Source organism: Actinoplanes sp. L3-i22, assembly GCF_019704555.1.
In the GTDB taxonomy this organism is placed as follows: Bacteria; Actinomycetota; Actinomycetes; order Mycobacteriales; family Micromonosporaceae; genus Actinoplanes.
Map to the genome: position 1 here is coordinate 11,935,921 of NZ_AP024745.1, position 57,671 is coordinate 11,993,591.

The following is a 57,671-nucleotide window of genomic DNA, read 5'->3' on the forward strand; positions in this document are numbered from 1 at the left end:
GCCCGGCCTGCCACCACGGGCTCGCTATCGCGTCGCTCAGTGTCGCTCGGTCCGGCGCCACCCTGCCGGCGCCACCCTGCCGGCGCCACCCTGCCGGCGCCACCCTGCCGGCGCCACCCTGCCGGCGCCACCCTTCAGGGCACTGCCCGGCTTTGAACTGGGCTGACCTCGTGGTTCGCGTTTTTGTCGTACCCCTCGGGCAGGATTCAAGCCAGTCGGGAAGCCCGAGGTTTTCGGGGCGGATCGCATCGACACGGGGATGATGCGCGCTGCCCTGAGCCCCTCGGGCAACCCGTCGCAGGCGCGGCGAACTGCTTCAGGATGGCTTCCTTGCCGCAGTGGGGCCGGGCTGACTCGGCGCGTTGGCACCTGGCTGGCTGAGGAGGTTCTGACCTACCGGGATCGGGTTGAGTCGGGCCGCCCGGGCCGTCGTCCCTCCGGTGCGGCAACACCGGCGGGGCGACGGGTCCGGGCAGCGCACGACGCCGTCGAGGGGGTGGCGTGGTGTGTGGCTTTGGCCGGGCCGGGCCGGGCCGGGTTGATTCTGGTTGTCGGAATTGGGCTGCTGGCTTTGGCTGGGCCGACGGCGGGCCGATGGCGGGGCGGCGGGCGGCCGACGGCGGCGCGGCGGCGGGCGGCGCGGCGGCGGCGGGCGGCGCGGCGGCGGGCGGTGGCGCGGTGGATTGGTTGGGGTGGCTGTGGTGGGGCTGAGGGTGCGGTGGGTCAAGGGCTCGGAGTCGGGGAGACTTGGGGCGGCTTGGGGCGGCTGTCCCGGGGAGGTAGGGAGTCTTGGTGGCGTTCGTCGCGGTGATCCTGGTGGTCATCGGCCTGGTGCACTTCTATCTGTGGAAGCGGCTGGTTCGGGAGACCGTGCGTCCGGGCTGGGCTCGGCGACTGGGTGCGGTGGTGGTCGGTCTGCTCGGGCTGCTCGTGCCGGCGACCCTGATCGGGGTGCGTGCCGGGTATGTCGAGTGGCTCGCCTGGCCCGGGTACCTGTGGATCGCGCTGATGTTCTACCTGCTGATCAGCCTGGCCGTGCTGGAGATCCCGCGGCTGGCGCTGCGATTGCTGTGGGTGGGCAAACGACGTACCGAAGAAATCGCGGAAGCGCTCTCGGACCGCGACGGGGCAGCGGACGGTGAGTTGCAACCGGCCGGGTCTGTTGCGGTCGTCGCTGAAAGCGACGTACCGGTGCCGGTCGGCGGGAAAAGCGCTACCAGCCCGGCCGAGGCGACCAGCGCCAACGTCAGCAGCACGGCAGGCCAGAGCAGCATGGGCGACCAGGCCGGCCAGCGCAGCGAGGGCGGCGAGGCTGCGGCGACGGGCGCGGGCGGCACGGCCGGCCAGAGCAGTGGCGGCGAGGCTGCGACGACTCGCGTGGGCGGCACGGCCGGCCAGAACGGCGTTGGCGGCGAGGCGGCGGCGAGTGGTGTGAACGGCCCGGCCGCTGCGGGCGGCGAGGCGGCGGGTGGGGTTGATCGGCGGCTGGTGCTGGCTCGTGGGGTGGCGATCTTTGCCGGGCTGACGGCGGCGGGGGTGACCGGTTACGGGGTTCGGACCGCGACCAGCGCGCCCCGGATCGATCGGGTGCAGATTCCGATCGCGAAGCTGCCGAGGGCGATGGACGGCACCCGGCTGGCCGTCGTCTCCGACATTCACCTCGGGCCGCTGACCGGAATCGGGCACGCCCAGCGCATCACCCGCGTGATCAATTCGGTGAACGCGGACGTGGTGTGCGTCGTCGGTGACCTTGTGGACGGCACTGTCGCGGAATTGGGACACCTCGCCGAGCCGCTGCGGGGGATCGAGTCGCGGAGGGGCGCCTTTTTCGTGACCGGCAACCACGAGTACTACTCCGGCTTCGAGCCGTGGATCGAGGAGGTCACCGAGCTCGGCATGCGCCCGCTGCGCAACGCGCGGGTCGAGATCGACGGGCTGGACCTGGCCGGGGTCAACGACCTGGGCGGGGAGGCCTACGGCGACGCGGCCGACTTCGGCAAGGCGCTCGGCGACCGGGACACCAACCGGCCGGTGGTGCTGATGGCGCACCAGCCGCTGGCCGCGAAGGACGCCGCGCCGTACGGCGTCGATCTGCAGGTCTCCGGGCACACCCACGGCGGCCAGATGGCGCCGTTCAACCTGCTCGTGAAATTGCAGCAACCGGTAGTCTCCGGCTTCGGGCGGGTGGACGGCGTGCCGGTTTACGTGACCAACGGCGCGGGTTTCTGGGGCCCTCCGGTCCGCGTGGGCGCGCCGCCGCAGGTCACGGTGGTCGAACTCCGCGTGGCGTAACTCATCAAGATCGGTAAGTGTGTTTGAGCGTGGCGATTCGTGGCGGAACCGACGGCCGTGACAGGATGCGAGACGTGGAGGTCAGCCCGGAAACGTACGTTGCCGACCTACACATTCACTCGCGCTATTCGCGCGCCTGCAGTCGTGATCTGACCCTGCCGAACCTGGCCTGGTGGGCCCGGCGCAAGGGCATCGCGCTGCTGGGCACCGGTGACTTCACCCACCCGGCGTGGTTCGAGCACCTCAGGGAGAGCCTGGACCCGGCCGAGCCGGGTCTGTTCCGGCTGAACGACGAGGATCCGGTCACCAAGCGGCTGCCCGGCTCGCTCAAGGGCACCACGCCGGCCCGGTTCATGCTGAGCGTCGAGATCTCGACGATCTACAAGCGGGACGACCGCACCCGCAAGGTGCACCACCTGCTCTACGCGCCCGACTTCGAGTCCGCCGCGCGGATCAACACCGCGCTGGGCCGGATCGGCAACCTGACCGCGGACGGCCGCCCGATCCTCGGCCTGGACTCCCGCGACCTGCTGGAGATCACGCTCGAGGCCGGCGGCTACCTGATCCCGGCGCACATCTGGACGCCGTGGTTCTCCGCGCTCGGCTCGAAGTCCGGCTTCGACGCGATCGCCGACTGCTACGCCGACCTGGCCGAGCACGTCACCGCGGTGGAGACCGGCCTGTCCAGCGACCCGGCGATGAACTGGCGGGTCTCCAGCCTGGACCGGTACCGCCTGGTCTCGAACTCGGACGCGCACTCGCCGGCCGCGCTGGCCCGCGAGGCCACCCTGTTCACCGGCACCCCGGACTACTTCGCGGTGAAGGACGGCGTCGGCCTGGCCGGCACCCTCGAGTTCTTCCCGGAAGAGGGCAAGTACCACGCCGACGGCCACCGGCTCTGCGGCGTGAACTGGGAGCCGGAGCGCACCCGCCAGGCCGGCGGCCGCTGCCCGGAGTGCGGAAAGCCGCTGACCGTCGGGGTGCTCAGCCGGGTCGAGGACCTGGCCGACCGCCCGGAGGGCTTCACCAAGGACACCCGGGTCGAGCACCTGATCCAGCTGCACGAGATCCTCGGCGAGATCCACGGCGTCGGCCCCAAGTCGAAGACGGTCGACTCGCAGCTCACCCACCTGGTCACGACGCTCGGCGCGGAGCTGGACATCCTGCGGAAGGTGCCGGTCGACGAGATCGGCAAGGCCGGCGGCGAGGAGCTGCGCGAGGCGATCACCCGGCTGCGGCGCGGCGACGTCCGGCGCGTGCCGGGCTACGACGGCGAGTACGGCGTGATCACCCTCTTCGAGCCCGGCGAGCTGCGCAACCGCAACAGCGCGCCGCAGGTCGAGACGCTGTTCGACATGTTCCCGGTGGAGAAGCCGAAGGCCCGGCCGGAGACGGCCGCGCCGAAGAAGCCGAAGACCACCAAGGAGAAGCCGGCCCCGCCGCCGATCGCCCCGCCGCCGAGCCCGCACGAGCCGTTCGAGCCGATGCTGGCCGGCATGGAGGAGGTCGGCACCGGCCTGCTGGACCGTCTCGACGCGATGCAGCGGGTGGCCGCGTCCGCGCCGGGTGGTCCGCTGCTGATCGTGGCCGGCCCGGGCACCGGCAAGACCCGGACGCTGACCCACCGGATCGCGTATCTCTGCGCCGAGCTGGGCGTCTTCCCGGAGCGTTGCCTGGCGATCACGTTCACCCGGCGGGCCGCGGCCGAGCTGAAGGAACGCCTGGAGAACCTGCTCGGCGACGTCGCCGAGGACATCACCGTGGGCACGTTCCACGCGCTGGGCCTGACCATCCTGAAGGAGAACGCCAAGGCGGCCGGGCTCGGCGCCGGCTGGCGGATCGCCGAGGAGCCGGAGCAGAAGGCGGCCCGGGAGCAGGCCGGTGACGACGACACGGCGTACCGGAAAATCCTGCGTCAGCAGGATCTTGTCGACCTGGACGACCTGATCAGCGTGCCGGTCGCACTGCTGCGCGAGGACACCGCGCTGGTCGAGAGGTACCGCAAGCGCTGGCAGTGGATCTTCGTCGATGAGTACCAGGACGTCGACGACCTGCAGTACGAGCTGCTGCGGCTGCTCTCCCCGGCGGACGGCAACCTGTGCGCGATCGGCGACCCGGACCAGGCGATCTACTCGTTCCGGGGCGCGGACGTGCGCTACTTCCTCCGCTTCAACCAGGACTTCGTGGACGCCCGGCTGGTCCGGCTGACCCGCAACTACCGGTCGTCGGCGCCGATCCTGGCCGCCGCGGTACAGGCCATCGCACCGTCGACACTGGTCAGCGGCCGCCGGCTGGACCCGGCCCGGCTGGACCCGGAGGCGGCGCTGGTCGGCCGCTACCCGGCGCGCAGCGTGGCGGACGAGGCCGACTTCGTGCTCCGCACCATCGACGAGCTGGTCGGCGGGCTCTCCCACCGGTCGCACGACTCGGGCCGGGTGGACTCGCGCGGGGCGACCTCCGGCACGCTGTCGTTCTCGGACATCGCGGTCCTCTACCGCACTGACGCGCAGTCCCGCCCGATCCTCGAGGCGCTGTCCCGGGCCGGGGTGCCGGTGCAGAAGCGCTCACACAACCGGCTGCGGGACCGGGCCGGCGTCGAGGTGATCGCCCGCGAGCTGCGGCACGCGACCGGGCAGGTGGGCACGCTGGCGGCGCGGGTCAAGCTTTCCGCACAAACCCTGGCCCAGAGGTACGCGACCCCGACGCTGGACGGCGGGCACATCGCCCCGGAGGACATCTGGACGGCGGCCGACCTGCTCACCCCGCTGGCCGAGCGGGTCGGCGACGACCTGCCCCAGTTCCTGCAGCAGTTGGAGACGGGCGCCGAGGTGGACGCGCTGGACCCGCGTGCCGAGGCGGTAAACCTGCTCACCCTGCACGCCGCCAAGGGCCTGGAGTTCCCGGTGGTCTTCCTGGTCGGCTGCGAGGACGGGCTGCTGCCGCTGCGCTGGCCCGGCTCCGCCCCGACCGACGACGAGATCGCCGAGGAGCGCCGGTTGTTCTTCGTCGGCCTGACCCGGGCGCAGGACCGGCTCTACGTGAGCTATTCGGCGAAGCGGTCGCGGCACGGCAGCGAGCGGGAGCAGCAGCCGACCCCGTTCCTGGACGTGATCGACTCGGGCCTGTTCGAGCGACTGGGCGAGTCGGCCCGGGCCAAGCCGAAGGATCGCCAGCTCAGGCTGCTGTGATCAGCCCGGCCACGGCGCCCAGAAGGAGCGCCGGGCCGAACGGGAAGACTCGGCGGCGCCGGGTGGCCAGCAGCACGACGGCCACTCCGGCGCCGATCACGTGGGCCGCGACCAGGCCGGCGAGCACCGCCGGCCACCCGCCCGCGAGCCCGAGCAGCATCGCCAGGACCGCGCCCAGCTTGACGTCGCCGAGGCCCAGCCCGTCCCCGGGCAGCAGCGCGACGAGCAGGTAGCCCGCCCCGACCAGCACCCCGGCCACCAGGCCGGACCCGATCCGCCCCGGCGCGAGCAGGGCCAGCGGCACCCCCGCGCCCAGGGCCAGGCTCGCGACCAGTGGATCGGGCAGCCGCAGCGACCGCAGATCGATCAACGCCAGCAGGACGGCCGGGACTCCGCCGAGGACACCCGCCATGATCATCAGTAGTGACGACATGAGCGGGAAAGGTAACGGTCCCGGCGGTCAGGCGCAGGTCGGGTTGTGGACAACGGGACAGAACCGTCCACAGAGCGCGGCGCACGCTACCGTGACATGCGGCATGCAAGCCGAGGAGGATCCCCCGATGTCGCACAACGGCCCGTATTCCGGCCCGCCCTGGTCGGGCGGTCGGCCCGAGGAGCCGTACGCGGAACCCTCCGACCCGTGGGGAGACCACCGGAGCGATCCGGCCTGGGACGTCCCGCAGATCCCCCACCAGCAGTATGCGGGCTACCAGCCGCCGGCCCCGGTGCCGTCACCACCGCCGAAACCGCAGCGTGGGTTCGCCGTCGCCGCCTTGATCGCGGTGCTCAGCGTGCTGGTCGGCGGCGGGCTGGCGACCACGGTCTGGTTCCTGGTCGGTCGCGACGACCAGCCGGCGACCCCGTCCGCCGCGACGTCCACCGCGGCGAACGTGGCCCGGCCGCAGACCAGCGCGGACGCGCGGTTCGCCACGAACGGGCAGTGCGTCCGGAACGAGGGCACCAACACCGAGCCGCAGCTGAGCATCGTGGCGTGCGCGGCCAACACGTACGAGGTGCTGAAACGCTTCGACGGGAAGACCACCGGCGAGAAGGACGCGGTGGTCAAGTGCGCCAAGGTCCCCGGTTACACCAAGTGGTACTACTACGACACGGAGTATGACGACGTCGACTTCGTGCTGTGCCTGCGGGAGTACCAGGAGAAGTAACTCTGAGGGCCTCTAGCGAACTCTAGCCAGAATCCTAGACAGCTTTAGAGCGACATATCGAGCGGACTCTAGCGTTCGTCCTAGATGGCCCGATACGGTGCTACGTCATGGATCCGGTGCGGAACCCGTACGCTCCCGGCGCCGGTCAGCGCCCACCCGAGCTGGCCGGGCGCAGCCGTGAGCTGGGCGCCTTCGACGTCGTGCTGGAACGGGTGGCCCGCGGCCGCCCGGAACGCAGCCTGGTGCTCACCGGCCTGCGCGGCGTCGGCAAGACCGTGTTGCTCAACACGCTGCGCTCGGCGGCGATCGGCCGCCTCTGGGGCACCGGCAAGATCGAGGCCCGGCCGGACCAGTCGCTGCGCCGCCCGGTCTCCGGCGCGCTGCACATGGCGATCCGCGAGCTGGCCCCGCATCATCGTGACCCGGAGCGGGTCGACGACGTGCTCGCCGTGCTCAAGGCGTTCGCGCTGCGGGCCAACGACTCCGGCTCGAAGCTGCGGGACCGCTGGGCGCCCGGGATCGACGTGCCGCCCGCGCGGGGCCGGGCCGACTCCGGCGACATCGAGATCGACCTGGTCGAGCTGTTCACCGACGCGGCCTCGCTGGCCACCGACGTGGGCACCGGGATCGCCCTGTTCATCGACGAGATGCAGGACCTGAGCGCGACCGACGTCTCCGCGCTCTGCGCCGCCTGCCACGAGCTCTCCCAGCTGGGCGCGCCGCTGATCGTGGTCGGCGCCGGGCTGCCGCACCTGCCCGCGGTGCTGTCCGCCGCCAAGTCGTACTCCGAGCGCCTCTTCCGGTACCAGCGGATCGACCGGCTGGACCGGGACGCGGCCGACCTGGCGCTCGGGGTGCCGGCCGAGCGGGAGGACGTGGACTACGACCAGGAGGCGCTCGACCTGCTCTACGAGAAGTCGGGTGGGTATCCGTACTTCGTGCAGGCGTACGGGAAGGCGACCTGGGACCACGCGCCGCAGTCCCCGATCACCGCGGACGACGTCCGGGTGGCCGCGCCGGAAGCGGAGAGCGAGCTCGCGGTCGGCTTCTTCGGCTCCCGGTTCGAGCGGGCCACCCCGGCCGAGCGGGAGTACATGCGGGCGATGGCGGCGCTCTCCAACGATCCCGGCAACGACATGGACGCCGCGGTGCCGACCTCGGAGATCGCCATCTCGCTCGGTCGCAAGCCGGCCAGCCTGTCGCCGGCCCGGGACGCGCTGATCAAAAAGGGACTCATCTACTCCGGGGGGCGGGGCACGGTCGCGTTTACCGTGCCGCACTTCGGCCGTTACCTCCGTACGCAGCCGGTGTGATCTTCGCCGGACGGGTATAAGGAATTCATGAAGCCCGTCCGCACCGCCGCCCGAGCCATGCTCGCCTCGATCTTCGTGATCAGCGGAGTTCGCGTGCTGATCAAACCCGGCGAGGGCCGGGTCCAGGCCGCCCGCCGGATCACCGACCGGTTCACACCGCTGCTGGAGAAGGCCGACACCCGCCTGCCCACCGACCCGGAGACGCTGGTCCGGATCAAGGCCGGCACCGACGTGCTGGCCGGACTGGCGCTGGCCACCGGGCGGTTCACCCGGCCGGCCGCCGCGGTGCTGGCCGCCGGGCTGGTGCCGACCACGCTCGCCGGGCATCCGTTCTGGGCGGTGCCCAAGGACCGGCGGGCCGACCAGCAGACCCACTTCCTGAAGAACCTGGGGCTGCTCGGCGGGCTGCTGCTGGCGGCGGTCGACACCGAGGGCGAGCCGGGTCTGCGGTACCGGACCTCGCACGCGGTCGATCGCGGTCAGCGGTCGCTGAGCCACGCGGTGGACCGGTCGCAGCGCTCGATCAACCACGCGGTCACCCGTTCGCGCCGGGAGATGCGGCGTGCCGTCCGGACCGCGAAGCGCGAGGCACGGATCGCCGCGCTGTCCGCCGGCGCCGCGCGGAAACTGCCGGGATAAACCCCTCCGGTGTGAGGTAGCGCACCTCTTGTGCGCATCCGGAATGTACTAATTGTCCGGATAACAACCTGCGCGCGGCCCCGGCGTTAAAGCGGACGAGGGGCCTCTTCCGGTCGGCTACAACCTGCCCCCGTGCTGGTGGCAGGCCGTGCCGTGCCCGGAGGACAAGACGGGGGTCGACCATGCCGGTGATCCGGAGCCGCGCGCTTCGCGCTGCGCAAACCAGGTCCGTGCTGGTCGCGCTCGGCGGTCTGGTCACCCTCGCGCTGATCTCCATCGCGCTTTCCCGGTACGGCCTGAGCACGCTCGCCATCACCCACGCGGCCGTGCGGGAATGGCTGGGCGGGGCGGAGCTCTACGCCTACCGCGAGCCGTTCACCCAGGCCGGCGCCGCCCTGCCGCCCGCCCTCGCGATCCTCCTCGCACCCCTCGCCATCCTGCCCCTGAAAGCGGCCGGCTGGCTGCTCGCCCTCGCCGGCCTGGCCGCACTCCTGCTCTCCTCGGTCGTGCTGACCGCGCCGATCGCCCGGCGATACGGCCGGCGCCGCACCCCGCTCGCGCTCGCCGTCACCGCGCTCGCCCTGTTCACCGAGCCGGTCCGGGCCGCCATCGGCGAAGGCCGCCCCGAACTGCTGCTGTTCGGCCTGATCCTCGCCGACCTGGTCGCGCTGCGCCGCTCGCTGCGCTGGCCGTTCTGGCCGGCCGCCGATCACGCCGGGCCCCTGCGGGACCGGCTCCGGCAGGGCTGGGTCGCCGGGTCCTGGGCCGGCGTCGGCACCGGACTGGCCGCCGCGTTCGGCGTCACGCCACTGTTCTTCCTGGCCGGACTGTTCGTGTTGCGGCAGCGGCGGGCCGCCCTCACCGCACTGACCACCTGCGTGACGGTGACGCTGGCCGGGCTGCTGTTCGCTCCGCGGGACACGATCACCTGGTTCAGCGAGACGCTCTGGGAGATCAATCGGATCGAATCCCTGAACGCCGCCGGGAACCAGGCCATCGCCGGGGTGCTGGCCCGGCTCTACGGGTTTCCGGCGCCGCCGGTCCTGGTCTGGCTCGCCATCGGGACCCTGGTGCTGGCGGTCGGCCTGGTCCGGGCCCGATCCGCGATCCTGGCCGGGGACGAGGTGGCCGCGTTCACGCTGATCGGGCTCGCGGCCGCGGCGTTCGGGCCGATGACCACGCCGGCCGAGCTGATCTGGCTGATTCCGGCGCTGCTCGTGCTCGCCGACGGCGCGCTGCGCCGCCGGGCTTGCGCCCGGACATCCCGCCACTCGAGGTTCGCCGAGATGGTCCGGGCCGTCTCGGCAATTTGCGGGTACGCGCTACTGCTCGCCGCGCCGACGACGTTGCTCCCGTGGAACGGCTACGCCCTGGCCCTGATCCTGCTGATCACAGCCCTGCCCTGGCGCCCATCATCGTCACCCGCCGAGCCGACCCACCCGCACCGGCGCATCGCCGCCATCCCCGTCCCCCGCGCCTACCGCCGCTAACCACCCGGCCCCCACGCCTACCGCCGCCAGCCCACTCGTCCCCCACGCCTATCGCCGCTAGCCACCCGTCCCCGCGCCTATCGCCGCTAGCCACGATGAGTGTCGCCGACCCGCCAGGTGCCCTCCGGCCCCCAGGGGCGCCAGCCCGCCAGGGGTCGCTGGCCCGCCATCAGCCGTCGGCGATCGGGGCTGCTGTCAGGCGGGCGCGATTAAGGGCAATTCACCCATTCTTCTTCGCCGTCCGTGAAGACCTGGCGTTTCCAGATGGGGAGGCGGGCCTTGGCCTCGTCGACCAGGCGGGCGCAGGCTTCGAAGGCGGCGGCCCGGTGGGCGGTGCTGACCGCGGCGACCAGAGCTACGTCGCCGATCGCCAGGGTGCCGATGCGGTGGGAGACGGCGACCGCGTAGACGGCGGGGTCGGCGGCGATCTCCTCGGCTACCTCGCGGAGGACCTTGGCGGCTGACGGGTGGCCCTCGTATTCGAGCAGGGTGACGCCTCGGCCGTGGTCGTGGTCCCGGACTACGCCCTGGAAGGAAACCACGGCGCCGGCTCGGGGGTCGGCTACCGCGGCCTCGTGGGCGGCCAGGTCCAACGGCGCGTCCCGGACCTCGACCAGAGCAACCCCATCCCGAGCAGCCGCCGACGCGGAAACATTCGACGAAGTCGCGGCGGACGGCGCGGCTGCAGCAGACGGCGCGGTTGCAGCGGGCAGCGTGGCCGCGGCAGACGGCGCGGTTGCAGCGGGCAGCGTGGCCGCGGCAGGTGGCGCGGTTGCAGCGGGCAACGCGGCCGTGGCAGGTGGCGTGGCTGCGGCAGGTGGCGTGGCTGCGGCTGGGGATGCCAGGGGTGGAGTGGGTGCGGGCTTTGTCGGGGTGGGCTGGTCGGGGGTCACGGTCGCTCTCCAGGGAGGAGCGGGAGGGGCAGGAACGGGACCGGGTCGCCGGCGCTGATCTTGGTGCCGGGGCGGACGACCGCGAAGCCGTGGGAGTTGGCCAGGCCGCGGAGCATTGCCGAGCCGACGTGGCCGACCGGGGTGGCGATCCGGCCGGTCGGGTCGAGGGCGGCCAGGGCGAGGTGGGTGTCGCGGCCGCGGCCGGGGATCGGGGTGGCCGCCTCGACCAGCGGCAGGTCGGTCCGGAACGGACGGCCGGCGAGGCCGGCGAGCAGCGGCGCGACCAGGCTGATCAGGGCGATCACCGCGGACTGCGGGTTGCCGGGCAGGCCGGCCAGGAAGCGGGGGCGGCCGTCCGGCCCGGGGACCCGCGCGAGCAGCATCGGGAAGCCGGGGCGGACGCCGACCGTGTTGACCACGTATTCCGCGCCGAGCTCGGCCAGCGACGGGTGCAGGTGGTCGACCGGGCCGTGCATGGTGCCGCCGGTGGTGCAGACCACGTCGGCGGTCGCCAGGGCGGCGCGGATCGCGTCGAGGTGTGCGTCCAGCGTGTCCTTGACCGGGCCGTCGACCGAGGTGACCGTGGCGCCGCAGCGGCGCAGCCAGGACGGGACCTGCGGGCCGAGCGAGTCACGGACCCGGCCGGCGCCGGGCGGGCCGGCGGTGAGCAGCTCGTCGCCGAAGACCAGGACCGCGGCGCGGGGCGACCGGCGGACGGTGAGGAATTCATATCCGCAGGTGGCCGCGACGCCGATGACGGCCGGGTCGACCGGCGTGCCGGCGGGCAGCAGCTCCTCGCCGAGGGTCGCCTCCTCGCCCGGCAGGCGCCACTCCGGGACGGGCCGAGGAGCACCGCTGACCAGCCCGTCTGGACCGGTGGTGGACTCCTCGACCCGGATCAGCGCGGCCGCGCCCGCCGGGACCATCGCGCCGGTGGCGATCTCGACGCAGGTGCCGTCGGTGGCGAGCGGCGGCGGCGTGCTGCCGGCCAGCACCCGGCCGACCGGGCGCCACGGGCCGTCGCCGCGGACCGCCCAGCCGTCGATACTCGAGGTGGGGAACGCGGGCAGGGCGGTGAGGGCGCGCAACGGCTCGGCCAGGGTGCGGCCGTCGCCCTCGGACAGCGGGATCCGCTCGGCGCCGGCCGGGGCGGCGAGACCGGCCTGGTAGGCCAGCTCGCGAGCCTGCTCCCAGCCGACCGGGATGTTCTCGTCAGCGCTCACCGGTCGAGCCTAATGGTCCCCGCCGCGGATCTGGTCGACCGTGTGGGAGAGCAGTGCTCCTAGGACAGCAAGTCCGTCTTTCGCGCCGCCGGTGGAGCCGGGCAGGTTGACGATCAGGGTGCGGCCGGCGACCCCGGCGAGACCGCGGGACAGGGCGGCGGCCGGGACCTTGTCGCGGCTGTGCGCGCGGATCGCCTCGGCGATGCCAGGGATCTCGAAGTCGAGCAGGCCGCGGGTCGCCTCCGGGGTGCGGTCGGTCGGGGTGACCCCGGTGCCGCCGCTGGTCAGGACGACGTCGACGCCGTCGGCGACGGCCGCCCGGAGCGCCTCGGCGACCGGGTCGCCGTCCGGGACGACGATCGGGTCGCCCACCTCGCAGCCGAGCTCACGGAGGCCGGCGACGAGGCGGGGGCCGCTGGTGTCCGCGTAGACGCCGGCCGCGGCGCGGTTCGACGCGACGATGACGCGCGCCCGGATGGTCGTCACGGGCGGTCCTCCGGCCGTACCCAATCGCCGGTTTTTCCGCCTTCTTTGCGTAGCACGCGGACGTTTTCCAGGCTGGCCGCGGGATCCACCGCCTTGATCATGTCGATCATCGCGAGGCCGGCCGTGGCCACCGCGGTGAGCGCCTCCATCTCGACGCCGGTGCGGTCCGCGGTCTTGGTGATCGCGGTGATTTCCACCACATCGTGGCCGAGGGCCAGATCGACCTTGACCCCGTGCAGCCCGATCGGGTGACACAGCGGGATCAGGTCGGGAGTCCGCTTGGCGCCCATGATCCCGGCGAGGCGGGCGACCGCGAGCGCGTCGCCCTTCGGTAGGCCGTCCGCGCGGAGGAGCTCGATCACCTCGGGCGTGGTGCGGACCGCGCCGGCGGCGACGGCACGACGGTCGCTCACCGCTTTCGCGGACACGTCGACCATCCGGGCGGCGCCGGTCTCGTCGACGTGCGTCAGATGAGTTTCCTGGGGCATACCGGGAGCTTATAGAGCGATAGGGGAACGCGCGTTCGCGTCGGGGCCGGATCGGCTTCACACTTTGTCCATGCCGGCTCCGTAGTGTTCCGGCACTGGCCAGAGGCCCTGTGATGACAATGAAAATTGTATTCGCCAACATATTAGACATTGCATTCCGTCGCCATTCGGAAACTGTCCGTGACTGCTCTCCGGGCTCTTTCCGCATTATGCTCATACCGACACGATTAGCTGGAAAACGGAATGACGTCCGCCTAACGTACTGCCCTGTCGCGACAGACACGGCCAAGCGTCGTTAGTGGACGAGAACCAGCTTCGACGGACAGGTGCCAGCCGGACCTGACCCACAGGCGCAAAAAGGTGAGGAGCAGTGCCATGCGCGGCAACAACGACTGGAGCTGAAAAAGATAGGGATGCGCGAAACAGCGCATATGAATAGCCTTGAACCCTGAGCTACCGCTCAGTTGCGTTCGGCAACGAGGACTTCCATGTCTGAGACCGGCACCAACGACGACGCGACCGATCAGCGGCTTCGGCTGCTCATCGGTCTCGTCGTCATGGTGGCCGCCGGTGTCGTCGCGCTCTGGACGGTTTACGTCTTCCACGTCCCCGAACCCCGGCCGCCGACCCTGGTGCTCGTCCTGCTCTGCGGAGCGGTGATCGTCACCAACCGGCTGCGGGTCTTCGTCCGGATCAAGTCCAGCTTCTTCGGCACCGCCTGGGGTGAGGTGCCGGTGCTGGTCGGCCTGGCCCTGCTGCCACCCGTCTGGGTGGTGCTCTGCGCGGCGGTCGGCCAGGGCATTCTTCGGACAGCGATCCGAGCCGGCGTCCGGAAAACCGCGTTCGCGGTGTCCAAGGAGACCCTCACGGTCAGCGCCGCGGCGGCCGCCTTCCTCGCCCTCGGCATCCGCCCCCACCTCACCGCGCCGGATCTGCCGGTGCTCGCTCTGGTCGCCGGCCTGCTGGCCTACGCGCTGGTCGACGACCTGGTGTTCACGCCGGTCCTGGCCACGAATTCACACATCAGCATCGGACGGGCGGCCCGGCAGAACCTGACCGGCAAGATCATCAGCCACCTCGGCCAGCTGATCGCCTGCCTGATCGTGCTCTGGGTGCTGGCCACCGATGCGAACGTGCTGCTCCTGCTGGTCGTCCCGCTCGTTGTGGCTTGCATGCACCTCTGGCAGTCGCGCACCACCCGGACGCGGCAGGAGCGCGAATCCTGGCAACGCCTGGCCAAGGCCACCGACGAGCTGAACGCCGTCGACCTCACCCAGGTGCTGCACTCCGCGACGACCCGCGCGGCACAGATCTTCTCGGCGGCCGAGGCCGCGATCGACCTGCCCTACCGGAGCGTCCGCGCCACCGGGGCCGTGGTGCTCAGCGACACCCCGCCCGGCGGTGGCCCGGCCCGGGCCGACGAGACCACGGTGGACCTGGTCGCGCACGACGGCGGCATGCGCGTCGGCGTGCTGCGGCTGCGCTTCGGCGGGACCGTCCGGCTGACCGAGGTCGAGCAGTACAAGCTGCGTACCTTCGCGTCGGCGGTCTGCACGGCGATCCGCAACGCGCAGGCGTACGCCGAGCTCGCCCGGATCGCCGCGGAGAACGCGCACGCCGCCACCCACGATCCGCTCACCGGCCTGCCCAACCGGCGGCAGCTGTACGACCGGGCCGGCCGCCTCTTCACCGACACCGGTCACGACGGCCTGGTCGCCCTGCTGCTGATCGACCTGAACCACTTCAAAGAGGTGAACGACACGCTCGGGCACGCGGCCGGCGACGTCGTGCTGCGCGAGGTGGCCGACCGGCTCAACGGCTCGGCCCAGCCCGGTGACCTGGTCGCCCGGCTCGGCGGCGACGAGTTCGCGGTGCTGCTCACCGGCCTGCCGACGCCCGCGCTGGCCGGTCATCGCGCCGCCACGATGCTCGGCGCGCTGGAGCCGAGCATCGAGGTCGAGGGCATGCGGATCACCGTCGAGGCGGCCGGCGGGATCGCGCTCGCGGCCGGCGCGGGCAGTGTCGAGGAGTTGATGCGGCGCGCCGACATCGCTATGTACCAGGCGAAACGCGCCGGCGAGCCGACCACGATCTACGCCCACGCGCGGGACACCGCGGACGTCGAGCGGCTGATGCTGACCGGAGAGTTGCGGCGCGCGGTCAGCCAGCACGAGTTCACTGTGGACTTCCAGCCGATCGTCGACCTGGGCAGCGGCGAGGTCATCTCGGCCGAGGCCCTGGCCCGGTGGAAGCACCCGGACCAGGGCGATCTCACCCCGGTGCAGTTCCTCGAGGCGGTCGAGCGCTCCGGGCAGCTGCCCGCCTTCGTGGACGCGGTGCTCGAACAGTCGCTGCTGGCCATGCAGACCTGGCGGGAGGCCGGCTTCGACCTGCCGGTGGCGGTCAACGTGTCGCCGCGCAGCCTGCTCGACCCGAACTTCCCGGCCGCGGTGCTGGCCCGGCTGGAACACCACGACGTGTCACCCGGTCAGCTGATTCTCGAGCTCGCCGAGACCCTCACGCTCAGCCAGATCGACGTGGTCGAGCGGGCCCTCGCGGAACTTCGCAACGCCGGGGTGCGGCTGGCCGTCGACGACTTCGGCACCGGGGTGTCGTCGCTCTCCGTCCTGTCCCGGATCCCGGTGCACGAGCTCAAGATCGATCGGGAGTTCGTGGCCGCGGTGGAGACGTCCGCGGAGGCCGCGGCGGTCATCCGGACCACCGTCGACCTGGCGCGCAACCTGCATCTGACGGTGGTGGCCGAGGGCGTCGAGAGCGAGCCGCAACGGCGCGCGCTGTGGGAGCTGGGATGCCTCGCCGGTCAGGGCCACCTGTTCGCGCGGCCGCTCTCCGCCGCCCGGCTCCTCGGGACGTTGCAGCGTGGCTCGGGCGGGCGGCCCGGGGTGCTCGCGTCGGCGCTGCACGACGCGGGGGCCGTGGTGCGGATGCCGGCCCGGCGGGTGGCCAGGGCGGGGAGATCTTCTCTGCCACACTTGCCGGCGTGACGGAACCTGCCGGCGGACTGCTCGGGCGTGTCGACCGGGCGGCCGGTGGGCTCGCGGCCGACCTCGGGCTGTATCTGGTCTCCGGCGCGTTCGCGCTGGTCACCGGGTTGACTTCGACGCTCCTGCCGCATCGCGGGTGGGGCCTGATCGCGGCCTGGGGATATCTCGTCGCGGCGCTGGTCGTCGTCGGGCAGCTCCTGGCGCAGCGTGCCGCACCGGCCGTTGCCGGTGATCGGATTCGGGCTTGGCTGGCCTGGCTGACCTGGGGCGCGGTGGCGCTGGTTCCACTGCTGGTGGAGGCGGTGCAGCGGGCCGGCGGACGTACCGACCGGGCCCAGGAAGAGGTGCTCGTCGTCGAGGCGATGGGAAAGTCGCTGCTCGAACACGGGACGCCCTACCTGAGCCGGGACGCGATCGCCGCGCTCCCGCTGCCCCTCACCGGCTACCGGCCGTACCAGCCGGGGATGGCGGTCTTCGGGCTTCCACGCGCGCTCGCCGGTGATCATTGGTGGACAGACGCGCGGATCTGGTTCGCGATCACCGCGGTGCTCGCGGTGGGCGGGGCGGTCGCCCTCCTGCGTTCTTTCACCCCATTTCCGGTACGGGCGATTCAGGCCGCCACCGTGCTGCCGGTGACCGCGTTGACGCTGGCCACCGGCGGGGACGACATTCCGGTCCTGGCGCTGTGCCTGCTCGCGCTGGCCCTCGCCGCGGTCGGCCGGTTCGGCTGGTCCGGCGTCGCGGTCGGGGCGGCCGCGGCCGCCAAGTTGTTCGCCTTCCCGGTGGTCGCGGTGCTCGCCGTCCTGGCCCTGGTCACCGGGCGCGGCCGGCGGTTCCTGCCGTTCGCCGTCGGGCTGCCGGTGCTGGCCCTGGTCCCGCCGCTGCTGGTGAACGCGGACTCGCTGATCGAGAACGTGCTCCGGTTCCCGCTCGGGCACGGGCTGGTCACCAGTCCCGCGCAGTCGCCGTTCCCCGGATACCTGATCGCCCAGCATCTGCCCGGCGGGCACGTCCTGGCGTCGGCGCTGCTGGGCGGGGCGGCGCTCGTGATCGGCTGGCTGCTGCTGCGCCGGCCGCCCCGGGACGCCGGACGGGCCGCGCTCTTCTGTGGATGGGGGCTGCTCGCGGCGATCCTGCTGATGCCGACCACCCGGTTCGGGTACCTGCTGTACCCGGTGGCCTTCCTGGTCTGGGCAGCCACGCTGTCCCGCCAGGCACAGGAGACGCACAGGTTCTTCCGTCCCGTCGGATGACATGGCCTTGTACCGTCAGTTAGATGCAGATGACCTGTCCCAAGTGCCACGGCGAAATGCGGGTCTACGAGCGCAGCGGCGTCACGATCGACCAGTGCACCGAATGCCGCGGCATCTTCCTGGACCGCGGCGAGCTGGAGAAGCTCTTCGCCGCCGAGGCCACATACAACAACCGTCCCTCATCGGCGCCGGCCCCGGGTGCTCACACGCCGCCGCCCCCGCCGCCGCCCGCGCCGCACGGTGGGCACGGATACCCGCCGCCCCCGCCCCCGCCGCCGCCCGCCTACGGGGTGCCGGTGCACCACGCGCCGCCGGCCGCGCACTACCCGCCGCCGCCGGTGCACTACGGGCACCACGGGCACTACCGGCAGCCGCACTACGGGCACCACGGGCACTACCGTCGCCGGGGCTTCCTCCACGACCTGTTCGACTGACGGGCCGGCTCCGGGCCTGCTCTTTGGTTCGCGGCTCACTCATTTGCTGATGATCAGCGGTGCTCGCTCCGGCCGGCGTTCCGGCCGCCGGAGCGGGCTCCCGCCTGCCTTTCGGTAGGCCGCTCGCCACGTCGGCTGCTCGCTGTCTGACTTTCCGACAGTCGCTCGCCACGTCGGCCCCTCGCTGCCTGACTTCCCGGCAGCCGCACTCCACGCCGGCCCCCTCGCTGCCTGACTTGCCAGCAGCCGCAGCCGGCCGTGTCTCTGATGAGCCACCGCCCGGACCTTGTCGGCGGCCGGTCGGCGGGCCCGCAACCAGCCGATTCGGCGATGGACGTGGGGCTCACGGCCATCGGCGGTCTACTCGGTGATATTCGGCCGCCCGCGAGTTGGGACGGCCGCGGGACGTTACTGAAGAGCACTGGCCGGACGCCGTTGACCGAGAGCGACCATGTGATCCCCAGTCCGTGTGCTGCCGAGTCCCCGTCATTCGGCTCTGCTAGCAGCCACAACTGATTACCTGTGAACCGCGGCCGGGTATCCCTACGTGGCATTGATCACGCTCTGTGACCACAATTCGGAGTCAGGCCGTCACTTTCCAGCGAACTATTTCGATAAGGCTCTCTTTACGTTCGCGTTACGAAGTCGATGGAATACGCAACGTCGCGGATCTTGGGTATTGTCACCACGTCCTTGTCGCGGCGAACGGAGGAAGAACCGTGACTGAAACTGCTGATCGCGCGGCGAATCAGGCGCTGCGCAACGATCTTGAAGACGTCTATGGCCGCTATGAAGAACTACGCTCCGGAGTGGACGAACTACAACGTAGTCTCGCCACGATGCAGGTGAGCGCAAAGTCAGCGGACGGTGCCGTCCAGGCCACCGTGAACGCTGACGGCGATCTCGTCGGATTGCGCCTCGACCCGCAGGCCTGCCGCGAGTGGAACGTCGACACCCTGGCCCGCGTGATCGTGGAAACCGTGCAACACGCCTCTGCCGGCAAGCACCGCCAGGTGGAGCAACTGGTCACGAACCACCGCTCGCCGGAAGAGGCCGACCCACTCGCCGCCTGACGCCCGGCCGGTTCGCGTTCGCAAGCTCCCCAGACCCCGGCTTGCGGCCAACCACCTGACGCCTTGAGCCAGCCCGCGCGCCGTCCTGCGCCGCGCGCCGTCTTACACCCGCGCGCCGCTTGAAGCCCGCGCGCCATCTAACCCCGCGCGCCACCTGAGCCGTCCTACGCAATCCGGGGCCGGCTCACGCGCCGTTCCGAGACCACACGGCGCCGCCGCCACGCTGTCGCGGCCAAGAGCCGCCGCGCACCACTCGGCCGCGCACCGCACCACACAGCCGCGTACCACCCCGGCCGCAAAACTCGCAGCCGGGGAGCGCTGTGTGCCGCCGGGTGCCGACGGGACGGAACGTGCGGTCGGTAGGGCTCCGGGCGTGACTGCGCTGCCCGGGGCGGTTCTCACGACGTACCCAAGAAGGGGGAAAGGCCGGGGTCAGCGGCCTTGCCGTAGGCGGATGGTTTTTAGATCGCCATGTCGACGAAGCGGGACAGGTGCAGCTGGGCGGCGACCGTGATCGTGTCGGTGGGGCCGTTTCGGTGCTTGGCGACGATGAAGTCGGCCTCGCCCGCGCGCGGGGACTCCTTGTCGTAGTAGTCATCGCGGTGCAACAGGATCACGACGTCCGCGTCCTGCTCGATGGAGCCGGATTCACGCAGGTCGGAGAGCTGGGGGCGCTTGTCGGTGCGCTGCTCGGGGCCACGGTTCAGCTGGCTGACGCCGATCACCGGGCACTCGATCTCCTTGGCCAGGAGCTTGAGGCCACGGGACAGCTCGGAGACCTCCTGCTGGCGGCTCTCCGTCTTCTTCGGCGAGGACATCAGCTGGAGATAGTCGATGACCAGCATCTTCAGGTTGTGCCGCTGTTTGAGGCGGCGGGCCTTGGCGCGGATCTCCATCAGGTTCATGTTCGGCGTGTCGTCGACGAAGATCGGGGCCTCGCTGATCTCGCCCATCCGGCGGGCGAGCTTGGTCCAGTCGTCGTCGGAGAGCTGGCCGGACCGGAGGGTGTGCAGCGGGACCCGCGCCTCGGCGGAGAGCAGCCGCATCACCATCTCGATCTTGCTCATTTCCAGCGAGAAGATGGCGCTGGCGCAGCCGTGCCGGATCGCCGCGTTGCGGGCGAAGTCCATGCTCGCGGTCGACTTACCGAGACCGGGGCGACCGGCCACGATGATCAGCTGGCCCGGGTGCAGGCCGTTGAGCAGCCGATCCAGGTCGGCGAAGCCGGTCGGGACGCCGGACATCACGCCGCCGGACGCGCCGACCGCCTCGATCTCGTCGAGAGTCGGCTGCAGCATGTCGCCGAGGGCCGCGAAGTCCTCGCTGACCCGCTTCTCGGTGACGTCGTAGATGGCCTGCTGGGCGCGGTCGACGATGTCGTCGACGTCACCGCCGGCGTTGCCGCTGGTGTTGTAGCCGAGCTGCACGATCTTGGTACCGGCCTCGACCAGACGACGCAGGATGGCCCGGTCCGCGACGATCCGGGCGTAGTAGGAAGCGTTCGCCGCGGTCGGGACGCTTTCGATCATGGTGTGCAGGTAGGGCACACCGCCGATCCGCTGCAGCTCGCCGCTGTCGGCCAGCGCGGCGGCCACGGTCAGGGCGTCGGCCGGCTCGCCCCGCCCGTACAGATCCAGGATGACGTCGTAGACGGTGGAGTGCACCGGCCGGTAGAAGTCGTTGGTCTTCAGGATCTCGACCACGTCGGCGATCGCGTCCTTGGACAGCAGCATGCCGCCCAGCACGCCCTGCTCGGCGGCGACGTCCTGTGGGGGCGCCTTGTCGTACTGCCCCCCGTTCGGTGACTCGGAGCGGGAGAAACCGCCGCCCTGAGGTCCCCCGGACGGCTGAGATGGGGGTCGCGGATCCGGTCGTGCGTCGTCGGTGATCGACACCGGGACATCCCCCCTAAATGATCATGCCGCCATCACGATCCAACTTCCCTCTGACGATCCGTTCGGCCGATCCCGTCGGGAGTTCAGCAGAACCAGTCGATCAGAGGGATGGCCCACTCTACGAACCCGGCGTCCACCAGCCCAACTGCTCCGGTGGACGAGCCTTGGGACAAGCTGTGGACAGATGGCCTTTGTCTGTGGGCGAGCCTGTGCACAGCATGTGGACAACTCTTGGGGAAAGAGCCCCAGCAGCACTTTTCCGGCGTCTTCCTGTGGAGGGCAGAAAAGCTGATAGATCTGGGAAAATACCGGGTCGGGTGAGCAAGCCGTCGCTGTGAGGCGTTGCGGTTCCGTCTCCGGCACGTCACCCTTTTCAGGTGGACCAACGGGAGTGGGACTACGGCGCCCGCATGTCGCGCGAGAGGCGCGCTGCGGAGGCTTGGCCCATCCCGGAACCGGAGATCGACGAATCCGGTACGCGATGGTCGGCGCTGACCGATACCGGCAGCATGACGCCGAGCCCGGAAGCGCTGACGTGGCAGCGCCGCGCTGACGCGTGGGCGCAGCAGAGTGAGGTCGAGCCCTACACGGGCGGCGGCGGTGGCCAGGCGATCGAGCCGGCGAACCGCTGGTCCGACGTGGCCTCGACCGGCCGTCCGGCGTTCCCGGCCGACGGCGTCGGCTGGCGCACCCAGACCTCGGAGTGGCGGGCCACCGGCGCGCGCTGGCGGCAGACCACCGAGTGGCGGTCGTCCACCGGCTCGCACGTGTGGCGTTCGACCACCGAGGCCTGGGAGGGCGGCGAGGGCGAGGGGCAGTCCCCGGCGCAGGCCCAGTCGCCGGACCGTCCGACCATCTCCGGCACCGCCTGGCCGACCCCGGCGCTGGAGTCCGGCCGGGAGAGCTCCCGGGAGATCTCGTCCAGCTGGTCGGAGACGCCGTCCTGGCAGCGCGACGCGGATCCGCCGGGCCGGGCCGCGACCACCCCGGTCGAGCAGACCTGGAGCAGCAGCTCCGCCACGCCCTCCTGGCAGCAGCCGTCCGCGCCGACCCCGTCCTGGCAGCAGTCCGCCCAGACGCCGTCCTGGCAGCAGCCGCAGCAGCCGCCGGCCCCGACCCCGTCGTGGCAGCAGCCCGCCGCGCCCACGCCGTCCTGGCAGCAGCAACCGCAGCAGCAGCGGCCCGCGGACCCCTGGTCGACCTCCACCCAGACCGGCGGCGCCCGGTCCGCCGAGAGCGCCGCGCCGTCGTCCTCCTGGGACACCGGCCGCCGCTCGCCCGGGGAGAACACCACCGACGTGGCCGGCTGGGACCGTTCCGACGGTCCGGGCTGGCAGGCCGGTCCGCGGGACGACGGCCGGCACTTCGTCCGGGAGGACGACCGGGCCGCCTGGCGCCGCGCGGACGACGAGTGGTCCACCCGGCGTGGCCGGCGACGAGCGCCCGAGCCCGAGGTGCAGCCCTCCGGCGGCAGCGGCTGGTCCAGCCCCGCCGAGGGGGACGAGTGGTCCGGTCACCACGACACCGGCAACATCTACGCGGCCGGCTCGCCGATGGCCGACCCGGGTCCGCCCGCGCCGTCCTGGGGCAGTCGTTCCGTCCGGCGCGACTACGAGCCCGACGAGGCGCCACGCCGCGGCCCGGCTCCGGATCAGAGCGCGGCCTACGGTGAGCGGGGCGGGCAAACCCCGATTCAGTACGGCGTACGCCCCGTCTCGTCCCGCCGCGCCGCCCCGGACGACCGCCGTGCCGCCCCTGAGGAGCCGCCTCCCGGCCCGGGCGGCCCGATCGGCACCGGGACAGCGTCCGGCGGCCTGCCGGAGCGTCAGCGTGGCGACGGCCGGCGTGGCCGCAAGCCGCAGCGGTACAACGCGAACCCGACGAACTGGCGCGAGGACACCTCCTCCTGGGACGCCGACGAGGACTCCAGCAACTGGACCCGCGACCCGGACACCGGCCAGTGGAGCCGGGGCGACGAGGACCCGCGCGTGCTGGCCTGGCGTGCCGAGGCGGCCCGTCGCGAACAGATGAAGCAGGGCGAGACCGCGCTCCCCGCCGAGCCCGGCGGCCCGGCCGGCTGGGACGGCGGCGGCCGGCGGGGCCGGCGCGACGACGAGGCCACCGGCCCGGTCGGCGGCATGCCCGGTGGCCCGCTTCCGCCCGCCGGCATGCCGGACGGGCCCGGCGCCCGGCCGCGCAGCGCCATGCCGGACAGCCCGGCCGCCCGCCAGCGCAGCGCCATGCCGGCGCCGCGCAGCGCGATGCCCGCTTCGCCGCCAGCCGGCGGTGGCTGGTCGAACGCCGGGGCGATGCCCGGGCCGGCCACGCCGCGCAGCGCGATGCCCGGCGGCGCGCCGTGGAACGGTGCCGACCAGCCGGACCCGGCCGCGTCCGGGCGGTTCCGCGCCGAGCAGCAGTACGGCTCGGGGCCGTACCCGGCGCAGCGGGGCGCATCCGAGTCGTACGGCGCCGCTGATCCGTATGCGGCCGCCGGTTCCTACGGCGCCGGTTCCGCCGGTGGCGGTTCCTTCGGCGGCGCTGACCCGTACGGAAATGACAATGGCGGCCGGCGACGTGCGCCGGAGCCGGAACCCGAAGCGTGGCCGGGCCGGCAGGCCCGCCGTGACGACGACTACGCCGCGGAGAGCTGGCGGCAGGGACCGATGCCGCCCCGGCCCCGGGAGCTTCCCGCCGGGCAGTCCGACTGGTCGGAGCCGGGGTACGGCGCTCAGCGCGAGCTGCCGGCCGGGCGCCGGGCGGAGGAGCGCGACCCGCGGCAGGGCGGCTACGGCGCGCCCGAGCCGGACGGCTGGGCGGTTCGTGAGCAGCGGCAGCAGCCCGGTTACGGCGCCCCGGAACCGGATCGTGGCCCCCGCCAGGGTGGTTACGGTGCGCCCCGGCAGAACGGATACGACGACACCTACGGAGCTCCGCAGCCGGACCGTGGTGGGTATGCGGGCCAGGGCTGGTCCGACACCCGCCGGGTCAACGGTGCGCGGGAGTTACCGCCCGGCAATCCGTCCCGTGAGCCGTCCTACGGCATGCGGGAGCTGCCCGCGGCGCCGCGCAAACCCGCCTACGGTGGTCAGCGTGAGCTGCCCGGCGGGCCGTCCCCACAACCCTCGCAGGCCGCATGGTCTGATCAGGATCCGCCGGGTTTCGAAGCTGAAACCGATCGATACGGCAATCCGCGTCGTCGGGATGACCGTGACGATCCCCCTTTTGGGGGCGGCGGGGGCCGCGAACCAGGTGACCGGCGGGCCCCCGGTGCGTACGACGGCGTTTCCGCTGACGGTGGAAACGGGCAGGTCAGCGGAGGAAATGGAGCCGCGAACGGCTTCGGCGGCTATCGACGCGAGGCCGACCCGGCGACGGGTCCCGGGCCGGGCGGCGACTGGCGGGCCGAGCTCAACGGTGGCGGAAGTGCTGCCGCTCCGGTCTCCGGCGCGTCCGGGTATCGGGCTGCCGCGACTCCGGGTGGGGACTGGCGCGCTGATCTGAACGGCGGTGGCGGTGCTGCCGCCGGTGCCGCGGCTCCGGTCGCCGGGTATCGGGCCACCGCGGCGGCCGGTCCTGACTGGCGGGCCGAGATGGGCGGGGCTCCGGCCGCCGGGGCTGCGCCCACCACGATCACCACCGCGGTGCCGCCGGCCGGGGACTGGCGGGCCGAGATGAACGGCACCGTCACCGGCTCCGCGCCCGTGTCCGGTGCGGCCGGTGCCGGTTACCGGCCCGCCGCGGATCCCGGTGCGGACTGGCGGGCGGATCTCAACGGCACCGCTGCCGCGCCCGCCTCCGGGGCCGCCGGATATCGCGCGGCCGCTGGGCCTGACTGGCGTACCGACATGAGCACGGCGCCGACGTCCGGCGCGGCTCCCGCTGCCGTGGCGCCCGTCTCCGGGGCCGCCGGTTACCGGGCTGCCCCGGGTTCGGCGCCCGAGGTCGGGGCCGACTGGCGGCGTGAGCTCGCCGCGCCCGGCGACGGGGATCCGCAGCGGTTCAGCACCTCGGACTTTCCGCCGTTCCAGCCGAGCGGCTCGGCCGCGGTCGCGAACGGGTCGAACCTGGCGTTGAGCGCCACCTCGGTGATCTCCACGGCCGGCGCGGGCGCGGCTCCGGCATCGATCGGCTCGCCCGGATCCGTTGAGGAAGACACGTCGTGGCCGCCTCGCCGCGGGGTGAGCAGCGCCCTCTTCGAGAACACCGGGTCCTACGAGCGGCGGCCGGTCAGCAGCGGCCTGCTCTCCGGCCAGCAGAACGACCTCCTCGACCCGGGCGATGAGGACGAGGCCGAGAAGTCGAACAGTCCGCTGGCGGCGGTCGGTTACACCATTGGCTGGTACGGGGTGCCGGTCGTGCTCTTCGTGATCGGCATCCTGCTGGTCAATACCGGACAGCGGGCGCACGCTCTGCAGACGCTGGCCAACGCCGCGCCGGAGTTCGGGATCTCGCTGGGACTGAGCATCGTGGTGGCGTTCGGGTTGCGCTTCGCCACGACCGCCTGGAAGTCGGCCAGCGTCGGGCTGGCCGCCGCGGTGGTGGGTGGCGGGTTGGCTACGGTGCTGGCCTCGGCCATCACCGGCAACAGCCTCAGCTGACTCGGCGGCGGCGCCCTGCTGCCCTGCTTCACTCTTGGCGTCACTCCACGAGCCTTGTCGCGCCCTGGCGGCCGATCCGCGAGCCTTGTCGCGCCCTGGCGGCCGATCCGCGAGCCTTGTCGCGCCTTGCCGGTCGATCCGCGGCCTGTCAGCCCCGCCGTGCGCTGCCGGCCTTTGCCCTTGCCACGCCCCAGCCGCGCCCTGGCCGGTCCTTCCCGCAGTCCTGTTGATCATGGGTGGAGCAGAGTTTGATGATGGTGATGAGGAGCAGTGGATGAGTTCGGAGCCGCCGGTCTGGCTGCTCGACGTCGACGGCGTGGTGAACGCCTTTCGCGCCGGGTGGTACGCCGCGCCCAGTGTCGTGCAGGTCTACTCTGCGGCGGACGCCTATGACTACCGGATTCGCTACGAGCCCCGGCTGGTCGAGGCAATCCGGCGGATCCATGTCAGTGGGCAGGCGACGGTGACCTGGTGCACCACCTGGTGCAGTGACGCCGCAGCCTTGGAACACGCATTTGACCTGCCGGAACTTCCTCGGGCCTTCAACGAGCCGGTGACCGGGACGGCGGCTTCTCAAGCCAAGCTCGCCGCCGCCCACCGAGTGATCGCTTCCGGTCGGCGCCTGATCTGGACCGACGACGTGGAGGTCGACCTGCACGCCGCCGTATGCGCGCCGTGGGCGGCCGACGGCCGTGCCCTGCTGATCAGCCCGAACGCCACGCGCGGCCTCCGAACCGAGCACCTGCACCGCATCGAGCGATTCCTCCAGCAACCCTGACCGCCATGCCGGGCCCGGGCCGGCACGGCGGCACGGCGGCACGGCGGCACGGCGGCACGGCGGCACGGCGGCACGGCGGCACGGCGGCACGGCGGCACGGCGGCACGGCGGCACGGCATGATGCAGGGCGGCAGCCCCGCGCGGAACAGGCCGGGCAAGCGCGGCAATCCGGGCGCTGAGCAGCGCAACTCCGGCCGCAACGCGAGCTGGAGCGGCACGAGACGAGGTAGCGCAGGCGCGGCGCGAGCTGGAACGACAACAAGACAGCGCGGGCAGCACGGGCAGCGCCGGGCGTGTGAATGGCGGCGCAGGCATGGCGTGGCGCGAGGGCGGCGCAGGCGCGGCGCGAAAGCGGCACGGCGCGAGGGCAGCACGGCGCGAGGGCAGCACGGCGCGAGGGCAGCGACCTGGGGCTCGGAAAACACGAACGGCATGCCGGGACGAGCCCGGCATGCCGTAACGCGGTGGTGCGAGGACTTACTTCGAGGGGACCACGTTCACCGGGAACGTAGCCGTGACCTCGGGGTGCAGCTTGACCTGAACGTTGTACGAGCCCGTGGTCTTGATGTGACCCGGCAGCTCGAGACGACGACGGTCCAGCGACGGACCGCCGGCGGCCTTGACCGCGTCGACGATCTCGGCCGGGGTGATCGAGCCGAACAGGCGGCCACCGTTGCCGGTGCGCGCGTTCAGCGTGACCTTGAGGCCGGAGAGCTGCTCCTTGACCTCGGTCGCCTGGCCCAGGTCACGGATCTCGCGGGCCTCACGGGCCCGCTTGATCACGACGACCTGCTTCTCGGCGCCCTTGGTCCACTGGATGGCGAAGCCCTGCGGAAGCAGGTAGTTACGGCCGTAGCCGTTCTTCACCTCGACGATGTCGCCGGGCGTACCGAGGCCGGAGACCTCTTGCGTGAGGATGATCTTCATTTGGGTGACCCTCCTCAGCGCGCCGTCGCCGTGTACGGCAAGAGCGCCATCTCACGGGCGTTCTTGACCGCGCGGGCGATCTGCCGCTGCTGCTGCGAGGTCACACCCGTGACCCGGCGGGCGCGGATCTTGCCCCGGTCAGAGATGAACTTCCGCAGGAGCGCGGTGTCCTTGTAGTCGATGTAGGTGATCCCGTCCTTGTCGAGCGGGTTCACCTTCTTCTTCGGCTTGCGAAGCGCCGCAGCCTTAGCCATGTGCTCTAACTCCTGAACTCAAGATAAGCCCGAGGGCTTAGAAGGGAGGCTCGTCGTCGAACGAGGAGTTGTTGCCGCCGCCGCCGGAACGGTTGCCGCTGGAGGAAGCGGGCGCAGCCGTGGCCCAGGGGTCGTCGAAGTCGTTGCCACGACCGCCACCACCACCGGTGTTACCGCCACCGCTGTTGCCACCACCGCTGAACTGCTGCCGGTTGCCGCCACCACCACCGGAGGCGCCGAAGCCACCCCCGCCGCCGGACCGGCTCGCCTTCTGCACCTTCGCCGTGGCGTAGCGCAGAGACGGACCGATCTCGTCGACCTCGAGCTCGATGACGGTGCGCTTCTCTCCCTCTTTGGTGTCGTACGTCCGCTGCCGCAGCCGGCCCTGCACGATCACCCGAGCGCCGCGCTGCAGCGACTCGGACACGTGCTCGGCGGCGTCACGCCAGACGCTGCACGCCAGGAAGAGTGGCTCGCCGTCCTTCCATTCGCCCGACTGCCGATCAAGGGTCCGCGGGGTGGAGGCGATGCGGAATGAACAGACCGCCGCCCCCGATTGGGTGAAGCGCAGCTCAGGGTCGTTGGTCAGATTGCCAACCACCGTGATTACGGTTTCTCCAGCCATGAAACTTCTCCTCGCCGCTCAAGTCGTTGACGCAAAGGGTCTCAGGACCCTCTGACAAAAACGCCTCAGCGGGTCTCGGGACGGATGACCTTGGTCCGCAGGATGGACTCGTTGAGCTTGAGCTGACGGTCCAGCTCGACCACGGCCTCGGGCGTCGCCTGCAGGTCGATGACCGCGTAGATGCCTTCAGCCTTCTTGTTGATCTCGAACGAGAGCCGGCGACGGCCCCAGACGTCGAGCTTCTCCACCGAGCCACCCGCGGTCCTGATCACGTTCAGGTACTGGTCGAGCGACGGGGCGACGGTGCGCTCCTCGAGCGAAGGATCGAGGATCACCATGAGTTCGTAATGACGCAAGACATTCACCTCCTGTGGGCTGTACGGCCACGGAATTTCCGTGGCAGGAGGTCTTGTGTCGCACGCAGAAGAAAGCCGTGGGAGTCAACCGCCCCACGGCAAACAGTCCGCGAACCGAGCCAGCATACCCAGCTGAGGCGCTGAGGCCCAAAACGAAGACCCCGTCCGGGTGGACGGGGTCTTCGTCATGCAGAGCCGCGGGGCGTCCGGTCCGGTTCGTTGGGTGGGACCTGGGGAGGAACGACCACACCGATGAGGTGGACGCGGTCGCCCCGCGGAGCCTTACGAAGAGAATCTTACGCCAGATTTGACCGGGATGCACGTTGCGACACGATTGCCCGAATAGTCGCAGTCAGTACGCCGAGGGCGCAAACCATCGCGGTGAGCCCGAGCAGCCCGATCGGCCGGCTGGTGCGCAGCGGTCCGACCGACGCGACCGGCTCGGCGGCGGGTACCGCCAGCGGCTCGTCCAACTCCTGGGCGGGCGTGTCGAACAGGGCGGGTGGGGCCGGCTCGGCGGCGACCAGGCCGGCCGCCGGATCCTGCGCGGGCACCAGCGCCTTGCGCTCGCCGGGCGGCATTCCGGCGAACGTGGGGTCACTGCCGGCCGCCGTACGGGAAATCCGGTCTTTGATCTTGGATTTTGATCCGCCCCGCGGGGCCGCCGCGGCGCTGCTGGAAGCCATCGCCCCCGGCTCCCGATGCCGGGCGTGACCCGCGGTCTGTCCCGGTCGCGAACGCGGTGACCTGGTGTCCGGCAGCGCGGAGCCGGGCGCCGACGCGTGCGCCGGGGCGCCCGCGGCGATCGACGGCAGGCTGTCGGCGCTCGACCCGCCCGGCGCCGGGTCGGCGAACGTCGACGGCGTCGACGGCACCGCGGTGACCAGCATCGGCAGCGGGTCGTCGGCGCCCGAGCAGTTCGGCGTGAGCCGGACCGGCGTGGTGCCCCGGCGGAACAGCACCTCGGCGGCGCCGTCCTCCGGAATCACCCCCCGGGGCTGGCCGGCCAGCTCCAGACGCGCGGCGTGCCCGGTCCGGTTGATCACGTGCAGGGTGCTCTCGGCGGGCACGGTCAGCTTCTCCACGCTGGGCTTGGATCCGCAGGACAGACCGAGCACGCCACCGTCGAAGGTGACCCGCCGGCCGCTCGGCTCGACCTGGTCGGCGCTCGCCGTGCCGTTGACGAGCAGCGGCCCGCCGAAGATCAGGCCGCCCGCCACCAGCGCCGCCATCCGGTATCGGAACTGCCGCGACATGCGTATCTCCCCCGGGGTTCGCCGCCGGCCTGCACGGACAATCGGTCAAACGTGATCGATGGGGCTAACGACGCGGATCGGAGGCCGGTGACGCTCGCCAGAAAGTGTCGGACCGGCGTCGTAGGCTCGTCCCATGCGCATCGGAGCCCATGTCGATCCCACCGACCCGCTGGCCGAGGCCGCCGCCCGCGGCGCCGAGGCGGTGCAGTTCTTCCTCGCCGACCCGCAGAAGTTCGACGACCCGCTGCCCCGCGAGGACGCCGAGCTGCTGCGAGCGTCCGAGGTGGACGTCTACATCCACGCGCCCTACCGGCTGAACCTCGCCTCGCTGAACAACCGGATCCGCATCCCCAGCCGCAAGCTGCTCATGACGCACGCCAGGGCGGCCGCCGCGATCGGCGCGAAAGGCCTGATCGTGCACGGTGGGCACGTCGACGGCGGCGACCTCGAGGCCGGCTTCGCGAACTGGAAGAAGGCGTTCGAATACGCCGAGAAGGACGGCGGCTTCCCGCTCCCGATCCTGATCGAGAACACCGCCGGCGGCACCAACGCCTGCGCCCGGCGCTTCGACGACCTGGCCCGGCTGTGGGACGCGGTCGGCGGCTTCGGGGCCGGCTTCTGCCTGGACACGTGCCACGCCTTCGCGGGCGGGGAGGATCTGGTCGGCATCGTCGACCGGCTCAAGGCGATTACCGGGCGAATCGATCTGATCCACGCAAACGACTCCAAGGGCGGCTTCGACTCGGGCCAGGACCGGCACGACAACCTGGGGAATGGAAAGATCGACCCCGAGTTGGTGGTCGCTGCCATCCGCGCCTCCGGAGCCCCGGCCATTGTGGAGACTCCGGGCGGGCTGGACGGGCAGCGCGCCGACATCGCCCTGCTGCGTGAGCGGTCGGGCGTCTGACGTACCTGGTCCGGGGAGAGTCATGACCGAGCAGCCGCAACCGCTCTCGACCAAGTCCGCCGGCGACGACGCGAAAGCGCCGGAGCCGGCCGGGCCCGCGAGGAAGCGGCTCTTCGGGATCTTCCGGTCCGGGCGGGACAATCAGCCGGGCAGGAAAGATGCCCCGGAGGGCAAGGTTGTCCCGGGCGCCGCCGACCCTTCGGGCAGCAAGGATGTCCGCGGGCTGCCGGTCACTGCCGGGGCGACCAAAGTTGGCACGGCCGAGACTGACAAGACAGCCGCCGGTAAGACGGAGGTCTTGACGGCGGACAAGCCTGCGACGGTGCTCAGCGTTTCGGAGACGACCAAGGACCAGCCAGCGACGGTCGCCGAGGTCTCCGCCAAGGACGACAAAAAAGGCAAACCCGGCGACGGTACGACGTTGGATCCACAAGGGACCACCGGCGAGGAGCCCGCCAAACGGAAGCGGAAAGCGCTGTCGGACACCCGGCCGGCCGGGGCGCCGCCGGACCCGTGGACAGCGTTCGCGAACACCGCCGCCGAGAAGCCACCGGGTCGGATCAAGCGGACCTTCCGGGCGTTCGGCCGCGGGCTCATCCATGAGTATTCGCTGGCCATCTACCTGACCGCGATCTTCGCCGCCGGGCTGACCTGGCCCACCCTGCGGAATCCGCTGCACACCCTGCCGCAGGATCTCGGCGATCCGTCCCGGCAGGCCTGGCAGGTCTCCTGGCTCGGGCACGTGCTGCGCACCAACCCGATCAAGCTCTGGCAGGGCAACGCCTACTTCCCCACCACAACCCCGCTTGCGTACGGGGACAGCCTGCTCGGTTACGCCCCCGGGGGGCTGCTCGGCACCGGCCCGGAAGCAGCGGTGCTGCGGTACAACATCCTGTTCGTGCTGGCCCACGCGTTGCTGCTGTTCGGCGCCTACGCCCTGGTCCGTCAGCTCGGCGCCCGGCCCACCGGCGCGGCGGTCGCGGCGGCCGCGTTCGCCTACGCGCCCTGGCGGCTCGCGCAGGAGGGTCACCTCGACATCGTGTCCGCCGGGGCGATTCCGCTCGCGCTGGCGCTGCTGGCCCGCGGGCACGGCTGGTCGATTCGGTATGGATTCCGGCCCGCGCACCGCAACGCCGGGTGGGTCGCGCTCGGCTGGCTGGTGGCGACGTGGCAGCTCAGTCTGGGGTTCTCGCTCGGCCTGCCGTTCGCGTACCTGCTCGGGGCGATCCTGGTCGTTGTGCTGATCGCCGTGCCGATCCGGCGGTTCCGGCAGTACCGGCGCGCGAAGCGGCTCAAGGCCGCCCAGAGCGGCGACGAGCCGAAGAAGCTGCCCGCCGACGCAAAGCCGGACAAGAAGGCCCCCAGCGACGCGGAGAAGCCCAAAACGGCCGCCCCCGACGCCGCACAGGGCAAGCAGGTCGCCGGCGAGGCCGAGAAGGGCAAGCAGGTCGCCGGCGGCGCCGAGAAGGGCGCACAGAGCGCCGGCGACGCCGAAAAGGGCGTGGAGGGCGTCGAGAAGGCTGCCGTCGGCGCGGACAAGCCGGAGAAATCAGACAAGGCCGACAAGGCCGAGTCGGCAAAAGACGTCCAGGGCGCGAAGCCGTCTGGCGAGACCACGACGATCAAGCACGAGCCGGGCAAGACGGAGCAGGTCAAGGACACGACCGACCGGATCGAGAAGGTCGCCGTCGAGCCTGCCAAGGACCTGCCGCCCACAAGCGACGCAGCCAAGGACGACACTGCGAAGGACAAATCCCCCGCCACGGACAAACCGTCCACGGACAAACCGTCCACGGACAAACCGGCCACGGACAAACCGGCCACGGACAAACCGGCCGCAGTAGACAAACCAGGCGAGAAGGACGAAGCGGGTAAGGACACGCCCGGCAAGGACGAAGCGGGCAAGGACGCTGCCGCCAAGGATGCGCCTGGCAACGACGCGACCGGCAAGGATGCGGCGGCCGGCAAGGATGCGGCGGCCGGCAAGGATGCGCCGGTGGGGGCGGGCTCGGGTAAGGGCTGGCGGAAGTGGGGCAAGGGGCCGGTCAAGGCGCCGGCCGGGAAGCCGGTCCGGAAGCGGCGGGCCCGGGCGACCAACGCTGTGCTCGGCTGGCGGCTGCTGCTGGCCGACTACCTGGGTCTGCTGATCTTCCTGGGCGTCGGCGCGGTGATCGCCATTCCGTACCTGCGGGTCCCGGACTCATCGACCCGCTCCGAGCAGCTCGACTTCTTCTCGCCGCCGCTGCGCAGCTTCCTGATCGGCCCGGCCGAGTCCCGGATCTGGGGCGCCGCGCACGCCACCCCGCGCGGGTACCTGCCGTGGGCCGCCGAGATGTCCCTGCTCCCCGGCTTCATGCTCTACGCGCTCGCCCTGGCCGGGCTGCTCTTCTCGATCTGGCGCTGGCGGCAGCGGCTGTTCCTGATCCTCGGCCTGGCCGTCGCGGTCATCCTCACCCTGGGCACCACGTTCTTCGACGGCCGCTGGAGCTATGTCCCGCTGTTCGGGCATCTGCCGGCCTCGTTCGAGCAGGTCGTCCCGGGCCGGCTGATGCTCTGGGTGACCCTGGTCCTGGCGATCCTGGCGGCCGGCGCGGTCGACGAGTTCGTCCGGCGCGCCGAGCACCTCGCGGCGCAGCGGACCCCGCCGTGGCCGGGCCCGTGGCTGCGCCTGGCCACGCTCGTACCGTTGCTGCTGGTGGTTCTGGAGGGCTGGAGCGCGACCGCGCACCCGGTGTCCCCGGCCCAGCCGGCCGCGCTGCGGACCGTCGGCGGCCCGATGCTGGTCCTGCCGACGGACGTGCTCGTGGACCAGACCGTGCAGCTCTGGACGACCTCGCGCTACCAGCAGGTGACGAACGGCGGCGGCAACGTCGCGGTGGTGAAGCAGGCCGAGATGCGCGGCAAGGTCGCGTCGTTCCCGGACCTGACGAGCATCGCCTACCTGCGCACGATCGGCGTGCACACGGTCGTCCTGATCCGGGCCGACGTCGCCGGCACCACCTGGGAGCAGGCCGGTGACCTGCCGGTCGACACGCTGGGCATCCGCCGCGAAGACCTCCCTGACGCCGTGGTCTTCCACCTGGACTAGACGGCCGCGGCCGGTCGGCAGGGCCCGCCCGGTCGGGCCGGCCTGAAGAGCCGTGGCCGGCCGGCTGCCGGGCGCGGAAGGGCGCGGGTCGCCTGGCAGGCGCAGACGTGGGCGCGGCACAAGCCCGGGCGCGGGAGCGGCCGTGGGCGTGGCACAAGCCCGCACGCGGGAGCGGGCATGGGCTTGGCACAAGCCCGCACGTGGGAGCGGGCATGGGCTTGGCACAAGCCCGCACGTGGGAGCGGGCATGGGCTTGGCACAAGCTCGCACGCGGGAGCGGGCGTGGCACGAGCCCGGACGTGGCACGAGGCCCGGGCGCGGGAGCGGACGCGGCACGGATGGGACGTGGCAGGGCGCGGGGCGGCTGACGGGCGGGTGCGGCGGGGCGGGGGTTGACGCCGTACCGGGAAAGCGGGAAAGACCGACCGAGGCGGACCGTGAGCTGAAAGCGAAATGGGGCACACCGAAAGGTGTGCCCCACCGTCTTTCCGCGGAAAGACCTAGACCTTGACGACATCCGGCGCGGGCGGAAGCGGAACCTCGGCCATCGACGGCTTGACATACCCGAGGGACCACCGCAGCCGCTGCACCCACCCGGCGTCCGGCCCCTCCAGCAACCCGGCGTCCGGGTCCGTGCCGTAGGTCTGCCGGACCGGATCGAGCTCCGGCCGCCAGATCTCTCGGATCACCAGCCCGCACAGCACCGCCACGGTGATCAACCGCAGGCTGGAGGCCAGCACGAAGGTGCCCTCGGGGATCACCGACTTGCCGCCGGCGCCGATCAGCTCGGCGTAGAACGCGGTGAAGTACCCGATCTCCGCCACCGACCAGGCGATGATCGCGCCCCACTTCGGCCGGGCCAGCACGATCAGCGGGAGCAGCCAGAGCACGTACTGCTGCGACCAGACCTTGCTGAAGATCAGGAAGAACGCCACCACCAGGAACGCCATCTGAGCGACCCGTGGCGGCTTCGGCGCGAGCAGGCCCAGCGCCACCAGGAACACACACGCCAGACCGAAGAGCGCGTACGTCAGGGCGTTCAACGTCGGGATGTGGTCGGCGAGCCACTGGAACGGCCCCTGGTCGCCGGCACCGCCGCTCTTCCACTTGCCGTCCAGGTACCGCCCGACGTACCAGAGCGTGCCCCAGTCCACCGGCCGCGTCGAGTTCAGCCGGAAGAACCGTAGCCAGGCCTCGTGGTACCAGAACCAGACCGGGAAGTTGACGATCGCCCAGGTGATCACCGTGCCCAGCGCGGCGCTCACGAACGGTCTGATCCGCCCGGACCGCAACGCCAGCACCAGCAGCGGCCCGAGGATGAACAGTGGCCAGAGTTTCGCCGCGGCGCCCAGCCCCAGGAAGACCCCGGCCCAGGCCGGCTGGCGGCGCACCCACAGGTACAGCCCGATCGCGGCCAGCCCGATCGCCAGGAAGTCCCAGTTGACCGTCGCGGTGACCAGCAGAATCGGGGACAGCGCGAAGATCGCCGCGTCCCAGGGTCGCTTTCGGCGCAGGGCCAGGATGATCGCGGCGGTGGCGACCGCGAGCAGCGACAGGATCAGCGCGTTGGTGTTGTAGAACCAGGTGCCCTGGTTGATGCTCGGGTCCTTCTGGGTCCCGTACCAGTGCACCGGCAGCCCGAGCGCGCCCATGAAGTAGCCGGTGACGACCGGGTACTCCACCTGGTGGTCGACGTACGGCACCTGGCCGTCGTTGAGCCCCTCGGCGTAGTAGAGCGCCAGCACGTCGGTGTAGCAGAAGCGGGTGTACTGGACGTTCTTCTGCCAGTCCCCACTCATGCAGGGCGACTTCTGCACCCAGGAGAGCGCCAGCACCAGGCAGGTCAGCGCCAGCACGAACCGCGAGGCGGTCCAGAACCGGTTGGGCCGGGCATCCGGGCGGGTCGCGTGCGAGCCGAGTGGCCCGCCGATGAACTGCGACAGGCCCCGCACGAAACCGTCCGAGGTGGCACTCGGAGCGTCGGGCCGGTCGGTGGACGGTTGCGTGCTCATGCCTTGGCATCATGCCGCATGAACCTCAGAGATCGGACGCCGCCCGGACACGGCACTCCGCTGGAAACCGGCCGAAAAAAGACGGCGCCCACCTCGATGAGGTGAGCGCCGTCCGGACGTGCCAGGGATCAACCGCCGGTGGTGTTGTTCTGGTCGGTGGTGGTTCCGTCGGTGGTGGTACCGCCGTTGTTGTTGTTCCCACCGCCGTTGTTGTTGCCGCCACCGTTGTTGGTACCGGTGTTGTTGTTGTCGGTGTTGGTGTTCTGACCGGGGCAGAGGATCGCGATCGAGCCGTCACAGATGGCGCTGTTGTCCGGCTGCTGCACGACCGGCGGCGCGATGCCGTTGCCGAGCGAGGCGTCGCCGCCCGCCTGCCGGTCCGGGAAGCTCTTCTTGTCCCAGTCCTTGGCCTTGGCGACCGCGTCGAGGAACTGCTTCCAGATCTCGGCCGGCGTGTTCGAGCCGAACATCTTCTTGCCGCTGCTCTCGGTCAGCGCGACCCGGTTGCCCTTGCCGCCGACCCACACTGTCGCCGCGAGCTGCGGGATGCCGCCGACGAACCAGGCGTCACCGTTCTTGCTGCTGTCCTTCTGGCTGAGCTCCCACGAACCGGACTTGCCGACCGCCTGGCGGCCGTTGTCCAGGGTGTGGTTGGCGTGCGCCGGGATCTTCTTCATGACCGCGGTCAGGTCGGACATCTGCGCCGCGTCGAAGACCCGGGTGCCCTCCTTGGTGATGGTCTTCAGGTTGGTCAGCTTGCCGGTGCTCGGGTCGACCGACTTGATCGCCTTGATGAAGTGCGTCTGGTGCCGGACGCCCTGCCCGACAATCGTCGCGACGCCGGTGGCGTGGTCCAGCGGCAGCACCCGGAACTGACCGAAGCCGATCTCGTCGCTGAAGTTGCTCTTCCAGGTGGACGCGTCGGTCTTGGCCAGGTCGATCCGCTTGCCGTCGTTGTTCCAGATGTAGTTGATGCCGGCGGCCTTGGCCGCGGCGACGACCTTGCTCGGGGTGAGCTGGTCGGCGATCCAGTAGAACGGGAAGTTGTACGACTTGACGGTCGCCTGCTCGAGGTCACAGTTCGTGATGCTGTGGCCGTCGTCGTTACAGGTCTTGCCCGGGTCCTGACCGGCGTTGCTGATCGACGTGCCGTTGGCCCGCTTCTTGTCGCCGTTCCAGATCGTGTCGAAGGAGTAGTTCGCCTTCAACGCCGCGGACAGCGTGTAGATCTTGAACGACGACGCCGGGGACTGGCCACCCGCGTCGAGCACCCCGCTGCCGTTACCCGCCATGTAGCCGGCGAAGTCGGTGCCGGTCGGGTCGTCACCGGCGTAGTAGCCGAGCACCTCACCGTTCTCCGGGTTGATGCCGATCACCGCGGACTGGTACGTCTTCGGTCGCCCGTAGAGCGGCGATTCCTTGTTCTTCGCCGAGCCGGCCTCCTCGGCCGCCTTCTGCACGACCGGGTCGATCGTCGTGGTGATCGTCAGACCACCCTTGTTGATCTGGTCGTCGGTGATGCCGAGCTGGTGCAGCTCGTTCGTCACGTGCCGGCCGATCATGCCGACCGGCTTGCCGTCCCAGCAGGTGGTGCAGCCGGCCTTGCTCTTCTTCAGCGGCTCCGGCCACTTCCGGGCGTCGTAGACCTCCTTGGAGATCCAGCCCTTCTCGTACATCCCCTTCATCGTGTACTCCCAGCGCTCCTTGGAGCCGGTGGGGTTCACGGTCGGGTCGTAGCCCGGGTGCGCGGAGTTCGAGTACGGCTGCTTGATGATCGAGGCGATCGCCGCGGCCTGGTACGCGTTGATCTCCTTGAACTTGCCGTTGCCGCCCGTCATCACGCTGACGCCGTAGTAGCCCTGCGCCGCGGCCTCCGCGCCGTACCGGCCCGAGCCGAGGTCGACGTAGTTCAGGTACAGACCCATGATCTGGTCTTTGTCGTACTTGGACTCGAGCTTGCGGGCGATCACCGCCTCGCGGAGCTTACGGCTGTAGCTGATCTCCTTGAGCTCGGCCACGTGCCGGGCGTACTGCTGGGTGATCGTGGACGCGCCCTGCTTGTCGCCACCGGTGAAGTTGTTCCACGCGGCGCGGGCGATGCCCTTCATGTCGATGCCGTTGTGGGTGTAGAAGTTCTGGTCCTCGGCGGCGGCGACGGCGTGCGCCATGGTCAACGTGATCTTCTGGTACGGCACGTTGATCCGGGGCTCGCCCTCGCGCTCGAGGACCTGGCCCGACGCGTTGGTGATGATGTTCAGCTGCGCCTCGGCCTGCGGCGTGGGCAGCTCGACGTCGTCGAAGAAGTAGGTGCCGCCGACGATGCCGGCGCCGATCATGATGACCAGCACGGCGGCCGCGGCGGTGAGGATGTTCGCGCGGCGGTACTTCTTGTCGGCCTTGCTGCGCGGACGCTTGCCCCCGCCACCGCCGCCACTACCGCCGCCACCGGATCCTGGCGGGGTGGGGCCGACGGGCGGCACCGAGGCGCGGCCGCCGACTCCGGCTGCACCGACCGCGGCGCGGCCACCGACCGGGGCAGCGCCCACCGAGGCGCGCCCACCGACCGGGGCGGCGCCGACGGAGGCGCGGCCTGGGGCGGCCGAGCCGACCGAGGCGCGCCCGCCGACCGGCGCGGCACCACTGACCGAGGCCCGGCCGGGGCCGGCCGAGCCGACCGAGGCGGAGCCGGCTGGCCGGCGGTACGCATCGGGGGCGGGCCGGTCCTCGTCCGGGCCGGAAGCAGCGAACGACCCGGGCACTTGGGCCCGGGCTCGTGCGTTCTGCGGTTCGCCGTACGGATTCATTCCCTCACACCTACCGTTCGCGGGGGCGCGGCCGGCGGGTCCGGGATCGGATCCCGGCGACCGTGCCACGAGCGGGCGTTCTGCGTCTGAGTTGACCGGCTCCAGTGCTGGATGCCCGATCCGGTCTTAAACGTGTCCACGTTAACGACATCGATCCGGTTCACCGTCGGCCCTCCCGGACGTGTGAATCCGAACCTGTTTTCCACTGCATCGGGGGCTCCTCGTCGCCGAGCGCCTCCCGGCCGAGCAGATAGCGCTCGATCAGATGGTTCCAGGAGCAGGAGCGGCACACCTCGACCACGAACACCTGGCATTCACGGAGCGTCATCGCCAGCACCGGCAACTCGGCGGCCTTGTGGGCCTGGCCGGCGGAGTGCTTGAGCTCGTCTCCATAGACGTAGTGCACGAGTGTCAGGTTCTCGCGGCGGCAGATCGGGCACCGCTCGTCGGTCGGCTCGCCGTGGAAGGTCGCCGCGTTTTTCAGGTACGGCGAGGCATCGCACACCTCAAGCGGGCTGATCTTGCCGTTACGCACGTCACGCAGGACTGATCGCTTCTGAAGCGAATAGTCCACCACCTGTCGCTGCGTGCGCATGGCGAAGAGAGTACGCGGTCACCGCTCCCACGGCGACCGTCATCACGGAGCGTGGCGTGGCGACAGCGCAGGATGTCCGAGTTGCGTGTCCGGGCATCCCGATCTACGGTTGCGATGTATCGGGCCGATACATCGGGACACACTCTTGGGGAGGGTCGAGGTGCTGGAGTTGGCGATCCTCGGGCTTCTGCAGGAGGCCCCGATGCACGGCTACGAACTCCGCAAGGAGTTGGCCACCAAGCTGGGCACGCTTCGTGCCGCGATCAGTTACGGGACGTTGTACCCGACCCTGAAGCGGTTGAAGCTGGCCGGCTGGATCAGCGAAGCCGAAGCGAACAACAACGAAATTGTTCCCCCGATGACCAGCAAACGGGGACGGGTTGTCTACAAGATCACGGCGGAAGGCAAAGAGCGTTTCGCCGAGTTGATCGCCGCCACCGGGCCGGAGACGTATGACGACGCCGGCTTCGGGGTGCACATGGCCTTCTTCTCCCGCACCGACACGGCTACCCGGTTGCGGATCCTGGAAGGCCGTCGGCGACGGGTCGAGGAGCAACGCGAGGGGCTGCGGGAGATTCTCGCCCGGGCCGCCGACCGCCTCGACGCGTACACCCTCGAGCTGCAGCGACACGGCCTGGACGCGTGCGAGCGCGAGGTCCGCTGGCTGGAAGAACTGATCACCAACGAGCGGTCCGGCCGTACCCCGGCGTTCCGCCACCGGGCCGGCCTGCCCGGCACCACAAGCCCCGCTCCCGCGGGCGGTACGCCGCCGGCGGGAACGGCACCCCCAGAGACACCGCGTCCGCACTCGGACCGGCCGTGATGAAACAAGGAGGCAAACGCGATGGGTTCCGTACGCGTCGCCATCGTCGGTGTGGGTAACTGCGCCTCGTCCCTCGTGCAGGGCGTGGAGTACTACAAGAACGCCGACCCCAACGACCGCGTCCCGGGTCTCATGCACGTGACCTTCGGCGACTACCACGTATCCGACGTGAAGTTCGTCGCGGCGTTCGATGTGGACGCCAAGAAGGTCGGCATGGACCTGAGCGACGCGATCGTCGCCAGTGAGAACAACACGATCAAGCTGACCGACGTGCCGCCGACCGGCGTCACCGTGCAGCGCGGCCCGACCCACGACGGTCTGGGCACGTACTACCGCGAGATGATCGAGGAGTCCTCGGCCGAGATCGTCGACGTCGTGCAGGCACTGCGTGACGCCGAGGTCGACGTGGTCGTCTCCTACCTCCCGGTGGGTTCCGAGGTCGCCGACAAGTTCTACGCGCAGGCCGCGATCGACGCCGGTTGCGCGTTCGTGAACGCGCTGCCGGTCTTCATCGCCTCGAACCCGGAGTGGGCGCAGAAGTTCGTCGACGCCGGTCTCCCGATCGTCGGTGACGACATCAAGAGCCAGGTCGGCGCGACCATCGTGCACCGCGCGCTGGCCAAGTTGTTCGAGGACCGCGGTGTCGAGCTGCTGCGTACGTACCAGCTCAACTTCGGCGGCAACATGGACTTCATGAACATGCTGGAGCGCAACCGCCTGGTCTCGAAGAAGATCTCGAAGACCCAGTCGGTCACCTCGCAGATCCCGCACGAGATGATCAAGAGCGACGTGCACATCGGCCCGTCGGACCACGTGCCGTGGCTCGACGACCGCAAGTGGGCGTACATCCGGCTCGAGGGCCGCTCGTTCGGCGACACCCCGCTGAACGCCGAGCTCAAGCTCGAGGTGTGGGACTCCCCGAACTCCGCCGGTGTGATCATCGACGCGGTTCGCGCCGCGAAGATCGCGAAGGACCGCGGTATCGGCGGCCCGATCCTGTCGGCGTCCTCCTACTTCATGAAGTCCCCGCCGGTGCAGTACAGCGACCACGACGCGCACGCCGCCGTCGAGGCGTTCATCAAGGGCGAGATCGAGAGCTGACGCTCTCCTCCCGTTGCGAAAGGCCGCCTCTCCGCGAGAGGCGGCCTTTTCTTACCCTCACAACCCCTATTGGGTACGACGTGAGCCCACTCACAGTTCAACCCCAGGCGCGCGTCAGCGAAACCCGGGCCTCCAACTCCAGCAGTTTGCGTTTGCGCTCCAGCCCGCCGCCGAAGCCGACCATCTTGCCGCCGGCGCCGACCACCCGATGACACGGCACGATCACCGGCACCGGATTGTGGTTGCAGGCCGTGCCGACGGCGCGGGCCGCCCCAGGGTCGCCCAGCGCGGTCGCGATCGCGCCGTAGGTGGCCATCTCCCCGTACGGAATCTTGGCGATCTCGCCCCACACCGCGCGCTCGAACTCGGAGCCGCCGATCATCCGCACCGGCACGGTGAAGTCGGTCAGCTCGCCCGCGAAATATGCCCGGAGCTGCTCGGATGCGGGATGTGCGGCATCCTCGCCCCGGCTCGCGCCGAAGCGCACGCCCACCACGACATCGCCCTCGACGGCGATGCCGAGCGGCCCGATCGGTGACTCGACGACGAACATGTCATCCAGTGTGCCCGGGGGCTATGACAGGAACTGATAGACGGTGTAGTCGTCGGCCTCATAGATGACCCGGGCGCCGGCCATCGCGGGCATCCCGTGCAGGGCGGTGAACACCTCGTCCGCGCCCCGCGGCCCGCCGCCGCGCATCAGCACCACCTGGGCGCCGACCGAGCGCGGTGACCGCAGCGCCTGCTTCCAGACGTTGTGCCGGCCGATCTTCGTGCCGTCGTAGACGACCCGGTCCAGCACCGGGAACGCGGCCCGCTCGTTGCCGACCAGGTCCAGCAGGATCGGGCCGGTGGTGTGCGCCTCCAGGAAGCCGGCGACCCGGGCCTGGTCCTGCTGCGCGGACAGGTCGTCGGTCACCTCGCGGACGCTGACCAGGGCGTCCTGCCGGAACGTGGAGACCGTGAGAACCGACATACCGAGCACGACGGCGATCGACGCGGCCACCGTCGTGCGGCGTGGCAGCCGGGACACCAGGTAGCCGATCAGCACCGCCGCCGGCAGCGCGCCGACCAGGGCGAACCGGGCGTTCAAGACGTACTCGTTGACCGGCGGCATGCCGATCGGCGCCTGCCCCCGGAAGATCGTGTAGAGGAAGAACGGCATGATCGAGCCGAGCGCGAGCACCGGCAGCGACCGGGCCGACAGCCGCTCGCCGACCAGGAACACGATCAGTCCGATCGCGGCCAGGCCCACGACGGCGAGTCCGTGGTCGGCGAGCAGTGCACCGCCGTACGCCCGCAGGGTCTTGGAAATGCTCCCGGTCTCGACGTCGGTGGTCCGGCGAGCCATCTGATCGGCGCTGGAGTTGGGGCCGGTCAGGAAGTTGAGCGGGGACCCGGCGATCATCCAGTTGTAGAGCATCCAGCCGCCGGACGAGGTGAGCAGGCCGAACGCCGCGAACGTGCCGGTCAGCCCACGGGTGTCCGGCCAGGAGTGGCCGGTGCGGCGGGCGATGATCGGCACGGCCAGGGTGAGCATGCCGGCCAGGAACCAGCCCTCGTAACGGCAGAGCATCGCCAGCATGCTGGCCAGCGACGCCTGTAGTAGATAGGTCGCCTGCCGGGTGTCCGCCCACTTGACCAGGCCGTAGGTCGCGGCGAGCGCGAACGCGTAGAACGGCAGCTCGTCCATCGACGTCGACTGGTGGTGCAGCATGTTCGCGCCGAGCATGAAGACGGCCGCGCCGGCGTAGGCGGGCGACACCCGATCCGGGCGGTAGACCCGGATGATCCGGTAGATCAGGACCGAGGACGCGACGTACGCGGTCATCGACACGATCGAGCCGGCCAGCCCGGTCGTGTAGAGCGTGGTGTTCCACGCGAACAGCGCCTGCAGGATGTGCGGCAGCGGCAGCCAGATCGCCCCGAGCTGCGCGATCCCGGTCGTCCGCCCGGTCAGGATCCGGCGGCTGATCTCCAGGTGCGAGTAGGTGTCGTGGTACCCGAGGATCCGGCCGGCGCGGTAGAAGTAGACGCAGGCCGTGATCGCGAGCACGGTCGCCGCCACCGCGACGACCAGCGCGCCCCGGTCGGCACGCCGCTTCGCCGGGTCGTCCCGGCGGCGCAGGCGCATCGCGTGCCGGATCCGGATCTCCTGGGTGAGGCTGGCCGGCGAGTCGGCCCGGACCTCGTCGAGCGGGCGCTGCGACGGAATCGTGGTCACTGGCCCGGCCACCCGGACGCGAAGCACTCCCTGATCGCCTGGTCGCCGCGGCCGATGAACGAGCCGACGTCGTATCCGGCGGCGTCCGCCGGGTCCGCCCAGGCGTCCAGCGTCCAGAAGTAGATCCCGGCCATGTGCAGCGACTTCGCGGCCGCACAGGCGCCGGCGAACCAGCGGATCTGGATCTGCGGCGTGAGCTTCTGCCGGTTCCGCGGCCAGGTGGTGGGCTTCTCGTAGGCGCCGGGACTGGCCGCGATCCCGACCTCCTGGAAGACCGTTTTGTCCAATTCGGCCGGTCGCTTGCGCAGCCACGCCGACCAGGCCGCGGTGACCTGCTGGAGCGACGCCGAGTCGGGCAGGCCGAGCTGCGGATACGCGTCGAGACCCGGTTCGGCGCCGGGGACTCCCGGACGGCCGGTCTCCCAGGTGCCCCAATTGTCGGCGTACACCAATCTGCCTTTGAAGATTTTGCCCATCGTCGTCACCGTCGTGCGCCATTGCTCCTGGTGGACGACGAGAGAGTCCAATTCCGAGCCGATCACGAAGAGGTCCGCGCGGGCGCTCTGCGCCGCGATCAAAAAGGGCATCAAGGCTTGCGTGTACGACGTGAACCACCCGTCCACGCTCGGCGGCTTGATCGAGCCGCGCCACGCTCCGCCCGGCGCCAGGTTCACCTCGTCGATCAGCGGGCGGATCAGGACGCGCAGACCGCGCTCCTTCGCCAGCTCGGTGATGATGCGCAGGTCGTTGGGGGTCGGCGTGTCCCCGGCCCGGGTGTAGACGCGGCTCGGCCGCGCGCCGTCGGTGTAGATCGGGAACGTGATGCCGACGCTGTTCGCGCCCAGCCCGGCCACATAGTCCAGCAGCCGGATGGCGTTGGCGCGGACCGGTTTCGAGCCGACCACACCGTGCCAGTAAATCTGCACGCCCAGTTGCGCTTCGGTCGCCCGCACCGCAGTGGTCACCGGGGGCGCAGTGGTCGCCGTGGGCGTCGCCTCGGCCGCGGCCGGCTTCCGCACCGGGCTGTCCGGGATGTGCGGCGCCAGCGGGCCGCACGCGGCCAGCTGGGTGACGATCAGCGCCGCCAGGACGGATCGCAGCCGCAGGGGGCGCTCAGGGCGGTTCATGGGGCGCTCGGGGCGGCCAGGCGCGGCGGCGCGACCGGCACCGGCAGGGACAGACCGGGCTCGAGGTCGTCGTCGGACTCCGCGTGCCCGTGCGGAGTCTTGTGCCAGCCGCGCTTGCCGGTGAGCATCTCGAAGACCGCGATGTACGTCGAGACGCTCATCCACAGCCACATCACCTGGGCCATGAACATGTACTTCAGGAGCCGGAAACGCCCCTTGGTGAACTGCGACTCGGCGAGCGTCGTCTGGACCAGCTCCAGCATGATCCCGAAGTTGCCGATCACGAGCAGGGCCGTGGCGGTGTAGTAGATCGGGGCCGGGAACAGGTCCACGATGAGCTCGGAGCCGGTGGCGAACCAGGCCACGGTCAACGCCAGGAACAGCGGGTTCAGCAGGAACGTCAGCGGCGTGCCGTACGTCATCAGCAGGAACGCCAGCCAGCGGTGGACGCCCATCCGGGCCGCGGACCGGAACGGCCGGCGGCTGTGCACCAGCGCGGTCTGCAGGTAGCCGCCCTTCCAGCGACGCTGCTGCTTGTCCACCACGCGACTGGAGACCGGAGCCTCCTCCAGCGTCACCGACGCCAGCAGGTCCACGCGATAACCGGCCGCGGCCAGGCGAGCGCCCAGGTCGGCGTCCTCGGTCAGGTTGTGCGGATCCCAGACCAGCCCGCCGGGGAGCGCGACCTCGCGCAGCGCGGTGACCTTGAAGTGGTTCGAGGTGCCGCCCAGCGGGACCGGCAGGCCGAGCCGGACGAGCCCGGGCAGGAAGTGCCGGAAGTGGACCTTGTAGCCGACCCAGTAGAGCGCCGAGACCCAGTTGGTGTCGTCGTTCCAGAACACCAGCTCCGCCTGCAGACAGACAACATCACGACGGGCCAGCCGGAACGTCGACACGGACAGCAGGAGCTGGTCCGGATCCGGGCGGTCCTCGGCGTCGTAGATCGTCACGTACCGGCAGCCGTCGGCGACGACGATCGGGAACGCCACGTTCATCGCGTTCGGCTTGGTCTTCGGGCCACCCGGCGGGATCACCACCACCACGACGTGACTCAGCGGGCCCTGCGCGGTGGTCCCGTCGCCGTGCACGCGCAGCCCGATCGCGGCCGCCGCGGCCAGGGTCTCCGCGTCGTCCTGCTCGATCAGCAGGTAGACGTGCAGCTTCTCCCGCGGGTAAGTCAGCTGACTGACCCGGGCGACGAGCCGGCGCAGCATGTTCGCCTCGTGGTGCACCGGCAGCAGCACGCCGTAGTGCGGAAGCTCCCGGGACGACTTCATCAGCGTCGTCAGCAGCATCCGGTGACCGCGCCCGGCCGTCGTCACGAGCAGTTTGAACAGCGCGAACAGCAGGTAGAAAACAACACAGGCGGTGACGACCGCGGTTGCGGTGACGCGCGGATGGAACAGCAATCCGTAGCCGAGCGCTGACAGAACCATTCCGGCCGCGATCTTCTGACCGGTGCCGAGCAGCTTCTCGGCGGTGTTCCCGGAACCGATGCCGACGGCGCCCACGGTTTCCTCAGCCACGCCGCTCAACCCCCTGACACCTGCAGAAATGCAGGTTAGGAGGCGTGCGTGGGCCGGGGCATCAACCTTTCAGGCGGACCGGAATCGCCCGGTCCCGGCGCTATTTCCACCATTTACGGAACGCGCCGGGCGACAAATTGTTCGGTTGCGTGCCACCTGCCCGATTACCGGCCAATGTGGTCACGGAAGGTTACTTGGTGAGCTGGTAGACGAGATATCCGTCGCCCTCGTGGACCAGCCGGTACCCGGACATCGTCGGCTTGTTGTACAGCGCGGTGAAGACGTCGTCCGCACCCCGCGCGCCGGAGCCACGCATCAGCACGACCTGGGCGCCGACCGACTCCGGTGACTTCAGCGCGTCCTTCCAGATGTTGCGCCGGCCGACCTTCGTACCGTCGTAGATCACCCGGTCCAGCACCGGGAACGCGGCGCGCTCATTGCCGGTCAGGGTCATCATGATCGGGCCGGTGGTGTGGTCCTTCAGGAAGTCGGCCGTACGGACCTGGTCCTGCTGCGCCGCCAGGTCCTCGTCGACCTCGTGGACGCTGACCAGGTTGCCGTTCTTGATGGTCACCGCCGAGAGGCCGACGACGGTGCAGATCACCAGCACCGACGCCGCGATCACGGTCTTACGCGGCAGCCGGGACAGCAGGTAACCGATGAGCACCGCCGCGGGCAGCGCCGCGACCAGCGCGAACCGCAGGTTCAGCAGGTAGTTGTTGATCGGCGGCAGACCGATCGGGGCCTGTCCCCGGAAGATCGTGTAGCAGAAGAACGGCATCACCGAGCCGAGCGCGAAGATCGGCAGGGACCGGGCCGACAGCCGCTCGGCGGCCAGGAAGACGATCAGGCCGAGCACGGCCAGGCCGAGCACGATCAGACCGTGGTCGGCGACCAGGGCACCGCCGTACGCCTGCAGGGTCTTCCGGAGGCTGCCGGTCTCGACGTCCGTGGTCCGGCGAGCCATCTGGTAGGCGCTGGAGTTCGCGCCGGTCAGGAAGTTGACCGGCGACCCGGCGATCATCCAGTTGTAGAGCAGCCAGCCGCCGGCCGAGGTCAGCACGCCGAAGACCGCGAACATGCCGGTCAGGCCGCGGGTGTCCCGCCAGGAGTGGCCGGTGCGGCGGGCGATGATCGGCACGGCGAGCGTCAGCATGCCGGCCAGGAACCAGCCCTCGTAGCGGCACAGCATCGCCAGCATGCTCGAGATCGCGCCGTAGAGCAGGTAGTTCGCCTGCTTGCTGTCCGCCCACTTGACCAGGCCGTAGGTGGCGCCAAGCGCGAACGCGTAGAACGGCAGCTCGTCCATCGACGTCGACTGGTGGTGCAGCACATTCGCGCCGAGCATGAAGACGGCCGCGCCGGCGACCGCCGGGGACGCCTTCGCCGGGCTGTAGACCCGGATGATCCGGTAGATCAGGATCGACGAGGCCACGTACGCGCACATCGACACGATCGAGCCGGCCAGCCCGGTGGTGTAGAGCGTGGTGTTCCACGCGAACAGCGCCTGCAGGATGTGCGGCAGCGGCAGCCAGATCGCCCCGAGCTGCGCGATCCCGGTCGTCCGGCCGACCAGCAGGCGGCGGCCGATCTCCAGGTGCGAGTAGGTGTCGTGGTACCCGAGGATCCGGTCCATCCGGTAGAAGTACGCGGTGGCCGCGATCGCCAGCAGCACCGCCGTGACGGCGACCGCCACCAGGGCGCGGTCGGTGCGCTTCACCTCCCGGTTCTCCAGACGGCGCAGCCGTTTGGCGTGCCGGAGCTGGATCTCCTGGGTCAGGCTGGCGAGCCGCTCGGTGGGCGGGTCCTCGCTCGCCGGCTGGTCGCCGAGCGCCGTGGTCCCGGCCGGCAGCGCGGTCGGCGGGATCCCGGCCGGGGGCTTCACGATCACCGGCTTGTCGATGACCGGGCCCGCGGCCGGTTCGGCCGGCGGGTTCTCGGCCGGCGTGGTCAGGCGCTCGGTCGGGGCGTCCGCGACCGGCGCGATCGGTGCGGCCGGGCGGATCGGCCCGGCCGGCAGCGCGAGCTGCTCGGTCGGCGGATCCTGGCCGGGCGGCATCACCTGGCGGTCCGACGGGATCGTGGTCACTGGCCGGGCCATCCGGACGCGAAGCACTGCTTGATCGACTTGTCGCCGCGGCCGATGAACGAACCGACGTTGTAGCCGGCCGCCTTCTTCGCCTTGGACGGCTCGGCCCAGACGTCGAGGCTCCAGAAGTAGAGCCCCGGCATCTCCAGCTCCTTCGCCGCCGCGCAGGCGCCGGCGAACCAGTTCACCTGGATCTGCGGCTGCAGGGTCTGGTTCTCCCGCGCCCACACGGCCGGCTGCTCGTAGGCGCCGGGGGTGCTGGCGATGCCGATCTCCTGGATCACCGTCTTGCTCAGCTCCTTCGGCCGCTTCTGCAGCCACTTCGCCCACGCCTTGGAGATCTCCGGGACCGACGCGCCATCGGTGAGGTCCAGCTGCGGGTACGCGTCCAGGCCGGGCTCGGCCAGCGGGACGCCGGGACGGCCGGTCTGCCAGGAGCCCCAGTTGTCGCCGTAGGACAACCGGCCCTTGTAGACCTTGTTGGCCGCGATGAGCGCGGTGCGCCACTGCTTGTCGTACTTGACCAGCGAGTCCAGCTCGGTGGCGAGGACGAACGTGTCGGCGCGCCCGGCCTGCGCCGCCTTCAGGAACGGCACCATCGCCTTCGAGTACGAGGCGAACCAGGCGTCCGGGTCCGGCGGCTTGATCGAGCCGCGCCAGGCGTCCTTGACCGTCGAGATGTTGGTCTCGTCGATGATCGGCCGGATCATCACCTGCAGGCCGCGCTCCTTGGCCAGCGTCGTGATCACGCGCAGGTCGGTCGGCGTCGGGGTGACCCCGGTCTGGGTGTACACCTTGGACGGACGGTAGCCGTCGGTGTAGATCGGGAACGTGATGCCGACGCTGTTGGCGCCCAGCCCGACCACGTAGTTCAGCAGGCGGGCGGCGTTGGACCGGACCAGCTTCGGGTCCTTGACGTCGTGCCAGGAGATCTGCACGCCCAGCTCGACCTTGGTGCTCTGCGCGGCTTCGGAGACCTTCTTGAGCGGGGTGCCCGGCGCCGGCGTCACCGCCACGTCGTCCGCCCCGTCGTCGAGCGGGTCGTCGGCCGCCTGCCCGGCGCCGCCCATGGTCGGCACGCTCGGCGCCAGCTGGGCACAGCCGGTCAGCTGCGTCGCGGCGATGGCCAGGGTGACGCCCAGCGCGATGCCGGGCATCCTCTTGTTCAGAATCTTCACTGCGCACCCGGGGTGAGGAATTCGAGCACGACCGCGGGCTTGTCGCCGGGCTGCTGCTGTGGCTGGACCGGCACCGGCGGACGCGGCTGCACCGGCTGCTGCCGGTACTGCTGCACCGGCTGCGGCTGCACCGGCTGCTGGTACTGCTGCTGCGGCACCGGCTGGTGCGGCGGCAGCGCCTGGTGCTGCTGCGGCGACAGGGGCTGACGGGGCTGCGGTACGTGGACGGGCAGGGACAGGCCGGGCTCGAGGTCGTCGTCGGACTCCGCGTGACCATGCGGAGTCTTGTGCCAGCCACGCTTGCCGGTGAGCATCTCGAAGACCGCGATGTACGTCGAGACGCTCATCCACAGCCACATCACCTGGGCCATGAACATGTACTTCAACAGGCCGAACCGGCCCTTGGTCTGCTGCGCCTCCGACAGGGTCGTCTGCACCAGCTCAAGCATGATGCCGAAGTTGCCGACCAGGAGCAACGCGGTCGCGGTGTAGTAGACCGGCGCCGGGAAAAGATCACCGATCAGCGTCGAGCCGGTGGCGAAGTAGGCGATGGACAGCGCCAGGAACAGCGGGTTCAGCAGGAACGTCAGCGGCGTGCCGTACGTCATCAGCAGGAACGCCAGCCAGCGGTGCAGGCCCATCCCGGCGGCCGAGCGGAACGGCCGGCGGCTGTGCACCAGCGCGGTCTGCAGATAGCCGCCCTTCCAGCGACGCTGCTGCTTGTCCACGACCCGGCTGGAGATCGGGGCCTCTTCCAGCGTCACCGACGCCAGCAGATCCACGCGATAACCGGCCGCGGCCAGACGAGCCCCGAGATCGGCGTCCTCGGTCAGGTTGTGCGGATCCCAGACCAGCCCGCCGGGGAGCGCGACCTCCTGCAGGACGTTGACCCGGAAGTGGTTCGAGGTGCCGCCCAGCGGGACCGGCAGCCCGAGGCGGGCCAGGCCGGGCAGGAACTTGCGGAAGTGGACCTTGTAGCCGACCCAGTAGAGCGCCGAGACCCAGTTGGTGTCGTCGTTCCAGAACACCAGCTCGGCCTGCAGACAGACGACATCACGACGGGCCAGGCGGAACGTCGACACCGAGAGCAGCAGCTGATCGGGGTCGGGCCGGTCCTCGGCGTCGTAGATCGTCACGTACCGGCAGCCGTCGGCCACCACGATCGGGAACGCCACGTTCATCGCGTTCGGCTTCGTCTTCGGACCACCCGGCGGGATCACCACCACCACGACATGACCCCACGGGCCCTGCGGCCTCGTCCCGTCACCGTGCACCCGCAGCCCGATCGCGGCGGCCGCGGCCAAGGTCTCCTCGTCGTCCTGCTCGATCAGGATGTAGACGTGCAGCTTCTCCCGCGGATAGTGCAGCTGGCTCACGCGCGCGACGAGCCGGCGCAGCATGTTCGCCTCGTGGTGCACCGGCAGCAGCACGCCGTAGTGCGGAAGCTCCCGGGAGGACGGCAGCACGTTCGACAGGAGCAGGCGGTGCCGGCGGCCGGCCGCGGTCACGAAGAGTTTGAACAACGCGAAAACGAGGTAGAAGGCGATGAACGCGCCGACCACTCCGGTTGCTGTCAGTCGTGGATAGCGAAACAATCCGTAACCGAGGGCAAGCAGAACGAGTCCGGCCAATACCTTCTGCCCGGTGCTGAGCAGTTTCGCAGCCGTCCGGTCAGAGCGACTATTTACCGCGTTCACCGTTTCTTCGACCATGCCGCTCTACCCCCGCATGCAGCCCGTTCACGCGTCCGATAATCGAAGCTGACACGTGCCGGATAGCAGGGTAGGTAGCTGCGCGGGGTCCCGCAACCCGGCAGATCGCCCATGTGGTAGGCCGACCGGTCGTCCATTTCCAGCACAATTCTGACGGTTTATGCCCCGCAGCAGGCGCTGATTCATTGCTTCAGCGTTACGCGCGGGAGGCCAGGAGGCGCGCCGGGCAAGAAATGTGAATCTGGTCTCGAACCCTCAGGTCGGGCATCCTCCCGAACCGTTTCAGTCCGTCCCGACCTGCGGCTGCGACACCTCGCCGGCGCCGTAAAAAAGGCCTAGCTGATGTGGCCCTGCTCGCGGGCCCACTTGAGCAGTTCCGCCTCGGCCTCGTCGTGATCCAGCGGCCCGCGGTCGAGGCGCAGCTCCTTCAGGTGGCGCCAGGCCTGGCCGACGATCGGGCCGGGCGGCACGCCGAGCAGCTCCATGATCGCGTTGCCGTCCAGGTCCGGGCGGACCTTGGCCAGGTCCTCCTCGGCGGCGATCCGGTCGATCCGCACCTCGAGCGCGTCGTAGTCGGCGGCCAGGCCGGCCGCCTTGCGCCGGTTGCGGGTGGTCACGTCGGAGCGGGTCAGCTTGTGCAGGCGGGACAGCAGCGGGCCGGCGTCGGTGACGTAGCGGCGCACCGCGGAGTCGGTCCACTCGCCCCGGCCGTAGCCGTAGAACCGCAGATGCAGCGCGACCAGGCCGACCACGTCGGTGGTGACGTCCTTGGGGTACTTCATGGCTTTCATCCGCTGCTTGGTGAGCCGCGCCCCGACCACCTCGTGGTGGTGGAAGCTGACCCGCCCGTCGCGGCCGACCGCCTTGGTGGCCGGCTTGCCGACGTCGTGCATCAGCGCGGCCATCCGCAGTACGAAGTCGGGGCCCTCGTCGCCCTCGAGCCGCATCGCGTTCATCACCACGATCAGGGTGTGCTCGTAGACGTCCTTGTGCTGGGCGTGCTCGTCGATCTCCAGCTTCAGGCCGGCGATCTCCGGCAGGAAGCGGTCGGCCAGGCCGGTGTCGACGAGCAGCCGCAGGCCGGCGATCGGGTCGGCGCCGCAGATCAGCTTGGTGAACTCGTCCCGGATCCGTTCCGCGGTGATCCGGTCGAGATCAGCTGCCATGCCCCGCATCGCCGCGATGACCGGTTCGTCCACGGTGAACTGCAGCTTTGCCGCGAATCGGGCGGCGCGCAGCATCCGAAGTGGATCATCGCCGAAGGAGAGCTCCGGCGCGGCCGGTGTCCGGATCGTCCGGGACGCCAGGTCGGCGACCCCGCCGAACGGGTCGGTGAACTCGTGACCCGGCAGGGACACCGCCATCGCGTTGATGGTGAAGTCGCGCCGGCCCAGGTCGTCGAGGAGGGAGTCGCCGTAGCGCACCACCGGGTTGCGGCTGACCCCGTCGTACGCCTCGGCGCGGAACGTGGTGATCTCGATCCGCACACCGTTCTTCTGGATGCCGATCGTGCCGAACTCGCGGCCGGTCTCCCAGATCGCGTCGGCCCAGCTCTGCACGACCGCGAGGGTCTGCTCGGGCCGGGCGTCGGTGCAGAAGTCGAGGTCGTCGCCGAGGCGACCGAGCAACGCGTCCCGGACCGAGCCGCCCACCAGGTGCAACTCGTGGCCGGCGGCGCCGAAACGGCGCCCCAGCTCGTCGGCTAGCGGGGACACGCGGAGCAACTCGGCGACCGCGTTCTGCTGGGCATCGTTCAGAACAGACATGGGGTTACCAGGTTAGTCGCTTTGGTTACCCAGGACTCCGCCGGGCAGGATGGGACACGTGCCCGTTTCTGAGGTGCTGCGCCGGTTGAGCCTGGAACCCGGGTTCTGGACCGGCGAGATCAGCGATCCCGACCTCCTCCCTGAGCTGCTCCGCGTCTCCTTTCCGGTGGTCGACGGCTACGCCCTGATCCTCGAGATCGAGCAGCCCTCCGGCGAGCGGACGCTCGGCCTGCGCCGGCCGGTCGCCAGCGAGCCGGTCCAGATCGGCTGGGCGCCGGCCGGTGGGCCGTACCCCGCTTCGCTGCGCTGGTGGGAACTGGAGACGTGCGCCCGGGTGATCGCGCTGGCCGATCCGACCCTGCCGCATCCGGGCCTGGTCGTCGCGCTGCTCGGGCCGTTCGCCCCGCCGACCGCCGACGACGACACGGCGGCCGTGGCGGCGGTGCGCGAGGCGGCGTACCGGTCGCTGCGCCGCGAGGTGCCGCCGCCCGCGCCCACCGGGCCGGAGCAGACGCCGCTGCCGCTCTTCACCGACGATCGCTGGTGGCCGGCACCGGCGGCGCCGTCGCCGCAGGTGCTGGACGAGGCCGCGATCGCGGAGCTGAGCCACCCGGCGCGGGCGATCGAAGAGGTCCGCGCGGACAAACGGTTTCCCCACGAAGACCTGACCGATTTGGTACGCCGAGCCACCGCCCGCCTCGCCGACCTGCCCGAGCAGGAGTGGTACGCCACCACCCGCCCGCTGGCCCGGCGCATCGCCGACTCCGGGGACCTGGGTCCGCTGCCCGATCTGCTCGGCGCGCTGACCGAGGCCGGCTGCGACCATCCGACCGTGCTGGATGCGCTGAGTGAGCCGCTCGTACCGCTGGAGGCATGCTGGGTCGTGGAGACGCTGGCCGGCGCGGAACCTGGCACCCTCCTGCGTCACCATGTGTGACCTTGTTCTTAAGGTGGCCCAGTCTTCTATGGTGGCTCCAACATCGGTACGGCTCGGGAGGCATGGGTGAACGGCGGCCTGTACCGCAGCACGCACGCGGCGCCGGACGGCGAACCGCGACCGGAGGACGGCGTCACGGTCGTCTCGGTCGACGACCAGCTGCCGACCGCCGGTGGTGACCAGGCGCTGCCCCCGGAGAACGTCCCGGGGGACGGCGACGGCAGCACCACCGGGCAGAGCGCGATCATGGCGATCGGCAGCCTGGTCAGCCGGATCATCGGCTTCGTCCGCAACGCGCTGATCGGCATGGCGCTCGGCGCCGGCGTCGGCGACGCGTACACCAGCGCCCAGTTCCTGCCGAACCAGATCTACGAGCTGCTGCTCGGCGGCATCCTGTCCAGCGTGCTGATCCCGCTGCTGGTGCGGCGGCGCAAGGCGGACCCGGACGGCGGCCAGGCGTTCACCCAGAAACTGCTCACCTTCGCGGTGGTCAGCCTCGGCCTGGCGGCGCTGCTGGTGGTGGCGGCCGCCCCGGTGATCACCGCGATCCAGGCCAGCTCGGAGAACAGCGCGGCCTACAAGGACCTGGTCACCCACTTCGCGTACCTGATCCTGCCGATCATCTTCTTCACCGGCGTCTCCGCGCTGATCGGCGCGGTGCTGAACGTGCGCGGGCACTTCGCCGCGCCGATGTGGGCGCCGATCCTGAACAACCTGGTGGTGATCGCCACCGCCGGCCTGTTCCTGCTGATCTTCGGCCGCGGTGTGACCGTGGAGAACATCACCGTCGCGCAGATCGCCCTGGTCGGCGGCGGCACCCTGCTCGGCATGGTGGTGCAGGCGCTCGGCCTGCTGCCGGCGCTGCGCAAGGTCGGCTTCCGCTGGAAGTTCAACTGGGACCCGCGCTCGCTCGGCCTCGGCGAGATCGGCCGGCTGGCCGGCTGGATGCTCTGCTACGTCGCGGCCAACCAGGTCGCCGTCTTCGTCATGGTCAAGATCCTGAACCGGGTTGCCGGCAAGGGCAGCGCCAGCGTGCTGGCCTTCAACAACGTCTTCCTGCTGACCATGATGGCGCACGGCATCATCGGCGTCTCGGTGATGACCGCGTTGCTGCCGAAGATGAGCGCGGCCGCCGCCGAGGGCCGGTTCGCCGACGTCAGCGCGGACCTCACCCGGGGCATCAAGCTCACCGTGGCCGCGCTCGCGCCGATCTCGGTGATCTACGCGGTGCTCGGCGTGCCGATCTCGGTGATGCTCTTCGAGGGCGGCAACTACACCCACGCCGAGGCGCTGGACACCGGCACGGTGCTGACCGTCGCGGCGTTCGCCGTCATCCCGCTGTCGGTGAGCTACCTCTGCACGTACGCGTTCTACTCGCTGCAGGGCAACAAGACCGTCTCGCTGATCAACCTGCCGGTGGTGGTGATCCGGATCGTCGCGTACCTGGTCCTCGCCGCGATGCTGAGCAAGGGCCTGCTGGCCGCCGGGATGACCGCCGCCAACGCGATCTCGTACCTGGTCTCGGCGGTGCTCTCGCTCATCGTGCTGCGCCGCAAGGTGGGCCGGCTCAACCTCGGCTCGGTGGCCTCCTCGCTGCTCCGGGTCGCGATCGCCGCGGCGGTGGCCGCCGCGCTCGGCTACCTGGTGGTGCGCCTGCTGCCGGGCGCCGGCTCGCCGGACGGCCGGGTCCAGTCGCTGGTCCAGCTCGTCGTCGGCGGCGCGGTGATCCTGGTCGCCTACCTGGTCGCCGCGATCATGCTGCGGGTCCAGGAGATCAGCCAGGTCGTCGGCATGGTGCGCCGCAAAATCGGCCGCTGATCGGCCCGGCGCGTGCCAGACCTGCCCTGAACAGGTGCTTTTCACCCGGACTGCAGGGAAAACCACCCGTTCGTACGGGGCCGCGCCGATGCCGCGCCGGGGGGACGACCTGCCGGAGCATGGCCGAGTACGGGTATGGTCGTTGTCGGCATGTGCTCGGGCACACCATTGCCTTGAGCACCCATGGCATGCACCACCGAGGGAGGACTGGTGACCCAGGTCGGCGAAGGCCACGAGACCGCGGCCGACGAGGCCGGACCGGTTTTGACCTTCGGTGAACCCGCCGTCGGTGAGATCCTGGCCGAGCGTTATCAGCTCGAGCAGCACGTCAACAACGACAGCGCCGGCCGCCAGGTCTGGCGCGGGATCGATGTGGTGCTGCGGCGACCGGTCGCCGTCGTGCTCCGGCACCCCGGTGGCGACTCCGCCGCCGAGATGCTGCAGGCCGCGGTCGCCGCGAGTCGGGTGCTCCACCCCAATCTGGTCGGTGTCTACGACGCCATCGACGAAGAGCAGCGCGCTTACGTGGTGCGCGAGTGGGTCGACGGCGAGTCGCTGCGCGATCTGATCGCCGCCGAGGGTCCGCTGGACCCGTCCCGGGCGATCGCGATCGCCCATTCGATCGCCGACGCCCTGACCGCCGTGCACGCCACCGGGATGATCCACGGCAACGTGCACCCCGGCACCGCGCTGATCGGCGACGACAACCGCGTGGTCCTGGCGGATGCCCGGGCCGACGCGGCGGACAGTCCGGAGGCCGATGTCCGTGCGGTCGGTGGCCTGCTCTACTTCGCGCTCACCGGCCACTGGCCGCAGGCCGAGACCGGGCGCGCCGCGCTGCCGGACGCGATCCGCGACAGTGCCGGCACGCCGGCCGCCCCGCGGCAGTCCCGGGCCGGAGTCCCGGCCTACCTCGACGATCTGACGATGGACCTGTTGGATCGCCGGGTCGCGGTGCCGTCCGCGGAGGCGCTCACCGCCGAGCTCGGCCGGCTGGACGCGGCGGCCGAGGAGGAGGAGTTCGAGGACGTCGGCCCGCTGCGGTTCGTGCAGGCCGGTGGCGCTCCGAGCGAGTCCGCCCGGAGCACGCCCAAGATCCTGCTCGGGGTCGGCGCGCTGGTGATCATCGCGGTGATCGGTCTGGTCTTCGGCATCCGCGCGATCAACAACTCGAGCAAGCCGGACGCGTCGGCCTCCACACCGGTCCAGGCCGGCGCGGGTGCCCAGCCCGACGGCGCCGGCACGGCCAGTGAGGACCCGCTCGGCCCGCCCAAGCAGATCCCGCTGACCGCCGACATGGTCCGGATCGTCGACCCGCCGAACGGCGAGCGCAAGGACACCGGCGAGTCGGACTTCGTGGTCGACAACGACCCGAAGACCGCCTGGCAGCTGTCGTACTATCTGCAGCCGAACTTCGGCGGCGGCAAGCCCGGCATGGGGGTCCTGATCCACCTGCCGGAGGCGCGGGCGCTCTCCGAGGTCCGGGTCGCGTTGTCCGCCCCCGGCGCCGTCGTCGACCTCCGGGTCGGCACCAAGGACCCGGGCGACAACTCGAACGGCGACAAGCAGATCGTCAAGACCTACACCAAGGTCAGCGACGCCGACAGCGCCGACACCAACACCGGCGACAAGCAGATCCTGAACGGCTTCGACCCGGACAAGAAGTACCAGTACGTACTGGTCTTCATCACCAAGTTGCCACGCAACGAGGACACCCCGGGTTACCAGGTCGACGTCAACGACATTCAGCTGTACGGCTACTGAGCAGCGCTTTCGAGCGGTGTTTCAGGGGCGGTTCCCGGTCGGGGAACCGCCCCTGTTTCGTGACGCGGGGTGACACCACGCGGACCGCACGGATGGCATACATTGCTGGCGTGACTTTCCGGGACGTACCGCCCGGCGGACCCGGTGGGGGCGACCCCGAGCCGAGCGACGCCGAGCTGGTGCGTGCCCACGTCGCCGGTGATCCGGAGGCGTTCGGCGAGCTGGTCCGCCGGCACCGGGACCGGCTCTGGGCGGTCGCCCTGCGCACCACCGGGGACCGCGAGGAGGCCGCCGACGCGGTCCAGGACGCGCTGCTCTCGGCACACCGGGCGGCCGCGAGTTTCCGTGGCGACTCGGCCGTCACCACCTGGCTGCACCGGATCGTGGTGAACGCCTGCCTGGACCGGCTCCGCCGGCGCCGGGCGCACCCGACCGTCCCGCTGCCGGACGGCAGCCGGGACGACCAGCCGACCGGTCCGGAACCGGTCGCCCCCACCCCGGACCAGGACACCGTGCTGCTCGTCCGGGACGCGCTCGCCGCCCTGCCGGTCGACCAGCGCGCCGCGAT

Annotated in this window: 42 protein-coding genes (1 of these 42 running past the window's edge); 20 read left to right on the top strand and 22 right to left on the bottom strand. The window is 70.7% G+C overall.

Going from position 1 to position 57,671, the window contains the following annotated elements; translation table 11 throughout:
- The first annotated feature begins 792 nt into the window (after positions 1–792).
- Together L3i22_RS54255 and L3i22_RS52965 are read left to right on the top strand one after the other, a co-directional pair.
- Positions 793–2,292 (top strand): metallophosphoesterase, encoded by a 1,500-nt coding sequence (locus L3i22_RS54255; RefSeq protein WP_255657821.1) that lies wholly within the window; start codon positions 793–795, stop codon positions 2,290–2,292.
- A gap of 65 nt (positions 2,293–2,357) precedes the next feature.
- Positions 2,358–5,480: a UvrD-helicase domain-containing protein gene (locus L3i22_RS52965; protein ID WP_221324912.1), complete on the top strand. Its 3,123-nt coding sequence runs from the start codon at positions 2,358–2,360 to the stop codon at positions 5,478–5,480.
- Here the strand turns inward: L3i22_RS52965 and L3i22_RS52970 are convergent.
- A complete protein-coding gene (locus L3i22_RS52970; RefSeq protein ID WP_221324913.1) occupies positions 5,467–5,913 on the bottom strand; it encodes a prepilin peptidase in 447 nt (148 codons plus the stop codon). The genes L3i22_RS52965 and L3i22_RS52970 overlap by 14 nt on opposite strands.
- Before the next feature lie 103 nt (positions 5,914–6,016).
- Between L3i22_RS52970 and L3i22_RS52975 the strand changes: the two genes are divergently transcribed.
- The 4 genes from L3i22_RS52975 to L3i22_RS52990 all read left to right on the top strand — a co-directional run bounded on the left by L3i22_RS52975 (position 6,017) and on the right by L3i22_RS52990 (position 10,088).
- Positions 6,017–6,646, top strand: a complete 630-nt coding sequence (locus tag L3i22_RS52975; RefSeq protein WP_255657829.1) for a hypothetical protein — start codon at positions 6,017–6,019, stop codon at positions 6,644–6,646.
- A gap of 107 nt (positions 6,647–6,753) precedes the next feature.
- On the top strand, positions 6,754–7,959 hold the full coding sequence (locus L3i22_RS52980) for an ATP-binding protein (RefSeq protein WP_221324914.1): 1,206 nt from the start codon (positions 6,754–6,756) through the stop codon (positions 7,957–7,959).
- A 27-nt stretch (positions 7,960–7,986) separates the two neighbouring features.
- On the top strand, positions 7,987–8,598 hold the full coding sequence (locus tag L3i22_RS52985) for a DoxX family membrane protein (RefSeq protein ID WP_221324915.1): 612 nt from the start codon (positions 7,987–7,989) through the stop codon (positions 8,596–8,598).
- Between the two features lie 230 nt (positions 8,599–8,828).
- On the top strand, positions 8,829–10,088 hold the full coding sequence (locus tag L3i22_RS52990) for a glycosyltransferase family 87 protein (protein ID WP_255657832.1): 1,260 nt from the start codon (positions 8,829–8,831) through the stop codon (positions 10,086–10,088).
- Between the two features lie 209 nt (positions 10,089–10,297).
- On the opposite strand, the gene L3i22_RS52995 is transcribed toward L3i22_RS52990, so the two are convergent.
- The 4 genes from L3i22_RS52995 to moaC form a co-directional block, all read right to left on the bottom strand.
- Complete coding sequence (locus L3i22_RS52995) at positions 10,298–10,705, bottom strand: molybdenum cofactor biosynthesis protein MoaE (RefSeq protein ID WP_221330604.1); 408 nt, start codon at positions 10,703–10,705, stop codon at positions 10,298–10,300.
- 272 nt (positions 10,706–10,977) lie between these two features.
- On the bottom strand, positions 10,978–12,204 hold the full coding sequence (locus tag L3i22_RS53000) for a molybdopterin molybdotransferase MoeA (protein ID WP_221324917.1): 1,227 nt from the start codon (positions 12,202–12,204) through the stop codon (positions 10,978–10,980).
- Positions 12,205–12,213: 9 nt separating this feature from the next.
- Complete coding sequence (locus L3i22_RS53005) at positions 12,214–12,714, bottom strand: molybdenum cofactor biosynthesis protein B (protein ID WP_221324918.1); 501 nt, start codon at positions 12,712–12,714, stop codon at positions 12,214–12,216.
- Positions 12,687–13,178 (bottom strand): cyclic pyranopterin monophosphate synthase MoaC, encoded by a 492-nt coding sequence (gene moaC, locus L3i22_RS53010; protein ID WP_221324919.1) that lies wholly within the window; start codon positions 13,176–13,178, stop codon positions 12,687–12,689. The genes L3i22_RS53005 and moaC overlap by 28 nt, the downstream gene beginning before the upstream one ends.
- Before the next feature lie 488 nt (positions 13,179–13,666).
- Here moaC and L3i22_RS53015 point away from each other — a divergent pair, with 488 nt between their 5' ends.
- The 4 genes from L3i22_RS53015 to L3i22_RS53030 all read left to right on the top strand — a co-directional run bounded on the left by L3i22_RS53015 (position 13,667) and on the right by L3i22_RS53030 (position 18,943).
- Positions 13,667–16,183: a bifunctional diguanylate cyclase/phosphodiesterase gene (locus tag L3i22_RS53015; protein WP_221324920.1), complete on the top strand. Its 2,517-nt coding sequence runs from the start codon at positions 13,667–13,669 to the stop codon at positions 16,181–16,183.
- Complete coding sequence (locus tag L3i22_RS53020; protein WP_221324921.1) at positions 16,180–17,436, top strand: glycosyltransferase 87 family protein; 1,257 nt, start codon at positions 16,180–16,182, stop codon at positions 17,434–17,436. Before L3i22_RS53015 ends, L3i22_RS53020 begins: the two co-directional genes overlap by 4 nt.
- A 23-nt stretch (positions 17,437–17,459) precedes the next feature.
- Positions 17,460–17,870 carry a zf-TFIIB domain-containing protein gene (locus L3i22_RS53025; protein ID WP_221324922.1) on the top strand — a complete coding sequence of 137 codons (411 nt, stop codon included), beginning with the start codon at positions 17,460–17,462 and terminating at the stop codon, positions 17,868–17,870.
- 719 nt (positions 17,871–18,589) lie between these two features.
- The gene (locus tag L3i22_RS53030; protein WP_221324923.1) at positions 18,590–18,943 is read left to right on the top strand and encodes a YbaB/EbfC family nucleoid-associated protein; all 354 of its coding nucleotides are present in this window, start codon (positions 18,590–18,592) and stop codon (positions 18,941–18,943) included.
- 461 nt (positions 18,944–19,404) lie between these two features.
- Here the strand turns inward: L3i22_RS53030 and dnaB are convergent, their stop codons facing one another.
- A complete protein-coding gene (dnaB, locus tag L3i22_RS53035) occupies positions 19,405–20,838 on the bottom strand; it encodes a replicative DNA helicase (RefSeq protein WP_221324924.1) in 1,434 nt (477 codons plus the stop codon).
- Positions 20,839–21,347: 509 nt separating this feature from the next.
- On the opposite strand from dnaB, the gene L3i22_RS53040 reads away from it, so the two are divergent.
- Positions 21,348–25,436, top strand: a complete 4,089-nt coding sequence (locus L3i22_RS53040) for a hypothetical protein (RefSeq protein ID WP_221324925.1) — start codon at positions 21,348–21,350, stop codon at positions 25,434–25,436.
- A gap of 274 nt (positions 25,437–25,710) precedes the next feature.
- On the top strand, positions 25,711–26,214 hold the full coding sequence (locus L3i22_RS53045) for a hypothetical protein (RefSeq protein WP_221324926.1): 504 nt from the start codon (positions 25,711–25,713) through the stop codon (positions 26,212–26,214).
- Between the two features lie 477 nt (positions 26,215–26,691).
- Here the strand turns inward: L3i22_RS53045 and rplI are convergent, their stop codons facing one another.
- The 5 genes from rplI to L3i22_RS53070 all read right to left on the bottom strand — a co-directional run bounded on the left by rplI (position 26,692) and on the right by L3i22_RS53070 (position 29,632).
- Positions 26,692–27,141: a 50S ribosomal protein L9 gene (rplI, locus tag L3i22_RS53050; protein ID WP_221324927.1), complete on the bottom strand. Its 450-nt coding sequence runs from the start codon at positions 27,139–27,141 to the stop codon at positions 26,692–26,694.
- Positions 27,142–27,155: 14 nt separating this feature from the next.
- A complete protein-coding gene (rpsR, locus tag L3i22_RS53055) occupies positions 27,156–27,395 on the bottom strand; it encodes a 30S ribosomal protein S18 (RefSeq protein WP_007073789.1) in 240 nt (79 codons plus the stop codon).
- Between the two features lie 37 nt (positions 27,396–27,432).
- Positions 27,433–28,020: a single-stranded DNA-binding protein gene (locus L3i22_RS53060; protein WP_221324928.1), complete on the bottom strand. Its 588-nt coding sequence runs from the start codon at positions 28,018–28,020 to the stop codon at positions 27,433–27,435.
- Between the two features lie 65 nt (positions 28,021–28,085).
- Entirely contained in the window at positions 28,086–28,376 is a 291-nt protein-coding gene (gene rpsF / locus L3i22_RS53065) for a 30S ribosomal protein S6 (protein WP_203743675.1), read from the bottom strand.
- Positions 28,377–28,672: 296 nt separating this feature from the next.
- Positions 28,673–29,632, bottom strand: coding sequence for a hypothetical protein (locus tag L3i22_RS53070; protein WP_221324929.1), 960 nt, complete (start codon positions 29,630–29,632; stop codon positions 28,673–28,675).
- 133 nt (positions 29,633–29,765) lie between these two features.
- Here L3i22_RS53070 and L3i22_RS53075 point away from each other — a divergent pair, with 133 nt between their 5' ends.
- Positions 29,766–30,539 (top strand): deoxyribonuclease IV, encoded by a 774-nt coding sequence (locus L3i22_RS53075; protein WP_221324930.1) that lies wholly within the window; start codon positions 29,766–29,768, stop codon positions 30,537–30,539.
- Positions 30,540–30,561: 22 nt separating this feature from the next.
- Positions 30,562–33,627, top strand: a complete 3,066-nt coding sequence (locus L3i22_RS54810; RefSeq protein WP_221324931.1) for a LapA family protein — start codon at positions 30,562–30,564, stop codon at positions 33,625–33,627.
- Between the two features lie 500 nt (positions 33,628–34,127).
- On the opposite strand, the gene L3i22_RS53085 is transcribed toward L3i22_RS54810, so the two are convergent.
- From L3i22_RS53085 to L3i22_RS53095, 3 genes are all read right to left on the bottom strand, one after another.
- Positions 34,128–35,639: a glycosyltransferase family 87 protein gene (locus tag L3i22_RS53085; protein WP_221324932.1), complete on the bottom strand. Its 1,512-nt coding sequence runs from the start codon at positions 35,637–35,639 to the stop codon at positions 34,128–34,130.
- Positions 35,640–35,767: 128 nt separating this feature from the next.
- Entirely contained in the window at positions 35,768–38,443 is a 2,676-nt protein-coding gene (locus L3i22_RS53090) for a transglycosylase domain-containing protein (protein WP_221324933.1), read from the bottom strand.
- Between the two features lie 160 nt (positions 38,444–38,603).
- Positions 38,604–39,038: a DUF5318 domain-containing protein gene (locus L3i22_RS53095; protein WP_221324934.1), complete on the bottom strand. Its 435-nt coding sequence runs from the start codon at positions 39,036–39,038 to the stop codon at positions 38,604–38,606.
- A 160-nt stretch (positions 39,039–39,198) separates the two neighbouring features.
- On the opposite strand from L3i22_RS53095, the gene L3i22_RS53100 reads away from it, so the two are divergent.
- Positions 39,199–39,861 (top strand): PadR family transcriptional regulator, encoded by a 663-nt coding sequence (locus L3i22_RS53100; RefSeq protein ID WP_221330605.1) that lies wholly within the window; start codon positions 39,199–39,201, stop codon positions 39,859–39,861.
- Positions 39,862–39,882: 21 nt separating this feature from the next.
- Positions 39,883–40,962, top strand: a complete 1,080-nt coding sequence (locus L3i22_RS53105; protein ID WP_221324935.1) for an inositol-3-phosphate synthase — start codon at positions 39,883–39,885, stop codon at positions 40,960–40,962.
- Positions 40,963–41,059: 97 nt separating this feature from the next.
- Here L3i22_RS53105 and L3i22_RS53110 read toward each other — a convergent pair whose 3' ends face one another.
- From L3i22_RS53110 to L3i22_RS53145, 8 genes are all read right to left on the bottom strand, one after another.
- Positions 41,060–41,515, bottom strand: a complete 456-nt coding sequence (locus tag L3i22_RS53110) for a methylated-DNA--[protein]-cysteine S-methyltransferase (RefSeq protein ID WP_221324936.1) — start codon at positions 41,513–41,515, stop codon at positions 41,060–41,062.
- 21 nt (positions 41,516–41,536) lie between these two features.
- Complete coding sequence (locus tag L3i22_RS53115; RefSeq protein ID WP_221324937.1) at positions 41,537–43,186, bottom strand: glycosyltransferase family 39 protein; 1,650 nt, start codon at positions 43,184–43,186, stop codon at positions 41,537–41,539.
- Positions 43,183–44,313, bottom strand: coding sequence for a hypothetical protein (locus L3i22_RS53120; protein ID WP_221324938.1), 1,131 nt, complete (start codon positions 44,311–44,313; stop codon positions 43,183–43,185). Before L3i22_RS53120 ends, L3i22_RS53115 begins: the two co-directional genes overlap by 4 nt.
- A complete protein-coding gene (locus L3i22_RS53125) occupies positions 44,310–45,839 on the bottom strand; it encodes a glycosyltransferase family 2 protein (RefSeq protein ID WP_221324939.1) in 1,530 nt (509 codons plus the stop codon). The genes L3i22_RS53120 and L3i22_RS53125 overlap by 4 nt, the downstream gene beginning before the upstream one ends.
- A 190-nt stretch (positions 45,840–46,029) precedes the next feature.
- Positions 46,030–47,940 carry a glycosyltransferase family 39 protein gene (locus L3i22_RS53130; protein WP_221324940.1) on the bottom strand — a complete coding sequence of 637 codons (1,911 nt, stop codon included), beginning with the start codon at positions 47,938–47,940 and terminating at the stop codon, positions 46,030–46,032.
- Positions 47,925–49,106 carry a hypothetical protein gene (locus tag L3i22_RS53135; protein WP_221324941.1) on the bottom strand — a complete coding sequence of 394 codons (1,182 nt, stop codon included), beginning with the start codon at positions 49,104–49,106 and terminating at the stop codon, positions 47,925–47,927. The genes L3i22_RS53130 and L3i22_RS53135 overlap by 16 nt, the downstream gene beginning before the upstream one ends.
- Positions 49,103–50,668, bottom strand: a complete 1,566-nt coding sequence (locus L3i22_RS53140; RefSeq protein ID WP_221324942.1) for a glycosyltransferase family 2 protein — start codon at positions 50,666–50,668, stop codon at positions 49,103–49,105. The genes L3i22_RS53135 and L3i22_RS53140 overlap by 4 nt, the downstream gene beginning before the upstream one ends.
- 485 nt (positions 50,669–51,153) lie before the next feature.
- Positions 51,154–52,584, bottom strand: coding sequence for a CCA tRNA nucleotidyltransferase (locus tag L3i22_RS53145; protein WP_221324943.1), 1,431 nt, complete (start codon positions 52,582–52,584; stop codon positions 51,154–51,156).
- Between the two features lie 49 nt (positions 52,585–52,633).
- Between L3i22_RS53145 and L3i22_RS53150 the strand changes: the two genes are divergently transcribed.
- From L3i22_RS53150 to sigM, 4 genes are all read left to right on the top strand, one after another.
- Entirely contained in the window at positions 52,634–53,521 is an 888-nt protein-coding gene (locus L3i22_RS53150; protein WP_221324944.1) for a hypothetical protein, read from the top strand.
- A 66-nt stretch (positions 53,522–53,587) separates the two neighbouring features.
- The gene (gene murJ, locus L3i22_RS53155) at positions 53,588–55,339 is read left to right on the top strand and encodes a murein biosynthesis integral membrane protein MurJ (RefSeq protein ID WP_221324945.1); all 1,752 of its coding nucleotides are present in this window, start codon (positions 53,588–53,590) and stop codon (positions 55,337–55,339) included.
- Positions 55,340–55,522: 183 nt separating this feature from the next.
- Entirely contained in the window at positions 55,523–57,103 is a 1,581-nt protein-coding gene (locus L3i22_RS53160; RefSeq protein WP_221324946.1) for a protein kinase family protein, read from the top strand.
- A gap of 92 nt (positions 57,104–57,195) precedes the next feature.
- Positions 57,196–57,671: the 5' portion of an RNA polymerase sigma factor SigM gene (gene sigM / locus L3i22_RS53165; RefSeq protein ID WP_221324947.1), read on the top strand. Its footprint extends 250 nt past the window's final position; only the first 476 of its 726 coding nucleotides appear in the window; the start codon lies at positions 57,196–57,198; its stop codon lies off the right edge, out of view.

Bases quoted from the DNA above. Each gene is read 5' to 3' on its own strand.
- L3i22_RS53095 (WP_221324934.1), bottom strand. From the start codon at position 39,038: ATGCGCACGCAGCGACAGGTGGTGGACTATTCGCTTCAGAAGCGATCA.
- L3i22_RS53110 (WP_221324936.1), bottom strand. From the start codon at position 41,515: ATGTTCGTCGTCGAGTCACCGATCGGGCCGCTCGGCATCGCCGTCGAG.
- moaC (WP_221324919.1), bottom strand. From the start codon at position 13,178: ATGCCCCAGGAAACTCATCTGACGCACGTCGACGAGACCGGCGCCGCC.
- L3i22_RS53160 (WP_221324946.1), top strand. From the start codon at position 55,523: ATGGCATGCACCACCGAGGGAGGACTGGTGACCCAGGTCGGCGAAGGC.
- L3i22_RS52980 (WP_221324914.1), top strand. From the start codon at position 6,754: ATGGATCCGGTGCGGAACCCGTACGCTCCCGGCGCCGGTCAGCGCCCA.
- L3i22_RS53145 (WP_221324943.1), bottom strand. From the start codon at position 52,584: ATGTCTGTTCTGAACGATGCCCAGCAGAACGCGGTCGCCGAGTTGCTC.
- L3i22_RS54810 (WP_221324931.1), top strand. From the start codon at position 30,562: ATGACCGAGCAGCCGCAACCGCTCTCGACCAAGTCCGCCGGCGACGAC.
- L3i22_RS53045 (WP_221324926.1), top strand. From the start codon at position 25,711: ATGAGTTCGGAGCCGCCGGTCTGGCTGCTCGACGTCGACGGCGTGGTG.
- L3i22_RS53015 (WP_221324920.1), top strand. From the start codon at position 13,667: ATGTCTGAGACCGGCACCAACGACGACGCGACCGATCAGCGGCTTCGG.
- L3i22_RS53150 (WP_221324944.1), top strand. From the start codon at position 52,634: ATGGGACACGTGCCCGTTTCTGAGGTGCTGCGCCGGTTGAGCCTGGAA.
- L3i22_RS52985 (WP_221324915.1), top strand. From the start codon at position 7,987: ATGAAGCCCGTCCGCACCGCCGCCCGAGCCATGCTCGCCTCGATCTTC.
- L3i22_RS52970 (WP_221324913.1), bottom strand. From the start codon at position 5,913: ATGTCGTCACTACTGATGATCATGGCGGGTGTCCTCGGCGGAGTCCCG.
- L3i22_RS53085 (WP_221324932.1), bottom strand. From the start codon at position 35,639: ATGAGCACGCAACCGTCCACCGACCGGCCCGACGCTCCGAGTGCCACC.
- L3i22_RS53130 (WP_221324940.1), bottom strand. From the start codon at position 47,940: ATGGCCCGGCCAGTGACCACGATCCCGTCGGACCGCCAGGTGATGCCG.
- L3i22_RS53025 (WP_221324922.1), top strand. From the start codon at position 17,460: ATGCAGATGACCTGTCCCAAGTGCCACGGCGAAATGCGGGTCTACGAG.
- L3i22_RS53105 (WP_221324935.1), top strand. From the start codon at position 39,883: ATGGGTTCCGTACGCGTCGCCATCGTCGGTGTGGGTAACTGCGCCTCG.
- L3i22_RS52965 (WP_221324912.1), top strand. From the start codon at position 2,358: ATGCGAGACGTGGAGGTCAGCCCGGAAACGTACGTTGCCGACCTACAC.
- rplI (WP_221324927.1), bottom strand. From the start codon at position 27,141: ATGAAGATCATCCTCACGCAAGAGGTCTCCGGCCTCGGTACGCCCGGC.
- L3i22_RS53120 (WP_221324938.1), bottom strand. From the start codon at position 44,313: ATGAACCGCCCTGAGCGCCCCCTGCGGCTGCGATCCGTCCTGGCGGCG.
- L3i22_RS53060 (WP_221324928.1), bottom strand. From the start codon at position 28,020: ATGGCTGGAGAAACCGTAATCACGGTGGTTGGCAATCTGACCAACGAC.
- L3i22_RS53040 (WP_221324925.1), top strand. From the start codon at position 21,348: ATGACGCCGAGCCCGGAAGCGCTGACGTGGCAGCGCCGCGCTGACGCG.
- L3i22_RS53075 (WP_221324930.1), top strand. From the start codon at position 29,766: ATGCGCATCGGAGCCCATGTCGATCCCACCGACCCGCTGGCCGAGGCC.
- rpsR (WP_007073789.1), bottom strand. From the start codon at position 27,395: ATGGCTAAGGCTGCGGCGCTTCGCAAGCCGAAGAAGAAGGTGAACCCG.
- L3i22_RS52975 (WP_255657829.1), top strand. From the start codon at position 6,017: ATGCAAGCCGAGGAGGATCCCCCGATGTCGCACAACGGCCCGTATTCC.
- L3i22_RS53070 (WP_221324929.1), bottom strand. From the start codon at position 29,632: ATGTCGCGGCAGTTCCGATACCGGATGGCGGCGCTGGTGGCGGGCGGC.
- L3i22_RS53090 (WP_221324933.1), bottom strand. From the start codon at position 38,443: ATGAATCCGTACGGCGAACCGCAGAACGCACGAGCCCGGGCCCAAGTG.